This window comes from Ornithinimicrobium sp. INDO-MA30-4 (assembly GCF_021535045.1).
Lineage (GTDB): Bacteria > Actinomycetota > Actinomycetes > Actinomycetales > Dermatophilaceae > Ornithinicoccus.
In genome coordinates this window covers 1,019,648-1,076,789 of sequence record NZ_CP091056.1, presented here as the reverse complement: position 1 = coordinate 1,076,789, position 57,142 = coordinate 1,019,648, and the positions used below count along the sequence as shown (strand labels likewise).

Genomic DNA, 57,142 nt, shown 5'->3' with positions numbered 1-57,142 from the left:
CTGTCGCGCTGAGCTTCAGGAAGTGGGTACGTGCCCTCCATCTCGATGGGGTTTTGAGTGGCCATCACCAAGAACGGGCCGGGCAGTGAGTAGGTGTGACCATCCACTGTTACTTGGTGCTCTTCCATGCACTCCAGCAGGGCGGATTGAGTCTTAGGGGAGGCCCGGTTGATTTCGTCGCCGACCACGACGTTGGCAAATACCGCTCCGCGGCGGAACTCAAAGTGCCGAGTCTCTTGATTGAAGACGCTGACCCCAGTGATGTCACTAGGTAGTAAGTCAGGAGTGAACTGAATCCGACTCACTTCGCAGTCAATGGCCTTGGCGACGGCTTTGGCCAACATCGTCTTGCCTACCCCGGGGACGTCTTCAAGGAGCAGGTGCCCTTGGGCCAACAGCACAGTAACCGTCGTGCCAATGACGTCCTCTTTGCCTTGGATCACGGTCGAGATAGCACGGTGCACGTCGGAGGCGACCTCGCGCACGGTGTCGAGATCTGGCTGAGTCTGGCTGCTGAGCGACATGACTGAATCCTGCCCTAACATCCTGACTCATGCTCGCAGGGCGCTGGCCGAGTCTGTCTCAGTGGGACATTCCCCAGGCTCCCCACCTTGCTCCACTGAGCCCACGCATACACGGGCGCTTGGTCATCCGCGGCAGGTGACCTGGTCTTTTGTCATGAGACGCGCCGCTAGTCGAGGGGGCGCGGGGGAGCCGAGAGTGAAATCGCGTAGATTTCCCCCACCTTGCTCCACATGCGTTCTACCTGGGCAAATGCTGTACTGAAGAGTTCAATAATGGCCGTTTCTGCGTTGACAGTGGGGCAGAGTGGAGTATCGTGGGGCCTACGGGAGAGTCGTCCACTCATTCCGACAAACGAGGAAGGGGTGTGGAGCATGTTTCTTGGCACCCATACCCCTCGGCTTGACGACAAGGGGCGGATGTTTCTTCCGGCTAAATACCGGGAGCGTCTGGCGAGCGGGCTCGTCGTTACGCGCGGCCAGGAGCGCTGCTTGTACGTGTTCCCGATGACTGAATTCGAGCGCATCGCTACCTCCATGCAGTCGACGCCGACGAGCAACCGGGCCGTCCGTGACTATCAGCGAGTTTTCTTGTCGGGAGCCTCCGACGAAATCCCGGACAAGCAAGGCCGCATCACGGTGCCGGCCACGCTGCGCGAGTATGCGGGCCTCACCCACGAGTGCACGGTCATCGGTGCCGGTTCTCGCCTTGAGGTCTGGGACACCAGCGCATGGACTAGCTACCTCGCGCAAACAGAGCAGAGTTTCGCCGATCAAGCAGAGGAAGTGGTTCCCGGATTGTTATGACCGGGCCGGTCACCCCTGAGATCCGGTCTCTCCCCGCCTCGTGTCCCGTCGCCACTTCCCCGGCGCCGGGCCCGGCAAAGCTCCGACACTCCTTCCCCAGTGCCGGATCGCCTGTCAAAGGCGGTGAGGGCCCCGACTTCAGGGCAGACCCACACCCACCCAGCAAGCACAACCCAGCATGAACAGCCTGAATCGGAGCACTACATGATTGATCGCGGAGTAGCCGAACGGCGGCACGTTCCGGTCATGCGCGATCGGATCGTTGAGTTGCTCGCACCTGCGTTGCAAGAGCCAGGGTCGATCTTGGTGGATGGGACCCTCGGGATGGGCGGCCACGCCGCGGCGATCTTGCGTGCTTGCCCACACGCGCGGGTGATCGGCATTGACCGTGACACCGAAGCGCTGCAGTTGGCAGGCGAGCGTCTCGCCGAGTTCGGTGACCGGTTCACACCCGTTCACTCGGTGTACGACGAAATCGACGAGGTCCTGAGCGACCTAGAGATTGCTTCCGTGCAGGGTGCGCTCTTCGATCTTGGTGTTTCCTCCCTGCAACTGGACGCTGAAGATCGCGGCTTCGCCTATCGGGTAGATGCTCCGTTGGACATGCGGATGGACCAGAGCCAAGGCATGACAGCGGCAGATGTGCTGAACATCTGGAGCAGCGCAGATCTGGAACAAATCCTCAAGGAGTACGGCGAAGAGAGGTTCGCCCGCAAAATTGCGCGGCAACTGGTTGAACGACGTGAGGTCAAGCCTTGGGAAACTTCCGGCGAATTGGTCGACTTGTTGTCCAAAGCAGTGCCGGCAGCCTCGCAGCGTTCGGGTGGACACCCGGCCAAGCGCACCTTTCAAGCCCTCAGAATCGCCGTTAACGAAGAATTATCAGTCTGGGCAGATGCGCTGCCCAAGGCACTCGAGAAGCTCAGCGTCGACGGGCGAATCGTCGTCATGTCGTATCACTCCCTCGAGGACAGAATCACCAAACGGGCCCTGGTGGCTGGCTCAACTAGCTCCGCGCCACCAGAGTTCCCGGTTGAGCTACCCGAGCACGAGCCATGGCTCAAGATGCTCACCCGCGGGGCAGAAAAAGCCTCCGAAACCGAGACGGCAAGCAACTCTCGCGCCGCATCTGTCCGGGTGCGCGCCGCGATGCGGATCAAAGAACAGATGAACACCCAGCCCGGTCAGCGGAAGAGGACCCGATGAGCCAGATGACCGCCACGGTTCGTGCGACGCCGCGACCCACCCGCGCGACCACGACGGCGAAGCGCCCCGCGCTCCGGGTTGTCGATGCCGCGCCAAAATCCGGTCTGCACATCGGGATGGGCGCGATCATCGCACTGATGATCGTCACGAGTTTCATCGCAGCGCTACTGTTGAACACCCTTCGAGCCGAAGGCTCATTCGATCTGAGTGCGCTGCAGTCAGAGAACGCTCGGCTCCATGCCACCCAGGTCTCGCTTGAGGCGGAAGTTTCCCAACTGCAGTCGCCAGCAACATTGGCTGAGCGCGCCGAGGACCTCGGCATGGTCTCTTCTCCCTCAACAGCAGTGCTCCGGCTTTCGGACAGTGCGGTCGTCGGCGTGGCGGCCGGGGTAGTCGACGGCAAGACTTATACCGTGCAAATGTCTGCTCCAGCGGCAGATGACGGTGCAGTTAGCGCCGATGAGGACGCAGTAGCGGGAGAGTGACCAGTGGCACGGACTCGATCTACTGTCGTTCACGGCCGTGGGGTTTCACACCCACAGCGCCGTGCCAGATTGTTGCTGATCTTTGTTTTTATGGTCTTCAGCCTGTTCGCGGCGCAACTTTTCCGACTGCAGGGCCTGGACGCAGCTTCCGTCTCAGAAGCCGCTGTCAATGACCGACTGACAAACGTCACCATTCCCGCAGCCCGTGGCTCCATAGTGGACGCCAACGGAGAAATCCTTGCCGATGACACTGAACGGGCTCGCGTCGAGGTAAACCCGTTGAACGTGCCTCTGTATGAGCGGTGGGAAGGGACAGGAACCGAGCGAACTCTCGCCGCCAAGGGCATTGATGGCGCCGCTGCTGACATCGCCGAAATTACCGGCGCTGATCCGAGCGACATTGCCCAAAAGATCACCCAAACCGAAGGTATGTACGGAATCCTGCTGCCCAGCATCTCGCCTGAGCAATGGCAAGAGATCAAGGACCTCGGCATCCCGGGCATCACCAGCACCACCATTTTCCAGCGCGATTATCCGCTCGGGGCAGCACCTGCTCCCTTGCTGGGCTGGATCAGCGACCCCGACTATCCAGCTGGTGGTCTGGAGTTGACGCGTGATGAAGTGCTGCAGGGCGTTGCTGGCGAAAAGTTGTACGAACGCGGCGGTGCTGGCGAAGTCATCACAACAGGCGATATCACCGTGACCGAAGCCGTTCCCGGTGACACTGTTCATCTCTCTATCGACTCAGACTTGCAGTGGTACGCCTACAACGCTGTCGAGCAGCGGGTGAAGGAATCTGCAGCCCTCAGTGGGTATGCGTTGGTCCAGGAAGTCGACACCGGACGCATCGTGGCCGCGGCTAGCTATCCATCCTTCGACCCGACGGACGAAACACAGAGTGCCGATGGGATGCGCAACGCACTCGTGGAGGATGTCTTTGAGCCGGGGTCAACTGGCAAGTTGATCACCGCTGCGGCAGCACTTGAGGAAGGTATCGTCACTTCTGACACGCCAATCGTTGTGCCGGTGGGTATGACCCGGGCCGGGCAAAATTTTAAGGATGCCCATGACCACCCGCAGCAAGATCTGACGTTTGCTGGCGTTCTCGCCACCTCAAGCAACATGGGAACCATCCTCTACGGCGAAAAGCTGGATGACGATGTCTTCTATGACTACCTGCTGAAGTTCGGCCTGGGCACCACATCTGGGTTGGGCCTACCTGGTGAGTCATCAGGCGTGGTTCCCGCACCAGAGTCCTGGAGCGCCACCAGCAAGTTCACCATGATGTTTGGCCAGGGTCTTTCGAGCAATGCCTTGCAGCAGATGTCGGTCTACCAAACGATGGCCAACGACGGGGTCCGCATTCAGCCCACCCTGGTCTCTGGCGTGACGGACCATGACGGCGTCTATCAGGCGGAGCCTCAGCCAGAAGGTGAGCGGATCGTGTCCAGCGAAACGGCGACCACCTTGACTCAGATCATGGAGCAGGTGCCGACCCCCTCGGGGACCGCGCCACAGGCTGCCATCGATGGCTATCACGTTGCAGGAAAGACCAGTACAGCCGACCGATATGACCCCGAATTGGGTAAGTACGACCGCACGACTGCTTCGTTTATTGGCTATGCACCGGCCGACGATCCAAAATATGTGGTCGCAGTCACGGTGCAGAGGCCGACCCAGATAAGCCAGTACGGTGGAACTATCGCTGGGCCCGTTTTTGCGGACATCATGCGATATGCGCTGCAGGAGGGCGGAATCGCTCCCATCGACGAGCCGCAGACCGAGGTCGCTGTTGAATTCGACCCCGATGCACCAGCGCCGGGGGAGGGACCAGGGTAACTCTGGGAGATATCGCAATCCGAGATGAGTGACACTGCCCTAACGAAAGGATGCGTGCGTGATTCCCCTGACGCTGCGCGAAATTGCCATCGCTACCTCTGGAGCGGTTGTTCCGCCGCAGTTCAGCGATGCCATCGTTGATGCCGATGTCGTGACCGACTCGCGTGAAGTGGGCGAAGGCAGTCTGTACGTGGCCCGCATGGGTGAACACGCCGACGGGCACGATTTCGTCGACAACGCGATCGCAGCTGGAGCGACAGCTTCTCTAGTCTCTCGGGTCGTCTCGGAGGCACCTAGCGTCGTGGTTGCCGACGTCCAAGAGGCATTCGCCGCGTTGGCCCGCGAAGTCTATGACCGCTGTTTGGCTGCGGGAGGCTTGCGCACAGTGGGCATCACGGGGTCTTCGGGTAAGACCTCAACCAAGGACTTGATGGCTCACGTCATAGAAAACCTCGGGGTGACGCTCGCGCCGATCGCCTCGTACAACTCTGAAGTTGGCGTTCCGCTCACTGTTTCCCGGCTGACTGAGGAAACTGAGTATCTGGTCGCTGAAATGGGTGCATCGGGCGTCGGTCACATTGAGTACCTCACGCGCATCGCGCCGCCACAGGTTGGTGTAGTCCTCAATGTTGGCATTGCCCACCTGAGTGAGTTTGGCTCCCGAGAAGCGATTGCGCATACCAAAGCTGGATTGGTGCGGGCGCTGCCCGCCGAAGGCTTGGCTGTCCTGAACGCAGACGATGACGTCGTGCTGGCGATGGCGGATCAAACCTCAGCCCGAGTCATCACGGTGGGCTTAAGCGAAATCGCCGACATCCGGGCCACCGATGTGCGCCTGAATGGCAAGGGGCAGGCTTCGTTCACGATGCACTTCCCTGACGAGGCGCCGATCGAGGTGGCGCTGAGCCTGCATGGCGAACACCACGTTGGAAATGCGCTCTCGGTGGCTGCCGTCGCCCAAGAGTGGGGTATGCCGATCGCTGACATCGCCGAGCACTTGGCTTCGGCATCGGCTGGCTCTCGGTGGCGTATGCAGGTCACCGAGCGTGCCGACGGGATCACCATTGTCAACGACGCTTACAACGCCAACCCCGACTCCATGCGTGCCGCCTTGCGAGCGTTGGCCAGTATGCGCGGTCAAGGACGAGCCATTGCCGTGATCGGTGAGATGCGTGAGTTGGGCGTGCAGAGCCAGGCCGAACATGAAGCGATCGGCGAGCAAGCCGCTGGCCTGGGCCTGGACCTCGTTTTGAGCATTGGTCAAGGCGCACAAGGTGCAGCGCAAAAGTTTGACGACTTGGGGGAGCCAGCCATGAGGTTGATGATGTAGCCGAAGCCAAAGCATTTCTTGATCATCAGTTGCAGCCAGGAGACGTTGTCTTGTTGAAGTCCAGTCGTGATTCAGGGTTGCGCTTGCTTGGCGATGATTTGGCGCAGGGTGAGGTAGCTCCATGATCAATGTGCTTTTGGCCGCGGGGCTCTCCATGCTTTTCGCCCTGTTTGGCACTCCACTCTTCATCAAATTCTTGGTGGCCCGTGGCTATGGCCAGTTCATCCGCGATGACGGTCCTACCTCGCACCACACCAAGCGTGGCACGCCCACGATGGGTGGCGCGGTCATTATTGCGGCCACGTTGTTGGGCTACTTCCTTGCCCATGGACTGCTGTACGTAGCGGACCTCATCGGGTGGATTGACCTCTCCACCAGTCGATTCACCTTGAGCGCCCTGCTTGTTCTGTTCTTGATGGCAGGCCTGGGTCTCGTTGGATTCCTTGACGACTACATCAAGATCTCAAAGCAACGCAGCCTGGGGCTGCGGTCCTGGGAAAAACTGCTCGGACAGACCGCCGTGGCTGTGATCTTCGCGGTGCTGGCGTTGCAGTTCCCCTCTGATGGTTTCCGCACGCCAGCCAGCACGGCGATTTCCTTCGTGCGCGACACCGATATTGACTTTGCGGCCGCTGGCACCATTGGCGGCCTGGTGCTATTTGTGCTCTGGGCCAACATCATGATCGCTGGTGCTAGCAATGGCGTGAACCTCACGGATGGGCTGGACGGGCTCGCCACTGGCGCTTCCGTCATGGTCTTCGGTGCCTACGTTCTCATTGGCGTTTGGCAGTACAACCAGAACTGTCAGATCACCCCCGGCCCCAACTGCTACGACGTTCGCGACGCCCTTGACCTGGCGGTTGTTGCCGGTTGTCTCGCCGGCGCGTGCTTCGGCTTTCTGTGGTGGAACGCCTCGCCAGCCAAGATATTCATGGGAGACACCGGTTCGCTGGCCCTGGGTGGCGCCTTGGCAGGCTTGGCCATCGTGACGCACACCCAACTGCTGATGGCTATCTTAGGTGGCCTCTTCGTCATCATCACGCTGTCGGTGATCATCCAAGTGGGTTCGTTCAAGATGACCGGCAAGCGCGTCTTCCGAATGGCCCCTTGCAACACCACTTTGAGTTGCTGGGGTGGGCCGAAGTAACCATCGTGATCAGATTCTGGATTATCGCCGGGATCTGCGTCGCCATCGGGCTTGGCCTGTTCTACGCCGAATGGGTGACCCAACTGTGAGCGATCGCTTTGCTGGATTGACCCATGCTGGTGCTGATTGGGCTGGCCTTCGAGTGCTCGTCACGGGCATGGGTGTTAGCGGATTTGCGGCAGCCGACGCCCTGCTCGAATTGGGCGCTTCGGTGATCGTGGTTGACGCTGGGAATGGCACGGAGGCTCAAGACGAGAAGGCTCACCTGCTTGAGGTCCTCGGTGCGGATGTCCGGCGCGGTGCCGAGCACGTGGCGCAATGGCCACAAGACGATATTGATCTCGTGGTGACCTCACCAGGGTGGCGCCCCAGCCAACCGATCTTGGCGCATGCGGAGTCCCAGCAGATCCCTATTTGGGCCGAGGTTGAATTAGCCTGGCGGATTCGGCCTGAGGTTGGGGCTGCTCCCTGGATCACGGTGACTGGCACCAATGGCAAGACTACGACCGTCAAGATGGTTGAGTCGATCTTGCAGGCCTCAGGTCTGCGCGCAATTGCTGTCGGCAACGTGGGCAAGCCGGTGATGGAAGCAATCCTGGACACGGACCCGTACGACGTCCTGGTCGTTGAGCTGTCCTCGTTCCAGTTGCACTACAGCTACAGCATCTCGGCGCTCTCCTCGTGCGTGCTGAACGTTGCGCCGGACCATGTCGACTGGCACGGCTCATTCGAGGAGTACGCCGCGGCCAAGGCCAAGATCTACGACAACACCACTGTTGCGTGTGTCTACAACGTCCAAGACCCGCGAACCGAGGCCATGGTGGCGCAGGCTGATGTGGTCGAGGGCGCCCGTGCCGTTGGATTCACCATCGGCACCCCAGGGCTCTCGATGGTCGGTGTTGTCGAGGATGTCCTGGCAGATCGGGCCTTCATCGAAGACCGGGCGACTTCTGCCGCCGAGCTGGCGACCTTCCAAGACCTTGACTCAGCGGGTTCCCCAGCCCCGCATACGGTCAGCAATGCGTTGGCGGCAGGAGCCCTAACCCGTGCCGTGGGGGTTCCGACCGCAGCGGTGCAGCAGGGCCTTAGGGACTTTGCGCCCCAGGAGCATCGGATCACCGAGTTGCCCGTTGCGGGCGACGTCCGATTTGTGAATGACTCCAAAGCCACCAACCCACATGCCGCAGCTGCCTCTATCCAGGCCTACGAGCGTGTTGTTTGGGTTGCAGGTGGGCTGCTGAAGGGCGCTGATGTAGATGACCTCGTTGCTGCGGCTGCGTCTCGACTCCGAGCAGCCGTGCTCATGGGAGCTGATGCAGCCCAGATTGAAGCAGCATTGCGCCGACACGCGCCCGAGGTGCCGGTCCATATCGTGCAGAGCGACAACACTGGCCGTATGACCCTGCCGAACAGTCCGCTGACGTGATGGATCGGGTAGTTGCTACTGCTGCAACTGCTGCCAAGCCAGGCGATGTTGTCCTGTTGGCTCCGGCGGCGGCCTCCTTGACATGTTCGAGAACTATCAGGCCCGTGGCGCCTCCTTCACAGATGCTGTGCGGCGGGCAATCGGTAGCCCATCGTGACCACTACCTCGCGCAATGTTGCGCGGGCTCGCAAGGTCAGTTCTAGCCAGCCTCAAACAGCCGGCTCGTCACTCGCCTCAGCTGGCGAGTGGCTGCGTTCGCCGGTGGCGCCGTACTACTTGGTGCTGATTAGCGTTGCGTCGCTGGTTTCTATTGGCCTGGTGATGGTGCTTTCGGCCTCCACCGTTCAGGAGTACGCAGCCACCGGTAACTCCTACGGTCTGTTTCTGCAACAACTGATGTTTATGTCCATCGGCGTCGCCTTGGCCTACATAGCTTCTCGGTTGCCGATCGCCTGGTGGAAGCGTCTGGCGATCCCAGGGATGTTCCTGGCTATTGGCCTGCAGGCACTGGTGTTCTCGCCATTGGGCGTCGACTTCAAGGCAACCGCAACTGGATTTCCTTGGGCGGGAAAACCCTGCAGCCTTCCGAGTTTGCCAAGGTGGCAGTGATCGTCTTTGGCGCCACCATCTTGGCCAACCGGCGCAAAGTGATGGATCGAATTGGGCTGGCGATTTTCCCCTTTATCGTGCCTGGCGTTGCTGTCATCGTTGGTCTGGTCGTTGCCGGTCGTGACCTCGGAACGGCGATGATCTTGCTGGCCATCGCTGCCGGCATGCTTTTGTGGCCGGATTGCCACTGCGTTGGTACGCACTATTCGGTGCGCTCGGGGCCGCAGGCGTCGCCTTCCTGGCGCTCAACAGTGACAACCGCATGCAGCGGATTGATGCCTGGTTGGGTGGTATCTGCAGCAATCCACAGGTTGAAGGCTGCTTCCAGAAGGTGCACGCAGAGTATGCACTGGCCGATGGTGGTTGGTGGGGCGTCGGCCCCGGTGCCAGCCGCGAGAAGTGGTCGCTGCTGCCAGAGCCGCACAACGACTTCATTCTGGCGATCATCGGGGAAGAGCTCGGTTTGCCGGGCACTTTGCTTGTCCTGGCGCTATTCAGCTTGTTTGCCTACGCCTGCTTCCGCATTATCAGCAGCAGCACGGACCCGTTTGTCCGGTTGGCGACCGCTGGTGTGATGGTCTGGATCGTTGCCCAAGCCATGTTGAACGTCGGGTCCGTCATCGGCATGCTCCCCATCATCGGTGTGCCGCTACCGTTCGTGAGTAGTGGTGGGACAGCGCTTATCTCGGCCCTGATCGGCTTGGGCCTGCTCTTGAGCATGGCTCGATCGGTGCCAGGGTGTGATGCTGCGCTGAAGGGCCGCCCATCAACTTTGCGCCGCACATTCGCTGCGCTGCCTGTCCGAAGGAGCCGTTCATGACCGATGCTGCCCCATTCTCCGTTGTTCTCGCCGGGGAGGGTCGGCTGGTCACGTCAACCCGCTGCTCGCCACGGCCGACGCGCTGCGTCGCCGTGACCCCGAGACGGTCTTGACAGTGCTTGGCACTGCTGAGGGCTTGAGGCCAGGCTTGTCCCGGCCCGCGGCTATCCGTTCCACGTGCTGCCCAAGGCGCCGTTTCCGCGTCGACCCAATGGCGCAGCCATTAAGTTCCCGGCCGCAATGTCTGGGGCCGTCAGCAGCAGCCACCGCGATGCGGGAGGCGAAGGCCGATGTCGTGGTTGGATTCGGCGGGTATGTCGCCACGCCTGCCTATTTGGCAGCGCGGCGCTTGGGGCTGCCTATCGTCATCCACGAACAGAACGCCCGGCCAGGACTAGCAAATAAGTTGGGCGCGAGGTTCACTCCACATCGCCACGACGTTTGCCAGCACACCTTTGCCGGGGGCTAGGCACATTGGGATGCCGCTGCGCGCCGAGATCTCCAACTTGGATCGCGATGGTCTGCGCAGGTTTGCCCGAGAGCACTTTGAGTTGGATCCCGATGTGCAAACTCTGCTGGTCTTTGGTGGATCGCTGGGCGCCGCCAGGCTGAATGACGCCTTCTCAGAAGCGGCCGTTGCAATTACCGACGCTGGTGTTCAGGTTTTGCACATCACCGGAGAAGGCAAAGAAATTGCCTTGCCCGCTCAAGAGTCGCTCAAGAACCGCTACCGGGCGATCACTTATTCAGACCGGATGGACCTCGCCTATGCCAGTGCCGACCTCGCGGTATGCCGCTCAGGAGCAGGCACCTTGTGCGAAATCGCAGCGATCGGGCTCCCTGCGGCTCTGGTGCCGCTCCCCATTGGCAATGGCGAGCAGCGACTGAACGCGCAAGACCTTGTCGCCGCTGGCGGTGCAACACTGACCGATGACTACGAGGTCGACGTCGAGTGGGTCAAGAACGTCGTCATCCCGTTGTTAGCAGACTCATCCCGCGTTGAGCAGATGAGTGCAGCAGCCGCTGCGATTGGGCACCGAGACGGGGACGACGCGCTTGTTGCCATGATTTATGAGGCGGCGAAGCGTTAGTGGTTTCATCCGTAACCCAGGGGCGATTCGACTTTACCCAGGAAGCCCCTGGGCTGAATCCCTCGGTGCCGTCCACTTCATCGCCATTGGTGGCGCTGGCATGTCTGGGGTAGCTCGACTTTTCTTGGCTGCGGGGTACCGAGTGTCTGGCTCCGACCAGCGGGATTCCCCAGCGCTACGAAGCCTTGAAGAGGCTGGAGCACGAGTTTTGTTGGACACGACGCAGCTCATGTCGCCGACGCCGAGACCATCATCATTTCTGGCGCGATCAAAGAGTCAAATCCAGAGTTGGTGGCCGCTCGAGACCAAGGTTTGCGAGTTTTGCACCGCGCGCAAGGGATTGCTGCGCTGTTGCAAGATCGCCGCACGATTGCTGTCGCCGGTGCCAACGGCAAGACGACGACGAGCGCCATGTTGACTTCTGCCCTGTTAGCCGCGGATCTAGAGCCCGGGTATGTGATCGGGTCGCCGCTGGCAGGTGGACTGGGGAACGCGGCCCTTGGGGCTGGCCCGGTAGTGGTCGAAGCAGATGAGAGTGATGCATCATTCCTCGTCTATCGACCAGATATCGCGATCGTGACCAATGTGACGCCAGACCACCTGGACTTCTATGGCGACTTCGCGGGAGTGCAGGCAGCGTTTGCTCAATTCGTTGGCACCATCTCCGCTGGCGGGCTCCTGGTCATTAATGCCGATGATGCTGGCTCTGCGCCACTCGTGGCGCTGGCCAAAGAGCAAGGGTTGAGGGTGCACACGTGGGGACGTGCCGCGGGTGCCGACGTGCGGATTGAGTCAGTTGACTCGGTTGGTATGTCGTCGACGGCGCAACTGTTGTGGCAAGCCCCGGTGGGGGATGCTTCGCCGGGCCAGCGACATACCTTGAATGTCCCGATGCCAGGGGCGCACAACATTGCCAATGCTTGTGCTGCCCTGGTGGCAGCGACGGCAGGCGCGGGTGGGGATACCAGGGCCGCTCTGTCCGGGCTCGCATCCTTCCCGGTGCAGACCGACGCTTCCAGCGAGTTGGCGAAGCGACTGGCGTGAGCGTGGTGGATGACTATGCGCACAACCCGGACAAGGTCGCGGCTGTGGTCCAAGCTGGCCTTTCAGTGACTCAGTCAACCGGTGGCCGCCTTGTTGTGGTCTTTCAGCCGCATCTGTACAGCCGCACCCAGCATTTCGTCGCGCAGTTTGCGGCGGGGCTTTCAGCCGCAGATGTCGTGTCGGTCTTAGACATTTATGGTGCGCGAGAGGAGCCAATTGCCGGGGTGACAAGCCAACTGATCACCCAAGCGATCGCGGATTTGGGAGGTGCAACGCAGGTGCTCGATGACGTTCGCGATCTGGCGCAGGCGCCCACTCAACTCGCGCCGCTATTGCGCGCCGGTGACCTCGTGTTGACCGTGGGCGCAGGAGATATCACCACACTTGGTCCACGATTGGTGGACGCATTGTCTGGAGCAGCAACTGATCAGAACGGCGGAGCCACAGCCGATGACTAAGGCGTCCCCGGTTCATCATCGATTTGCAGCGCGAGCACAGGCTGTTCGGCGGCGCCCCAAATTAGTGGCGTGGTGGGTAGGAACTGTTGCGGTGCTGGGGGCCGCGATTGTGCTGTTGGCCTACTTGCCCATCTTCACGGTGGCGACCGTATCGGTTGAGGGTGCGCAGGGCGAGGTTGCTGAGCAAGCGGTCTCACAGGCTGGGATTCAGCAGGGGACCCCACTGGCCAGGGTCGACAGCGACGGCGTTACCGAGCGGGTCCTGGAAGACCCACGGGTGCTCAGCGTTGACGTCGACCGGCAGTGGCCCGATTCGGTAGTTTTGCGACTCGGGTTGCGTGCCCCAGCCATCGTGGTGGATCAGGATGGTGCGGATTCTTTGCAGTTCGCAGCCGCCGATGGCGTGCTTTACGACGAGGTCGAAGACAAACCCCCGGGCTCGCTGTTGTGGCCGCCAAGCGAGGAGATGTTTCAACGGAATCGGTGCGTCAGGCGCTTTACATTTCGGCGGCTTTTGGCAGTGACGAGTTAGGTGCCGAAATAGGCGACCTGGAGATCACTGCCGATGGCGATCTGAGGTTCTCCGTGGGCGAGGTTGAAGTGCTCTGGGGGCCCGCTGAGTCGCAGGAACTCAAGGGTGAGGTGCTGGTGGCGCTCTTTAGCCAACCTCAGATATCGGCAGATGCTCCGGCCCCACTGGTGGTTGATTTGTCGGCACCGGAGAACCCGGTTGTCAGCGGTTTGGAGAACGTCGCGGACGAGTAGTTTCAGTCAACCTTGAGTAGAGGTCGAGAGTCGCAATCAAATCGTGACCACCAGTTCTATGATTGCCACGTAGGCGACGGCGATTCAGACCACATCTGGGTTGCCCCCGCTTGGACCGATTAGCAAGGGACTCCACGAAAGGCGCATTGTGTCAGCAGCGCAGAACTACCTCGCCGTCATCAAAGTCGTAGGAATCGGCGGAGGTGGCGTCAACGCCATCAACCGCATGATCGAGGTCGGTCTCAAGGGTGTGGAGTTCATTGCGGTGAACACGGATGCCCAGGCCCTCCTCACGAGTGACGCCGACGTCAAGCTTGATGTCGGCCGCGAGCTCACTCGTGGGCTTGGCGCTGGCGCAGACCCCGAGGTGGGTCGTCGCGCAGCTGAAGACCACACCGAAGAAATCGAAGAGGCCCTTCGCGGTGCTGACATGGTTTTCGTCACCGCTGGTGAGGGTGGTGGCACCGGTACCGGTGGCGCACCCGTGGTCGCCAAGATCGCGAAGTCTCTCGGTGCTCTGACAATCGGCGTGGTCACTCGACCCTTCACCTTTGAAGGCCGGCGTCGCGCCAACCAGGCAGAGTCGGGGATCGCCGCATTGCGCGACGAGGTCGACACGCTGATCGTCATCCCGAATGACCGTCTATTGTCGATCTCCGACCGTGCCGTGAGCATGTTGGACGCTTTCCGCAGCGCTGACCAGGTGCTCCTCTCTGGTGTGCAGGGCATCACAGACTTAATCACCACCCCGGCTTGATCAACCTCGACTTCGCCGACGTTAAGTCCGTTATGCAGGGCGCCGGTTCTGCTCTGATGGGCATCGGATCGGCCAGGGGTGAGGATCGCGCGGTCCAAGCCGCCGAGCTGGCGATTTCGTCCCCTTGCTTGAGGCCAGCATCGAAGGCGCGCATGGCGTGCTGCTCTCGGTGCAGGGTGGCTCGGACCTTGGTCTCTTTGAGATCAACGAGGCCGCCCGATTGGTGCAAGAGGCAGCGCACCCCGACGCAAACATCATCTTCGGTGCAGTGATCGACGATTCGCTCGGCGATGAGGTGCGGGTCACGGTGATTGCCGCCGGCTTCGACAGTGGTGCACCGACGCAGCGCAGCGACGACCGTGCATTGGGCCAGGTCCAGGCTGGTGGCACCAACCGCGACCAGGCTGCTCCGCCAGCCTCCAGGAGACCGCGCAGGCTTCCGAGGCTGCTCAGCCACGGGCTCAGGCAGAACAACCACGCGAGCCTGGCACGGTTCGACCAGCAGCTCCCGTTCAGGAGTCCGCACCGGTTAAGCCTCCGCGCACCCCGTCATACGACGACAGCGACGATCTGGATGTTCCCGACTTCCTGAAGTAGGACTCTCCTCTAGCCCTTCGCGAAAGCCCTCGAGCACAGTCTCGAGGGCTTTCGCGCGTCTGGTGGCCAGCACTGGGGCGCGTTGCCGGGTGCGCGCAGAGGCTGTCGGTGCGACGGGCTACCTTGGGTGTGTGTTCTATTGGCGACAACGGCAAGAGCCCGAAGCGGGGCGATACGGCGTGGAGTGGGCCTTCACTGACCGACATGGCGGGGTGAGTCAAGGTCATTATGGCTCCCTCAACCTCGGTGCGGGTGTTGCAGATGACCCAGCGGCGGTGGCGGAAAATCGATCTCGAGTGGCACGGTCTCTTGGGCTTGCGCCCGCCAAATTAAGGTTCATGAGCCAGCAACACGGGTGTGATGTGCACACGGTGCATCCTGGTCAAGAGCATTCTGGGTCGCCTGACGTCGACGGGATCGTCGCACGGGGCACCTCGCAGGGAGTTGCCGCGTTGGTCGCTGACTGCACACCAGTCCTGTTGGTGGACCGATCGGTTGGGCTCGTAGCCGCGGCGCATGCGGGACGTCCAGGGATGATGGCGGGGGTCGTGCCGGCCACAGTCCAGCGCCTACGAGACCTCGGAGCGGTCAGCTTAGAGGCCATCGTCGGGCCCTCAATCTGCGGGCGCTGCTACGAAGTGCCTTTAAGGATGCGCGAGGCAGCGGGAGCGGTGAGTCCAGTGACTCCCGCCGTCACCTGGACCGGGACCCCGGCCATCGACGTCGCCGCGGGCGTTGTTGACCAACTCACGGAGTTATCGGTGCCATGTTCGTGGGTCCCTGGTTGCGCGCGCGAGTCCGAGGATCTCTATTCCTATCGCGGAGAAGGCCAAACTGGCCGATATGCAGGGGTCGTTCGCCTCTTGCCTCCGCTCGGCGGTGAAGCCGCGTGACCGAAATAGGCCAAGACGAGCGACGCCATGAGGTTGAGCAAGGTCTAGCGGCAGTGCAGGGTCGCATCAAACAAGCAGTCCAGGCCGCGGGCCGTGACAGTGACGGTGTTTCCCTGATCGCCGTGACCAAATTCTTCCCGCTCAGTGATTGCCAACTCTTGCTTGAGATGGGCCAAGTCGATTTTGGCGAGAGCAGAGATCAAGAAGCGAGGAGAAAGTTTCAGACCTCCGCGATTGGGCCCAAGCCCGTGGTGAGAGTGGCACCTCAGGCAGCCGCCCATTCACCACGCACTTCGTTGGTCAGGTGCAGAGCAAGAAGGCACGTTCTCTCGCGCGCTATGTGGACGTCGTTCACTCTGTCGACCGCCCCAAACTGGTCACGGCACTTGATCGCGCGGTGGATCATGCCCGTGAGGCAGGGGAGAGGTCGGAGGGGATGGGGGCCTTGATTCAGGTGAACCTTGATCCGGATACCGCCGCAGACCGGGGAGGAGTCCCGCTCAACGGCGTCCAATCTCTCGCAGAAAAGATTGCCCAGAGCGATCACCTGCGGTTGCTGGGGCTGATGGCGGTTGCTCCACATGGAGCCCAGGGTCAGGAAGCGCAGGGGCCTTTGACTCACTGGCCGCAGCTTGCAATGACCTGAAGCAGGTGCATCCGCAAGCTACCTGGATGTCGGCCGGCATGAGTGGAGACCTAGAGCAAGCCATCAATGCTGGCGCGACACACCTGCGTGTCGGCGGCGCAATCCTCGGATCGAGGTATCCCGGCCGGTAACGTCATTCGGGACAGCACCACCCACTGTGGTGGCACCGATACACAAGGAGCTCGCTGATATGGCCGGGGCACTGCGCAAAACGATGGAGTTCCTCGGCTTGAGTGAACTCGATGAAGAGTACGACTACGACGAGCAGGACAACTACCAGCGTCCGGCTCAGTCCATGAAGTCGGTCACATCTGAGGACGACGAAGAGACCACCCAACGCGAGGCTGAAGTAACTCCTTGCCACGCCGGACACCGGTTGCACGGGTAGTCCAGGAGCCGGAGGTACGTGAGATGAACCGCATCAACACGATTCACCCACGCACTTACAACGAGGCGAAGAACATCGGTGAGTCCTTCCGCACCGGGACGCCGGTCATCATGAACCTCACCGAGATGGACGATTCAGACGCCAAGCGCCTCGTCGACTTTGCTGCCGGTTTGGCCTTCGGCCTGCACGGTTCGATCGAGCGAGTGACCAGCAAGGTATTCTTGCTCTCGCCTTCTCATGTCGAGGTCGAAGGCGGAGCCCCGACCGGGCAGTCCCCGTCTGGTCTCTTCAACCAGAGCTGAGATCATTAGCTCATGATTGTTAGCAGCACACTGGGGTTTCTCCTCTTTCTCTATTTCATCGTGCTCTTGGGCCGCTTGGTCTTTGACTGGGTGCAGGTCTTTGCCCGCGACTGGAAGCCGACAGGCCTGGTGCTTGTGGTCGCCGAGGGCGTTTACACGCTCACGGATCCGCCGCTCAAGGCGCTGCGCCGGGTTATCCCGCCGTTGCGTCTCGGCGGTATTGCGCTTGACCTGGGGTTCCTTGTTCTCATCTTCGGTGTGTCGATCGCCCGAGTCTTCGTGGCGCAGATCCCCTTCTGAGCCCGGTTGGTGGGGCCCGATCTCGGAGCAGAGTGACCTGAGTGGGTGGGCCTGTGCGGCCGCGGTGTGACATTGACTACGGCAAAGGCAACCTGGAGCCATAACCTCGCTGCGTGGATAGCCCCAAAAATGTGCGCTCTAGGCATTTGCGATAGTCACCAATGTGACTAGTGTGGGCTAAGGTAAATGTGACCGAGCATGACCGCACTTGTCCTGTTGCCAGTGCAGTGTCAAGGCTCATCGACTATCCGCAGCGAGGTGAAACATGGCGTTGACCGCCGAAGACGTCATCAAGAAGAGCTTCAAGCCGACGCATCTCAAGCGTGGCTATGACGAGACAGAAGTCGATGACTTCCTTGATGAGATTGTGGTTGATTTCCGCCGCATGGGTTCTGAGATCAGTGCATTGCGCTCTGACCTTGAGGACTGCCGTGCGAGCAAGGGCATCGACTCCGACTCTGATCGCACGCAGGCAATGTCTGCCTCTGTCGTCAGCCCCGACTTAGAAGCTGAGCAGGAGCAGTTGGCTAAGGCCCGCCGCGAGCGCGACGACCTAGTAGCCGAGCTCGATGACCTGTCGAGCCGTGTCCAGCAACGTCGCGACGAGGCCGATGAGGCCGAGGCGTCTGCGACTGCTCGTGTCGAAGAAGCGCGTCGCCGCGCCGAAGAGGCCGACGAATCCAACAACGAGACTGATGAGCGCACCCGTGCGCGGCTAGACGGCGAGTTGCTGGAGCTGCAAAACAAGGTCGACGCGGCTCGTTCCGAGGCAGAAAAGGCCGAAGAGGAGGCTAAGCAGGCTGAAGCCGAAGCGAAGAGCCGCATCGAAGCCGCTCAAGCAGATGCAGACGCCGAGATCTTGGCTCGCAAGCAAGTTGCGACCGACGAGATCAAGCGCTCTGACTCCGAGATCGCCGCGGCACGTGGCCGTGTGGCGACGGCAAAGCTAGACGCTGACGCCAGCCAGCCCCAGGCTTTCGCTGCATCGGCAGTTGGTGGCAACGGGGAAGACCCCACCACCATCATTTCGCTCGCGCAGCGTCTGCACGACCAGCACGTTGCCGAAGGTGAGGGCACCAAGGCTCGCCTGGTGAAGGAGGCGGAAACCTACCGCGACAAGGTGGTTGGCGACGCCGATCGTCGAAGCAAGGACCTGCTGAGCACCGGTCAGAAGAAGCACGACGACCTTGTTGGTTCGGGTCAGAAGCAGCACGACGATTTGGTCAACGAGGGCACGTCGACGCGTGAGCGCCTGATCAACGAAGGCCAGGGCAAGCACGACGAGCTCGTCAACAGCGGTCAGAAGCAGCACGACGATTTGGTCAACGAGGGCACGTCGACGCGTGAGCGCCTAATCAACGAAGGCCAGGGCAAGCACGACGAGCTCGTCAGCAGCGGTCAAAAGCAGCACGACGACCTCATTGGTTCGGGTCAGAAGCAGCACGATGATTTGGTCAACGAGGCAACGTCGACGCGTGAGCGCCTGATCAACGAAGGCCAGGGCAAGCACGACGAGCTCGTCAATACCGGCCAGGGCGAAAACAAGCGCCTCATCGGTGAAGGTGAGTCGACGAAGGCCCAGTTGATCAACGATGGTCAGTCGGCACACGACCAGATGGTCGGTGAAGCAGAACAGCGTCGCACGAACGTGTTGGGCGACTTGAACAACCGGCAGGGTTCGCTCTCCACCAAGATCAACGAGTTGCAGTCCTTTGAGGCCGACTACCGCAGCCGCCTGCGTAGTTTCCTCTCGGAGAACCTGACAAAGTTGGACGACGACGAGAAGTCCCAGTCGTAGGGAATCAGTTCCGTTAGACGAAAAGATGTGGCCCCTCTCAAGGGGCCACATCTTTTTGTCGTTGGGGTCTTGTGCTCGGCCAGATTAGGGACCTATTCTTCGCGCAGACAGATTCCGCATGGAGCGGACTCGACGAGTGCAAGTGAGGGCCCCCGAATGGTTGCTAAAAGTCGCAGTAACGTAGAGCAATCTGAGCCCTCAGCCACTGCGGAGCCGTTGACCGGATCAGAAGCGGGGGATTTGGCGGTTCACGGCAACGAAGATCCGTGGTCGGCCGCAGAGATCGCCGAAGTGCGTGATGAACTGCTCGCAGAGCGGGCGAGACTGCTCGAAGAATTGGGAAATGCCGCGCGGGATCATTTAGAACTTGTGCGGCAATCCGGTGAGGGTGCCGGCGACGATCAGGCTGATGCTGGCGCCGCAACATGGGAGCGGGAGCATGAGATGAGCTTGACTTTTAATTCGAGGGCGCTGCTCGCTCAAACTGAGCATGCGCTCGAAAGGATAGCCGAAGGCACCTACGGTATTTGCGAAGAATGCGGGAACGCGGTGGGCAAAATGCGGCTGCAAGCCTTCCCTCGTGCGACGCTATGCCTGACATGCAAAGCGAAGACCGAGCGCCGCTGACGCCAGAATCACAGCCTGTTGCCCACGGAGAAGACTCGTCGGGGGCCGATACTCCCGAGGGCAAAAACCGTTTTCGGTGGGTCTTGCTCATTAGCCTCGTCTGGATCGTGATCGACCAACTGACCAAGATCTGGGCTGTTCAGCGACTGACGGGTAGTGAGCCCATCGATGTCATCCCTGGTGCAGTGGAGTTTAGGCTCCTCTACAACTCCGGTGCAGCCTTCTCGATCGGGACAGGCAACACCTGGATCTTCACTATTCTGGCGACGGTCGTCGTATCGGTCGTCTTGTGGCAGGCAACGAAGGTCCGCAGCCTCGGATGGGCGTGGGCATTGGCATTGCTCATCGGCGGAGCGGGAGGGAATCTTGTCGATCGTCTCGTGCGTGACCCCAGTTTTGCCCAAGGCCATGTCGTCGACTTCATTGCCTTTCCCAACTTCCCCGTTTTCAATATCGCAGACATCGCAGTCACCAGCGCGGCCGTGCTGATTGCTCTGCTGTCCTGGCGTGGCATTGGTCTCGATGGCACTCGTCTCGAAGACGAGAAGGCCAGTGAGCCCGGCGTTGGATCAAGCGATGACACCCACAGGAGCGATAACGATGGCTGATGTACGCGCATTGATGGTGCCCGATGGCTTGGCGGGGGAGCGAGTCGACAGTGGGGTGTCCCGCATGCTCGGCCTCTCGCGCAGCCAAGCGGCTGACTTGGCTGCAGATGGTGCCATCACGATGGCTGGCAAGAAGGTTGGAAAGTCAGACCGGCTGATCGACGGCGCGCTGATCGAAGTTGAGATTGCGCCCCTTCAGTTGCACCCGAGATGGTCGTGATCCCAGAGGCTGTCGAAGGCATGCGCATCGTGCACGATGACAACGACATTGTCGTGGTGGACAAGCCGGCCTATGTCGCGGCGCACCCGTCGGTCGGCTGGCATGGTCCAAACGTGGTGAGCGGTCTGGCGGCGGCGGGATATCGAATTTCGACCTCGGGAGCCCGGAGCGCCAAGGCATCGTGCAACGACTCGATGTCGGCACCAGTGGCCTCATGGTGGTAGCAAAGTCTGAGAAGGCATACACGGTTCTCAAACAAGCCTTTAGGGACAGAACAGTCTCCAAGACCTACCACTCGTTGGTGCAGGGCCTCCCTGACCCCCACGAGGGCACGATCGACGCTCCTATCGGCCGTCACCCCGGCCACGACTATCGCTTTGCCGTGATGAACTCGGGCCGACCGAGTGTGACGCACTACGAACTCTTAGAGGCGCACCGTTCAGCCTCATTGCTGGAGATCCACCTTGAGACCGGGCGGACCCACCAGATCCGGGTGCACTTCTCAGCTCTGCGGCACCCGTGTTGCGGTGACCTGACCTATGGTGCTGACCCGACCCTGGCTAAACGCCTTGGTCTCGAGCGTCAGTGGTTGCATGCCGTGCGACTTGGCTTTGACCACCCCGGATCCGGGGAGCTTGTCGAGTTCGAAAGTTCCTACCCGGAGGATCTGGAGCAGTCGCTGGAAAAGGTCCGCAGCTAGCTCTTTCGAAGCCGACTCTGGTCAGGATTGTCAGGGGCGGGCTTTAAGATCATCGTGATGTCAGCGACCTCCAGCAACTCCAGTTTCGTCCACCTGCACAACCACACCGAGTATTCGATGTTGGACGGTGCAGCCCGGATCACCGGCATGTTTGAGCGTGCCGCCGAGTTCGGCATGCCCGCACTTGCCACGACCGACCACGGCTATCTCTTCGGTGCGCACGAGTTTTGGTCGGCGGGTCAAAGCATGGCGTCAAGCCAATCATCGGCCTTGAGGCATACCTGACGCCCGGCACTGCCCGCGGTGACCGCACCCGGGTGAAGTGGGGCGATGGTGGCCGGGACGACGTCTCCGGTAGCGGTGCCTACACGCACATGACGCTATGGGCCCGGACTAACGGTGGCATGCACAACCTCTTCCGGATGGCGTCGCTGTCATCGCTGGAGGGGTACTACTTCAAGCCACGCATGGACCGCGAGTTGCTTGAAAAGTACGGCCAGGGCCTGATTGGCACCACGGGCTGTGCGTCTGGCGAGATCCAGACCCGCATCCGGCTCGGTCAGTACGAAGAAGCGCGACAGGCGGCATCCGACTTCCGCGACATCTTTGGCGCTGAAAACTTCTACTGCGAGTTGATGGATCACAACATCGACGTTGAGCGTCGGGCCCAACAGGACCTGCTCAGACTCGCAAAAGAGCTCAAACTGCCCCTGGTGGCCACCAACGACCTGCACTATGTTGACAAGGCAGATAGCAAGGCGCACGCCGCGCTCCTGTGCGTGCAGTCCGGTTCGACCCTGCAAGACCCCAAGCGGTTCAAATTCGATGGCGAAGAGTTCTACCTCAAGAGCTCGGCCGCCATGCGCGAGTTGTGGCGTGACTATCCCGAAGCCTGTGACAACACGCTGGAGATCGCCGAACGTTGCAACGTCAGCTTCACCGAGGGCGAAGGCCGCTTCATGCCGCGGTTTCCCTGCCCCGAAGGTGAAGACGAGACTAGTTGGTTCATCAAGGAGGTTGAGGCGGGACTGCGCCGTCGCTTCCCCGAGGGCGTTCCGGCGTATGCCGAGGAGCAGGCCAAGTACGAAACCGAAGTGATCGTTGGCAAGGGGTATCCCGGTTACTTTCTGGTGGTTGCTGACTTCATCAACTGGGCCAAAGACAACAAGATCCGTGTTGGTCCTGGTCGTGGCTCAGGTGCTGGCTCGATGTGCGCCTATGCGATGGGCATTACCGACCTCGACCCCGTCCCGCATGGGTTGATCTTTGAGCGTTTCCTTAACCCCGAGCGCCAGTCGATGCCTGACTTCGATGTGGACTTTGACGATCGACGCCGCTCAGAGGTGATTCGCTATGTCGGTGACCGCTACGGCGAAGATCGAGTTGCGATGATCGCCACTTACGGCACGCTCAAGGCCAAGGCCGCGCTGAAGGACTCGGCGCGAGTGATGGGCTTCCCGTTCTCCATGGGTGAGCAGCTCACCAAGGCAATGCCGCCTGCCGTCATGGGCAAGGACATACCCCTGAGCGGGATCGAAGATGAGAGCCACGCTCGCTACGGCGAAGCTGGAGACTTCCGCGACTTGCTCGAGCGGGATCAATACGCTGCCGAGGTTTTCGAGACGGCCAAGGGCGTTGAGGGCTTGAAGCGGCAGTGGGGTGTGCACGCGGCCGGTGTCATCATGTCCTCAGAGCCACTGATCGACATCATTCCGATCATGCGCCGCGACGCTGACGGCGCCATTATCACCCAGTTTGACTACCCAACCTGCGAAACCTTGGCTTGGTCAAGATGGACTTCCTGGGTCTGCGTAACCTCACGATCCTGGACGATGCACTCGACAACATCGTGGCCAACCGTGACGAGACCATCGACCTTGAGCTGTTGTCCAAGGACATGACCGACCGCCCAACCTATGAGCTCCTCAGTCGCGGTGACACTCTCGGTGTTTTCCAACTGGATGGCAGCGGCATGCGCAGCCTGTTGCGGCTGATGCAGCCCGATAACTTTGAGGACATCTCTGCGGCGTTGGCGTTGTACCGGCCCGGTCCGATGGGAGCCAATGCGCACACCAACTTTGCGCACCGCAAAAACGGTCGCCAAGAGATCGACTTCATCCACCCAGAGCTCACCGACGCGCTCAAAGACATTCTGGGCACCACCTATGGCCTGATCATCTATCAGGAGCAGGTGATGGAGATTGCGCAAAAATTGGCTGGCTACACCCTCGGTAAGGCCGACCTGCTACGCCGAGCGATGGGCAAGAAAAAGAAGGAAGTCCTCGATGCAGAGTTCATCCCCTTCCAGCAAGGGATGCTCGACAACGGGTATTCAGAAGCAGCCGTTGACAAGCTCTGGAGCATCCTGCTGCCCTTCTCGGACTACGCCTTCAACAAGGCACACACCGCGGCCTACGGTCTGGTGTCGTACTGGACGGCCTACCTCAAGGCCAACTACCCAGCGGAGTACATGGCCGCGCTGCTGACCAGCGTTCGGGACGATAAAGACAAGACAGCACTGTATTTGAGCGAATGCCGCCGAATGGGCATTGAGGTGCTGCCGCCCGACGTCAATGAGTCGGTGGCCAACTTCGCTGCCGTTGGCACCGACATTCGCTTTGGCATGGCAGCCATCCGCAATGTCGGTCGCAACGTCGTCGACGGGGTTGTCACCGCCCGCGAAGAAAAGGAGCCCTTCACCGCGTTCGAGGACTTCCTGCGTAAGTGCCCACCGGTGGTTTGCAGCAAGCGAACGGTGGAGTCCTTGATCAAGGCCGGTGCCTTCGATTCGCTGAACCACACCAGGCAGGGCCTCGTCAGCGTCCACGAGCGCTACGTCGAAGCACTCTCAGACGAAAAGAAGCACGAAGCGATGGGCCAAGACTCGCTGTTCGGCGACTTTGGTGGAGACGACTCAGCCGTGCAATTGGCTGCTCTGCCTCAGATCCCGGAGATTGAGTGGGACAAGAGCGTGTTGCTTTCGTTCGAGCGAGAGATGTTGGGCCTGTATGTCTCAGACCACCCGCTGAACGGTATTGAGCACATCCTCAGCCAGCACGCCGACCGAGCCATTCTCGAGTTGTCTACTGATGAGTCGGTCAAAGACGGTGACAACATTTCGGTCGCTGGCCTGATGACCTCTGTGGTGCTGAAGCGCACCAAGAATGGCGACCCGTATGCCCGGGTCCAGGTCGAGGATATGGCTGGCTCCATTGATGTCGTCTTCTGGCCAAAAACTACGAGAACGTTAAGACCCACCTCGCTGAAGACACGGTGGCCGTAGTGCGCGGTAGGTTGAAGAAATCGGAAGAGGGTCTGGAGTTAATCGCTCAAGACCTCATGCTCCCCGAGATTAAGACTGGTCCTCGCGGCCCGATCGTGCTGAGGCTGCCCCTGTCCCGAGCCACCGACACGCTGGCCACCAGTTTGAAGGATGTGCTGGCTGGCCATCCTGGGTCGACCGAAGTGCACGTGAACCTGGTCCAGCCGGGGCGTTCAGTCTTGATGCGCCTGGACACGTCCTTACGGGTTTCAGCTTCGCCGGACCTCTTCGGTGACCTCAAAGCGTTGCTGGGGCCGGCGGCTATCCAGAGTTAGGTCGTTGCACCTGCCCCGTCCCGGCAACTAGCCGGGGCGGGGAGGCGATCTGGCAGGAAGATCGCGTAGGTTGTCCGGGTGACTTCAGAGTTGAACCCACCCATTGCCGAGCGTCGGGACGAAGCCCGCGAGCACCATGGCGAGGTCGTTGTTGACCCATACTCATGGCTGCGCGACAAGACCGATCAAGACGTTATCGACTACTTGAACGCTGAGAACGCCTACACCGATGCGGTGACCTCAGATCTGGGAGATTTGCGCGAAAGCGTCTTCAGCGAAATTGCGGGCGCACCCAGCAGACAGACCTCTCCGTCCCTATCCGAGATGGTCGCTGGTGGTACTACTCGCGCAGCATCGAGGGGGAGCAGTACTCCGTCCATGCCCGGATCGCCGTGGCTGACAGCCACCAGCGCCCCGTGCTCGACCCCATGTCGGTGCCAGAGGGTGAGCAAGTGCTGCTCGATGGCAACAAAGAGGCAGCAGGTCAAGAGTTCTTTGCTTTGGGGGCCTTCGATGTCAGCCCCGACCACCAGTTGCTGGCCTACGCCGTCGACAACACGGGTGATGAGCGCTTCAATCTGCTGATCAAGGACCTTGAGTCCGATGCCATCGTCGATGACGTGGTCGTTGGAATTGGTGCTGGCGTGGCCTGGTCGCTAGCTGGCGACTACGTCTTCTACACCCGTGTAGATGATGCATGGCGACCACACCAAGTGTGGCGACACAAGATTGGGACGGCTGCCACCGAGGATGTCTTGGTCTTCAGCGAAGGCGATGAACGCTTCTGGATGGGGCTGGGGTCCTCGCGGGACAACCGCTATCTCTTGATCGCGCTGGGCAGCAAGAACTCCACGGAGTTTCGCCTACTCGACGCGAGTGATCCCACCGGGGAGTTCCAGGTGGTCCAAGAGCGTGCCGAGGGCGTCGAGTACGACATTGAGTTGGCTGGCGATCACGCCTGGATTCTGCACAATTGGTCGTGCCCTGATTTCGAGTTGGCGGTTGCCGCTCTGGATGGCTCCGTCTCGCACGACTGGGAAACTGTTGTCGCTGGCCAGGAAGGCGTCAGGCTCACCGCGGTCGACGCGTTCAAGGACTTCCTGGCGCTCTCCATGCGTCGAGACGGCCTGGCCCACGTCCAGATCATCCCGCGCGATGAGCACGGGCGAGCGCAGATTTCCCAAGCATGGGATGTCTCGGTCAGCGAAGAACTGTTCACTGTGGACGTAGGCATCAACCCGGACTACACGGCCAGCACGTTGATGGTCCTGGTCGAGTCCATGATCACCCCCCGATCGGTCTTTGATCTGGACGTGGCATCGGCACAGATGACGCTCGTTAAGCAGCACGCAGTCCTCGGTGGTTACGACCCTGCCGATTACCAGCAGCACCGAGTGTGGGCAACCGCCGCCGATGGAACTCAGATCCCTATTTCACTCGTGGCCAGAGCCGATGTCGCGATGGATGGCACGGCTCCCGGCATGCTGTACGGCTATGGCTCCTACGAAATCTCCATCGACCCTTGGTTCTCCGTTTCCCGGCTCAGCTACCTCGATCGGGGAGTTGTCTACGCTGTTGCGCACGTGCGTGGGGGCGGTGAAATGGGCCGCCATTGGTACGAGCAAGGCCGGATGCTGAACAAGAAGAACTCGTTCACCGACTTCGTCGCCTGTGCTGATCACCTCATTGAGATGGGTTGGGTCGCGCCCGACCGGTTGGCAGCTGAGGGGCGTTCGGCAGGCGGCTTGTTGATGGGCGCGATCGTCAATTTGGCGCCCGACCGGTTCCGTGTGGTGCATGCTGGCGTGGCATTTGTTGATGCCCTGAACACCATCTTGGATCCGAGCCTGCCGCTGACCGTCGTTGAGTGGGAGGAATGGGGAGACCCGCTGCACAACGCAGATGTGTATGAGTACATGCGCGAGTACACCCCCTACGAAAACCTCGCAGCGGTCGAATACCCAGCTATCTTGGCGACGACGGGGCTGAACGACACCCGCGTCTACTACACCGAACCAGCCAAGTGGGTCGCGAAGATGCGCCAGACCGTCGCGAACGGCGCCGATCGACCAATACTGCTACGCACCGAGATGGTGGCCGGGCATGGCGGCAAAACGGGCCGGTATGACGCCTGGCGCGAGGCAGCTTTCGAGATCTCTTTCGTTCTGGACCAATTGGGCGCCGATCAGATCAAACCGTGACACTGGCACTCCCGTAACCAAACTGACAAGGTAGGCGCATGGCAGCTGCGACGACAATCGTTCTTTTCGGTGCAACAGGAGACCTGGCAAAGCGAAAATTGCTTCCCGGGCTACTCCACCTTTTCCAGTCCAAATTGCTCGATGACCTGAGGGTCGTGGCAACATCGCTGGACGAGATCAATCTCACCGAGTTCCGTGATTTGGCAAAAAAGGCAATCAAGGAGTTCAACACTCGGGAAGCTGATTCCGCCGGTTTGGATGAGTTCCTCAAGCATGTCGACTTCGTCGGAGGCAAGGCGGGCCCCAAGGCGCTCGGCAAAGCCGTGGAGAAGGCGGAGAACGAGCTAGGAGAGGGTGCACGTCGCCTGCACTACCTCTCGGTGCCGCCAAAGGCCGCTCTGGACGTTGTTTACATGCTTCGTGACGCCGACCTGGTGGAGCGCAGCCGCATCATCATGGAAAAGCCCTTCGGTACGGACCTCGCGTCTGCTGTCGAGCTCAACCGCAAACTGCACGAGGTGTTCGACGAAGAGCAGATCTTCCGGATCGACCACTTTTGGGTAAAGAGGCGGCCCAGAACATCCTGGCGTTCCGGTTTGCCAACGGACTATTTGAGCCAATCTGGCACCGCAACCACATCGACCACATTCAGATCGACGTGCCGGAAACTCTGGGCCTCGAGACTCGGGCCGGTTTCTACGAGGAACTGGCGCATACCGGGACATGGTGGTCACCCACCTGTTCCAGATCCTGGCCTTCACCGCCATGGAGCCACCCACTGCGCTTGAGCCCAATGCCATTAGTGAAGAAAAGAACAAGGTCTTCCGCTCAATGCTCCCAATCGACCCGAAGGACGTCGTCCGCGGGCAGTACCTGGGTTATCGCGAGTCGCCTGGCGTGGCGGAAGAGTCCGACACCGAAACGTTCATCGCTCTCAAGTGCTACATCGACAACTGGCGCTGGGCGGGCATCCCGTTCTACTTGCGTACCGGCAAGAAGATGGCCGAAGGCGCACGCATCATCTCGATTGCGTTCCGTGAGCCACCAAAGTCAATGTTCCCGGCAGGTTCGGGCGTCGGCGACCGCGGTCCTGACCACTTGACCTTTGACCTGGCAGACCGGACTCGGATGTCGCTGTCGTTCTACGGCAAGCGCCCCGGCCCAGGAATGAAGCTCGACAAGCTCTCTATGCAGTTCTCAATGCAGGAGACAAGCTGGGGCGGTGCCGTGCTAGAGGCCTATGAACGGCTGATCTTTGACGCGGCTCGCGGTGATCGCACCCTTTTCACCACAGCTGAAGGTATCGAGCGACTGTGGGAGATCTCTGAGCAGCTACTTCAGGAGCCACCAGTCGTGCGTCCGTACGAGGAAGGCTCGTGGGGGCCCAACCAGATTCACCAACTGGTGGCGCCCTTCACTTGGCGTCTGCCGTTTGAGCGCAAGTGGCGTGAAGGAAACCCCAAGAAGTAAGGCTTTGCCGGAGTAGGCCGGAACAGAGGGTATGGCTAAGGCCCGCACACGTTGTCCGGGCCTTAGCCATACCCGCTCGTCGAGGAGCGGGTGGGGCTTTAGATGGAGCAGGATGGTGCTTCTTCTAGCAGTGCCACAGCGCCCTGGTAGGGATCGACGTTGTTGGGTGCATCCGCAACATCATCACGCCAGTCAGCCACGTAGTCCACAGGGTCAGCCGCTTCCTTGGTCTGCATGAAGTCCAGGTGCGCGCCCCAGTCGGCATTCAAGGGCTGAGACAATTCTGCGACCAGCGCCAGAGCTTCGCCGCGTTCCTGGCAGTTCTGAGCGTCATCGGCATAGTCCTGCGAAACGTCGGTGTCCGCGAGTTCAGCGCACGACCCAAAGACCTCGTCATAGGCCGCTTGAGCAGTATCGAATCGCTCCATGTCACCAGGGCCCTCACGCTTGGACTCGGCCCACTCTTCTTGAGCTTCTTCAAGCGTCATGCGGCCCGCATTGAGCTCCACTGAGGCGTCGTAGTGCTTAACCCAGTTTGCGGCTGATTTTTCGGCAGCGCTGGCGAAGTCTTCACCAGAATCGACCTCCGAAACGCATGCGGTTAGCTCCTCTGGTGGGCCTACGGCGCCTGCTGGGGCACTCGTGGCAGCAGCTGCATCAGTGGTCGTGGGCTCGGGGGCATCGGTGGCAATCGCGGCTGCGTCTGAGGGGGCAACCGAAGCCACAGCGCTTGGGTCAGTGTTCAGGGTGCCGGAGTCCGCAGTGGCCATCAGGCCACGAATAGCGAAGGCAATCATCACGCTGGCGAGAACTGCGAGGAGCACTAGAAGTACCGGCTTAGCCGCCCAACCTCCTACTGCTGCACTAGATCCAGTATGTCTTCCCATGAGCAGCATCCTCTCACGGAGCAGTTGCGCCCCCCTACACCAAGCCTGCTCATGGGGTAGCGATATCAGTGTCCGCAGGTCCCGGTTTTCGCATGGCGGCAAGCTCGGAACGCAGGAGCCGCAATTCCTCCTGCACGTCTTGAATGTCAGCGAGTTTTGCCGTTCGGTCACTCTCGTCCGAGTCGCTAATCCTGGAGATGAGCCAAGAGGCCAAGCCAGCGGTCACGACACCCAGCAAAGCGATGCCACAGAGCATCAGCAGAGTGGCGATAATCCGTCCCTGCATGGTGACGGGATAGAAGTCCCCATAGCCAACTGTCGTGACAGTAACGAGTGACCACCACAAAGGTGGTGATGTTTGCGTTGGCGGGATCATGGCGTTCGGCTTGCAACACGGCTAATGAGGCAATACCGACGACTGTCGTTGTGGCAAACGTGACATACGCGGCGACGTGTCCCCTCAGCTTTTCGCCGGCTTGCCGTTGCAGCAAAACCAACAGGCCGAGCGGGCGCAGGGCGGGATAGGCCACCGCAGCCAGGTCCAAAAGGTTCGACTTAACGAAGGCGACTTTGTGTCTTGCCAGGACAAGCCTGGTCACATAATCCACCAAGAAAGCTATCCACACGACAGTCTGGGTGGTCAAGGACAGGGCGGGCACGCCTCCGTCGACGTCGGGCCAAACGATAGGAATCGCGAAGGCCACAAAAAACGCCAGCCAGGATCAACAGCGGCGCGCGCGTTCGGGACTCCCAAATTTCACGACGCCTCATGGACATATCGTGGCAGCCGCAACCCGAGATTCGTGCATTGGGCTGGGGAAACACGAAGGAGCGGCCCACTGAGGGGCCGCTCCTTTCGTGATGCTCGATCACAGATCGAGCGCTGTCTTCGATCACAGATCGAAGTACATCTCGAACTCGTGCGGGTGCGGGCGCAGGCGAATCGGGTCGACCTCGTTCTTGCGCTTGTACTCGACCCACGCGGCGATGAGGTCTTCGGTGAAGACGTCGCCCTCAGTGAGGTACGCGTGGTCGGCCTCGAGTGCGTCCAAAACGGCCTCAAGGGACGTCGGTGCCTGCTGGATGTTCTCCAACTCGGTCGGCGGCAACTCGTACAGGTCCTTGTCGACCGGCTCCGGGGGCTCGATACGGTTCTTGATTCCATCCAAGCCAGCCATCAGTTGTGCGGCGAAGCACAGGTATGGGTTGGACGACGGGTCAGGAACGCGGAACTCAACACGCTTGGCCTTGGCCGACGTGCCAGTGATCGGGATACGAACACAGGCCGAGCGGTTGCGGGCCGAGTAGACCAAGTTCACGGGAGCTTCGTAGCCCGGCACCAGACGGTGGTAAGAGTTCATTGTCGGGTTGGTGAAGGCCAGCAACGAAGGAGCGTGCTTCAGCAGGCCACCGATATACCAACGGGCCATGTCCGACAGGCCGCCATAGCCAGACTCGTCGTAGAAGAGCGGCTCGCCGTCCTTCCAGAGGGACTGGTGGGTGTGCATACCTGAACCGTTGTCACCGAAGATCGGCTTCGGCATGAAGGTTGCGGTCTTGCCAGCGTCCCAGGCAGCGTTCTTGACGATGTACTTGAACTTCATGACGTCGTCGCCAGAAGCCAGCAGCGTGCTGAACTTGTAGTTGATCTCTTGCTGACCGGCGGTGCCAACCTCGTGGTGAGCACGCTCAACCTCAAGGCCCACTTCGGAGAGCAAAGTGCTGATGTCGTCGCGGATGTCTGCGAAGTGGTCAACTGGGGGAACGGGGAAGTAGCCACCCTTGTAACGGGTCTTGTAACCGCGGTTTCCGCCCTCTTCGGAGCGGCCGGTGTTCCAAGCAGCTTCGACCGAGTCAATGAAGTAGTAGCCCGACTGCGCGTTCGTTTCGAAGCGGATGTCGTCAAAGATGTAGAACTCAGCCTCGGCACCAAAGAAGGCAGTGTCCGCGATCCCGGTAGAGGTCAGGTACTCCTCAGCCTTGATGGCGATCTGACGCGGGTCACGGGCATACGGCTCATCCGTGAACGGGTCGACGATCTTGAAGTTGATGATCAAGGTCTTGTGCTTGCGGAACGGATCCAAGTATGCCGTGGTTGGGTCCGCGATCAACTTCATGTCGGATTCGTGGATCGCCTGGAAACCACGGATGGACGAGCCATCAAACATCTGACCGGTCGTGAACGCGTCCATGTCGAAGGTCTCGGCAGGCACATTGAAGTGCTGCATCACACCGGGGAGGTCGCAGAAGCGAACGTCAATGAACTTGACGTCTTCATCCTTGACGAACGCGATGACCTCTTCTGCACTGCTGAACATCTATCCTCCTGGGGAGATGGAATGTGAAGCCTTACCAACGACTTCGAACTCCACTCTAAAGCGTTGAGGGTTAACCGACAGTCACCCGAGTGTTTCTGCCGTGTTTCGTCGGTCTAGGGTTTCATGTGTGACTACGCAAATGCCATACCCCGGCCAAGAGTGGGGCATCCCCGCCCAAGGACCTGGAGCGGTAGCGCCCTTCTTCCGTCGGTTCCTCGCCATCCTGATTGATTGGTCGCTTTGCCAACTGATTGCGATCGGCCTCTTCGGTGTGCCCTGGGGGGCAACTGGCGCGGAGTCGTTCGTGGTCCTTGGCATCTTTGCGGTAGAAAACATCGTGCTCGTCGCGACCCTTGGTTCCACCGTGGGCCATCGAGTGATGGGTTTGCGAGTTTTCGGCCACCCGGCCGGCTCGAACCCTGGGCCGCACAACGGCCGCCCATGCCAATGGGGGTGCTGATCCGCACGGCGTTGTTGTGTTTGGCCATTCCGGCACTGATCACCGACCGAAACAACCGGGGACTGCACGATCGATATGGCAAGTCCGTCATCCTGCGCGTCCGCTAATTGACGATTACGTCCTAGAACAAGAACAGTGGCTGGTCTCCATGCAGGAGGCGAGCCACTGTGATGAGGTATGCGGTGAGTCAGCGACCACGCATGGAGCGTCGGTCGGCGCGTGCCCGGTTGGGGTCGACACCGGCTGGGACTGCGGCCTTTGTCGGGCCGAGTGCACGCAGTCGGCGTTGCACGGCGAGGGCCTCATCCTTGGTGATCGACTTGTCATAGCTGCGCAACTTCTTGAGCAACTTAGACAGCGCGACCTGATCGTCAGCCTTGCCGACATTGATGATGTGCACCGGGATGTCCTTGCCGATGACCCTGCTCGTCTTGCGCTTTTCAGCCAGGGCCAAGCGAGTAGCAGCGACCTTCGGACCTTCGGAGATCAGCACAACACCAGGGCGGCCGACAGCACGGAAAACCATTGCGGCGTTGTGCATGTCGCGCATGCCACGCATTTTGCCCCCAGCCTCGGCGGCAACTGGCTCTTGGTCGAAGTACCAACCACGACGCAACGAGCCCAGGACAGCACTGGTTGCCCCGGGCTGACCTTCAATCTGCGAGAACGCCGCTTTTTCTGCCCGCCTGCTCAAGATGAAGATGGCAGCCAGAAACGCCAGGGGGATACCGATGATCGACAGGTAGATGACCTGGTCAATCCAGATACCAATGCCGATCGCGACCAGCAGCACCACGACGAAAGCCAAGATCATCAGCCAAATGGCCGATGGGTCATGCTTGCGGGTCATGGTGAAGACCTGGCGGAACTGAGCTATGCGGCCCGGGTTATTTGGGTCGCGTGGCTTGCGGCGACGGCCAAACGGCCCCCGTCGACCTTCCTTGGCCGGCTTCGGGCTGCTGGCGTCCGTGGTGTTACGTGCTGACATAGCCTCAGGATACGTTCGCGGAGGCCTTGGCTACTAATGCCGATGCCTCCTGACGGGCGGGGACTCGGCCTTTGGGCCAGGTGCTCCAAATTGGCCGGAATCGGACGGCCCGATTTGTGCATTGCTTGAGCCCACAAACGGCCAGCGCGGTAGGAACTACGAACCAACGGTCCGGCCATCACACCCTTGTAGCCGATCTCCTCACACAGCTCGCTCCAGTGCACGAACTCTTCGGGCTTGACCCAACGCTCGACCGGGTGGTGCCTCGGTGAAGGGCGTAGGTACTGCGTGATCGTGAGCAGGTCAGTGCCAGCCTCGTGCAGGTCGCGAATAGCTTGCTCGATTTCGTGGTCTTCCTCGCCCATCCCGAGAATCAGGTTGGACTTGGTCACCAGTCCGGCATCGCGACCCATGGTGATCACGTCCAGCGAGCGCTCGTATTTGAAGGCGGGGCGAATGCGCTTGAAGATACGCGGCACGGTTTCGACGTTGTGCGCGAAGACCTCCGGAGCCGCATCAATAACCTGGCCGACCTGATCTGGGTTGCCATTGAAGTCAGGGATCAGGATCTCGACGCCAGTCTGCTCGCTCAGGGCGTGAATCTGGCGGATGGTCTCTGCATAGAGCCAAGCACCGCCATCTTCGAGGTCATCGCGGGCGACACCGGTGACAGTCGCGTAACGCAACTCCATCTGCTCTACGGACTCGGCCACGCGGCGCGGCTCGCCTGCATCGAAGTCGGCGGGCTTGCCCGTATCGATCTGGCAGAAGTCACAACGACGGGTGCACTGTTCGCCACCAATCAAGAAGGTGGCTTCGCGGTCTTCCCAGCATTCAAAGATGTTGGGGCAGCCAGCCTCCTGGCACACCGTGTGCAGGCCTTGACCCTTCACTAGCTTGTTTAGGGCCGTGTATTCGGGCCCCATTTTGGCGGTAGTGCGAATCCACTCGGGTTTACGCTCGATCGGGACTTGTGAGTTGCGGGCCTCGACCCGCAGCATCCGACGTCCCTCAGGTGCGACAGTCACGTAGCGCCTCCGTAGGCATGGTGGTGAGTTACTCCGTTGCCCTAGGGCAACGTTTTCTGTGTCCAGCGTATGCCCGGTTAGGCGTGCGCGGAAGTTTGGGGTGCCAATACTCGACGTAGGTGGGTGTGCGCCAGGGGAAGCACCTCGGTGACGCTGACCTCACGACCTAACTCTTGAGACAACGAGGTCACACCGGCGTCGGCAATGCCACACGGAATGATGGGGTCGGCCCAGCGCAGATCACAATCGCAATTCAGAGCGAAGCCATGCATCGTCACCTCTTGGCTCACGCGAATCCCGATGGCTCCGATTTTGCGATCGGGGCCCTTGTCGTCGGCTAGCAGCCAGACGCCACTGCGACCATCCACGCGTTGAACGGTGAGACCAAGGTCAGCGCACACGCCGATCATCATGTCTTCGAGGCGCCGCACGTGGGCGACGACATCAACGGGGAGGGCAGTCGCACGATCGGGTAGCCCACGAGTTGACCAGGGCCATGCCAAGTGATTTTCCCGCCCCGGTCCACATCAACAACGGGTGTGCCATCGAGGGGCCGCTCGTGCGCCTCAGTGCGCTTGCCGGCTGTGTAGACAGCTTCATGTTCCAACAGCAGTACGGTGTCTTCTTGGCTCCGAGAAGCGACCAGCGCATGAACACGCCGCTGCTCATCCCACGCTTGGCGGTATTCCACGGCGTCTGGACCGAATCCAAGGTGTTCAATGCGCATGGTTAAACCATACGCCGGTCTTCAGACCCTAGGGTGGATTCCACATTTTCATGACAAGGGAGAAATTTGTGAAGGCGATCAAAGTCGCGCTCGTTGGGTATGGCCAGGCGGGCCGCCGTATCCACGCCCCGCTGATTGAGCAGGCAGGCGGCGAGGTCGTTGCCGTCGTGACCACGAACGCCGATCGAATTGAGCAGGTGCACGCTGAGTTGGCCGACGCCGCTGTGGTGCCCACGCTCGAAGAGTTGTTAGCTGATCGTGCACGGTTGGGTTATGACTGCATTGTGTTGGCCACGCCTGGTGGTTTGCACGCCGAGCAGGCCGAACAGATCCTTGATGCTGGTGTCCCCTTAGTCGTGGACAAGCCTCTGGCAGTGGACGCCTCGGCCGCGCTCGGCGTCGTCGATGCCGCTCGCAACAAGGCACCACTGACTGTGTTCAACAACCGGCGCTTCGACCGAGATTTTGCCACCCTGAGGTCAGTCGTCGAGTCAGGCCAATTGGGCGAGGTGCTGCGCTCCGAGATGCGTTGGGAGCGTTGGCGACCGGAAGGCACCGGCATGTGGCGCGAGCACCTTTCCGCCGCCGAAGGTGGTGGGCTGATGCTGGACTTGCACGCGCATACCGTTGATTCAGCGGTTCAGTTATGGGGCCCTATCGACTCTGTGTACGCCGAGATTCAGGCGCGCTCAACCGAGGCCGAAGATGACGCCTTCATGTCATGCCGTCACGCCAGTGGTGTTGTCAGCCATCTCAGCGTGTCGAACTGGGCTGCCGTGCCCGGGCCGCGTTGGCGAGTTCTGGGTAGTGCGGGCAGTTATGTCGTGGCGTCGGTGGAGGGTGAGCCCGTGGCGATTTCCGAGTTAGCAGATCAAGACGAGCAGCACTGCGGCTGGTTCTTTTCCGACGAGGGGCGCAGTTCTGTAGTCGTCGCCAAGCACGGGCAGCAAGGCTTCTACGAAGAGTTCTTTGCGGCACTAGCGTTGCCAGCCGATGACGTCGAAGGCAGGCAAGCGGCCATGCCCGTCAACCCGAGCGATGCCGTGCATGTGCTGGCAGTCCTGGATGCGGCACGCCGGGCCGCTGTGCGTGGCTCAGTGGAAACGGTCATCACTCCGGGCGTGGCTCCGGGCGCTGTCTAGCTAGCCGCGTACCAATGTGCTGCGAACCTGTGGATAACTCACTGCAGCATTGCTGAGGATGCGCGAGCCTAGGTAGGCGCGGTGATCGTCGCCGCGCCGAACTAGGGGTGACGTGGTGGTCAACCAACTACCGCCAGAGCTGCAGGGCTATCAGGTCCACGAGCACTTAGGGTCGGGGGCCACCTCTGAAGTATGGCGTGGTGTTCGGGTTGGCGATGGTCTCAATGTGGCGATCAAAGTGGTCGATCCGCGCAACGCCGTTGAACAGATCATGCGTGAAGCTGCCGTGCTGAGCAGTGTCCGCAGTCAACACCTTGTGCACCTTTATGACGTGATCGCTGTGTCGCAGAGCCAAGTTGCTGTTGTCACCCAACTCGCCAAGGGTGGCTCGCTGAGCCAGGTTCTGCACGCCCGGGAGTTTTGCAGCTCGGTGAGGTCATCACCTTGATGGTGCCGATCGCACGAGCCCTGGAAGCGTTGCACAGCGCAGGCGTCGCACACGCTGATGTGTCGCCTTCGAATGTTCTCTTCTTAGCCGACGGTATGCCGGTCTTGGGTGATGCTGGGCTGGCTAGTTTGGCGGGTTCGCAGTCTACGAGCGAGTTTGGCACTGACGGGGTATTGGCACCCGAAGTGTTGGAGGGGTTCGCGGCGACCTCAGAGTCCGATATCTATTCGTTGGGGGCCTTGGCGTGGTGGGCTTTGGTGGGGGAGGCGCCGGGCTGGGTCGGCACGCGTAAGCCGTTGAACGAATTGCTCCCCACGTTGTCTAGCGCCGCTCAAGAATTGATCGAGTGGTGTCTCGCCCCAGAGCCTGATGACCGGCCATTGGCTGAAGAAGTTGCTAGTGCAGCAGCCGCACTAGGAGTTGCCCGACCTATTGATATAGCCCCGCACGCGCAACCATCGCTGGAATTAACTCGCCGAATCCGTGGTGCGGTGCCATTGGGAGACCGGCACAAAGCCGCAGGGGCACAGCAGGGCAGGCAGGTGCCCCAAGGCATCGGAGGCCACCCTCGGTCAGCCGACCAAAGGTTCTCCTTGGCCTCGTCGGTGTTGCCTCGACAGCGGTGATCGGGCTTTCGCTCCTTGGCCTCACCCGAGGTGCCGAGCCCAGCCAGGCAAACCAATCACTGCCGAGCGCCGATCCGGTGCAGATAGCTGCTGCCGAGTCTGCGCCGGCGCGGGTGCTTCCTGTGCGTGACGGTGAGCTGCGCCAGCACATCCAAGAGCTTGTCGATGCCAGGGCGCTCGCGTGGAATGAGCTGGACATAGACGCGCTGGCAGCCGCGACGGCCGGTGGGTCACCAGCCTTTCGGGCAGATGCGGCGGCGCTGAGCCAGGCCCGCGCTAGCGGTCTGACATACGAGGGGATCGGTTTTGACGTGGGTGAAATACAAGACCTGATGGCCATCTCCCAGCCCTGGGTCATCGGCAGTGACAAGGGCACAGGGCCACTCGTGCTGGAAGTTCAGGTGCCGATCGAGACCTCGAGTTATGACGTCGTGACGGCGGATCTGAAGGAAGCCAGTGCTGCTACTCGCGAGCCCGCTTCCACGCAGGTGATCAACCTACGACTGCTCAACAGCGATGAGACCTGGCGACTTGTTCAGTGGGAGCTGACGAACTAGTCGTCAACTCCCACTGAACCTGGCAACGCGAACCTGGCAACGGCCTATTCGTCTTGTTCAACTAACCACTGCGTGGCGTGCTCAAGTTCTTCGTGGTCCCATGCGAAGCCGTTGTCGCTCAGCACGGTAGGCAGCGCACGCTGACTGCCTAAGATCTCGCTTGCCATCTGGCCGAGCGCCACCTTGAGTGCGATGGTGGGGGCCGGGATGAGCGCAGGCCGATTCAACTGATCGCCCAGGGCTTTCACCACATCGACTTGCTGACTCGGCTGGGGGCAGGCGAGGTTGACCGGGCCGGTGATGTCGCGGTGGTCAATCAAAAACATGAGGGCACGCACGTGGTCGTGCAGCGTGATCCAGGCCCAGTATTGCTTGCCGCTGCCAAGTGGGCCTGCCAAGCCGAATTTCGCCAGCGGCATCAATTTGGCCATAGCGCCACCCTCAGGGGAAAGCACGATCCCGGTCCGGGCATGTGCGACGGGGCACCCGCTTGCTCGGCAGCCCAGGTGGTGGCCTCCCAATCACGGCACACTTCGGCGAGGAATCCTTCTCCCAGGCTCGAGGCCTCGGTCAGTACATCGTCGCGGCGATCACCGTAGTAGCCCACCGCGGACCCGGACACCAGTCGAATACGAGACCCGTGGCTCGCGACCGCTTCGGCAACTGCCGTCGTGCCATTCACCCTCGAGGAACGAATGCTCTTCTTGTAGTCCTCGGTCCAGCGGTGGTCGCCGATCCCGGCGCCCGCTAGGTGCACCACGGCATCGACGTTGTCCAAGTCGCTGGGGTTCATTTCGCGATCTGCCGGAGCCCACTGGGCCTCGGTGACGCCCTCGGGGAGCCCCGAAGTGGCTGCCTCTCTACGGACAAAGTGCACGACCGAGTCGCCGCGATCACGCAGTGCCTGAGAAAGTTGGCTGCCGATCATGCCTGATGCACCGGTGATCGCAACAGTTTGGGGTGTGCGCGTCATGCGATAACTCCTGCTTCTCGCGCAGCGTGCTACACGCTAGGGCGATCGGTCTGTTGAGGGACTTGTTGATCCAGAATAGAAGAAGGGGTCGCATCCTGGGATGCGACCCCTTCAACTTCTCGAGCTAGACCTCGAAGTTTGCCTCTTCGAGACGAGCCTTGACTGTGGCGAGGAAGCGCGCAGCATCCGCACCGTCAACCAGTCGGTGGTCATACGTGAGGGCTAGGTAGACCATGGATCGAATGGCGATCGTTTCGCCACCATCGTCATCCATCACCACGACAGGCTTGCGCACTACCGATCCCGTTCCCAGAATGCCAACCTGTGGCTGGTTGAGGATCGGGGTGTCAAAGAGTGCTCCGCGGCTGCCGGTGTTGGTCAGCGTGAACGTTCCGCCACCCAACTCATCCGGGCCAATCTTGTTGGTCCGGGTGCGCTCGGCAACATCACCGATTTTGCGTGCCAACCCAGCAATGTTCAGATCGCCAGCGTCCTTGATGACAGGCACCAGCAAGCCACGCTCGGTGTCGACGGCGATACCGAGGTTTTCCTGAGCGTGATAGACGATGTGGTCATCTTCAATGCTCGCGTTGACATTGGGGTGCTGCTTGAGTGCCTCAACGGCGGCCATGGCAAAGAAGGGCATGAACGAGAGTTTCGCGCCCTCGCGCTCTGCGAACTCTGCCTTGTGCTTGTTGCGCAGACGAGCGACCTTGGTGACATCAACTTCGATGACGGTCGTCAACTGGGCACTGACCTGCAGCGACTCGACCATGCGGGTTGCGATGACCTTGCGCAAACGTGACATCTTTTCGCGCTGGCCACGCTTGGCGGCGATCTCTGGAGCAGCAGACTTTGCGGCCGGAGCAGATTTGGCTGGGGCATCCGACTTAGCTGCTGGCGCTTGGGCCTTAGCCTCGTCCGACTTCTTGGCCTCTTCAGCCTTCTTTGCATCGGCGTCCGCGGTGGCCTTCTTGGCCGCGTCCAGGACATCTTGCTTGCGAATACGGCCACCAACACCGGTGCCCTCGAGAGCATTGAGGTCGACGCTGTGCTGAGCGGCGAGTTTGCGGACTAGTGGCGTGACGTAGGCGTTGACATCCGCACCGCCACCCTTGGCTTCTGCCTTGCTTTCGGACTCAGCGGGCTTGGATTCTTCCTGCTTGGGAGCCTCTTCTTTAGCCGGCTCCTCTTCCTTGGCTGACTCAGGCTCGGGCTCTGGTTCCGGCTCGGGCTCTGGTTCCGGCTCGGGTTCTGGTTCCGGCTCGGGCTCGTCGTCGGAGGACGCTGAACCGCCACCGCTGCCGCCAACGACGCACAGGTCACCGCCGACCTCGACGGTTTCGTCCTCGTCCACCAAGATCTTGCTCAATTTCCCAGCGACGGGGAGGGGATTTCGGTGTCGACCTTGTCGGTCGAAACCTCAAGCAGTGGCTCGTCGACCTCGACGTCGTCGCCGACTTCCTTGAGCCAACGAGTGACGGTGCCTTCAGTGACGGACTCACCCAAGGCTGGCATGGTGACGGTTTCGCCGTCGCCGCCATCACTGGAGTCGCTGTCGCCGCTATCGCCGCTGTCATTATCGGAGGATGCAGCCTCTTCTTGGCTGGCTTCCTCCTCGTCGGCGTCGGAACTGTCCTCAGCCTCGTCTGCAGCGGGCTCTTCTTCAGCCTCGTCCTGCGACTCCGAGGACTCGTCGGCTGCGGCTGCGTCGCCATCGCCGATGACGCAGAGGTCGGCGCCGACCTCAACAGTCTCGTCCTCGTCCGCGAGGATCTCCTGCAGCGTGCCAGCCACAGGGGATGGGATCTCGGTGTCGACCTTGTCCGTCGACACCTCCACTAGGGGTTCGTCGACGGCTACTTCTTCGCCGACTTCCTTCAACCAGCGGGTGACCGTGCCTTCGGTGACCGATTCACCCAAGGCCGGCATGCTCACGCGTTCAGACATTCTCGACGTCTCCTCGTCCGGGGATTGGAAGTCTAGTTGCACGCGCAGGTTTTGTGCAGCCTGCCGCGCAGTTGTTATGAGTGCGCATGGAGGGGTTTCCTGCAAGCGCGAGGTGGGCTTCACCGAGTGCCTCATTCTGTGTCGGATGCGCGTGGATGAGTCCGGCAACATCTTCGGGCAAAGCCTCCCAGTTGTAAATCAATTGTGCTTCGCCAACTTGCTCACCGACGCGTGCGCCGATCATGTGGATGCCGACGATAGGTCCATCGGCCTGACGGATGAGCTTGATCAGGCCAGCTGTCCCCAAAATCTGCGACTTGCCGTTTCCACCCAAGTTGTATTCGTAACTGCTGACATCACCGTATCGCTCCTTGGCCTGGGCCTCGGTCAGTCCGACACTCGCTATTTCGGGGTTGCAGTAGGTGACTTTCGGGATGCCAGTGTCATCAACGACCTCTGGATCCAGCCCCGCGATGTGCTCGGCTACGAAGATGCCGTGGGCGAAGCCGCGGTGCGCCAACTGCGGGCCAGGGACGATGTCACCGACGGCATAGACGCCCGGCAGGGATGTCTGGAGCGAGGCGTCCGTGGTGACGAAGCCGCGTTCCATCGTGATTCCGGCCTCTTCATAGCCCAGATCGCTTGATCGCGGGCCTCGCCCGATTGCGACCAACAGATAATCGGCCTGCAGTGAAGTGCCATCGGCCAGGGTGACGGTGACTTGGTCTTGATCTTGGGTGACTGAATCAACGGAGGAGCCGGTGCGAGCCGTGATTTTTCGTTTTCGAAAGGCCCGGCCCAGTGTTTTCGAGATGACAGGCTCCTCAGTTGGCACGAGGCGATCGGCGGCCTCCACGATGGTGACGTCACTGCCAAGTGATGCCCAGATGGAGGCGAATTCTACCCCGATGACTCCGCCACCAAGCACGATCACGCTGCCGGGTACTTCTTCAAGGTTCATGGCCTCGGTGCTCGACAACACGCGATCCTTGAACTCGAGCCCAGGGAGTGATTTGGCATATGAACCGGTGGCCAGGATGACGTTGTTACCGCGAATTTCTTGCCCATCAACCACCACCGTCTGGGAGTCCAACAGCCGCCCTCGGCCGCTGATGAAGTCAATATTGGCCGACTTCACGAGGCCCTGAAGGCCGGTGTAGAGGCGTTTAACGATGGAATCCTTGTAGGCGCGCATAGCTGTTGCGTCGATGGAATCAAGGCTGGCGTGGATGCCGACATGGGCCGAGTCCTTCACCTGATCGGCGACCTCGGCCGTGTGTAGTAACGCCTTGGTAGGGATGCATCCTTCATGCAGACACGTCCCGCCTAACTTTGACTGCTCGATGAGCGCCACGCGTTGTCCAAGTTGAGCGGCGCGCAAGGCGGCAGCATAGCCGCCACTGCCAGCCCCAAGGATCACGAGATCGTAGGTTTGCACTGAGGTCGTCGTCGACTGCATAAGTGCATCTTGCCACCGTCTCAGGAACCATGGAGCCGCAGGGTTTAATCTCTATGGCTATGGGTTTGTTTGATCGATGGCGCAAAAGCAGTGTTGCCTCAACTGGCAGCGCTGGACACACTCGCCGTGATGGACCGGATATGGACGTTGACCTGGCAGCCGTGATGCGGCATGCCCAGGAATTTGTCGGGAGCCGTCGCGGAGTAGAGGGCTACGTTGAGCCTGCCACCAATATGACGACAACAACCCTGGTGTTGGTCGCTCACGATGGCGAATGGACCCGTAGGGCAGTCAGGGCACCAAAGAATGGCTTCGGCATTGCGCGAGACTTGGGCATCCCGGTCTATGACGTCAATCAGGTCGGTTACCCAAGCCGGATGCGTAAATGGAGTCAGCAGCAGCGAGACCAGAACTAGGCGTGACATAGCAAAGGGTTGGCCAGCAAAACGCTGGCCAACCCTTTGTTGCGTCTGCGAAGGACGAACTAGGCGAGGGTGTAGCTCTGTGCCAGCTCTACCAAGGCACGCACGCCAGCCCCTGTTCCACCCTTCGGGGTGTAGCCAAACGGAGCCTTGTCGTTGAACGCAGGGCCAGCGATGTCCAGGTGGGCCCAGGGCAGTTGCTCGCCATCGGCACCGTTGCCAACGAACTCGGCGAGGAAGGTTGCGGCCACCATGGCACCGGCGGAACGTTCGCCGGTGTGCTTAAGGTCAGCAACGGGGGAGTCCATCGTCGAACGGATCTCCTCCAGCATGGGGAGCGGCCATGCCGGCTCACCGGCCAAGGTTGCACTGGCGTGAGCCCGACCAGTCAGAGCCTGGTCGTTGCTCATGATGCCGAGTGTGCGCTCACCCAAGGCCACCACAGCGGCTCCCGTGAGGGTTGCGATGTCGATGATGGCATCGGGCTTGCTCTCGCTAGCCAAGGCCAGCCCATCCGCCATCACCAAACGCCCTTCAGCATCGGTGTTGATGATCTCCACCGTCTTGCCGCCGCGCATGGTGACCACGTCTCCAGGTCGCTGAGCCAGGTCCCCGGTCATGTTTTCGGCCAAGCAGAGGTATCCAGTCACCGCAATAGGCAGTCCCATTGCTTCGATGGCAAAGATGGCAGCCGCAACGGCGGCCGCGCCGCCCATATCGCACTTCATCGTCACCATCGAGGCTGCGGGCTTGAGGCACAGGCCGCCGGAGTCAAAGGTGATGCCCTTTCCGACAAAGGCGAGGTGGGCTACCGGCTTGGACGGCGCATACTTCATCGTCACCAGGCGGGGTGCCCGGGCGGAGCCCTGGCCCACGCCGAGGATTCCGCCGCAGCCCTCGTCGTGCAGCCGCTGGGGGTCCCATACATCGACGGTGACCTTGGTCTTCTTGGCGTTCCTGGCGACCGACTCCGCAAAGGACTGTGGGAACAGCGCATTTGGCGGCATGTTGACCAAGTCGCGGGCGTAATTGACGGCGGAGGTGAGTGCAGACACCTGCGCAACCAACTTCTTGCCTTCTGATGAGCGGGCCTTGAGGCCCAACAAGGTCACTGAGCCTAGTGGCGCCTTGGCTGAGGCCTTCTTGCCTTCTCCGAAGAACTCTTGGTATGCGTATGCGCCGAGCACACTGCCCTGAGCTACTGCGGTCAACGCATCTTCGTCCAGGTCGCCAAAGGCAACTGCGGCGTCGCTGCTGCCGGCCAGGCTCCGGGTGGCCGAACCTGCTGCACGGCGGTATCGCTCGGTGTCATCGGGGCGCTGCGAGCCGCGCGTGTCTTTGGCTGGTTTGCCGACTCCGACGGCGACGACTCGCTCTGCCTTGACCCCAGCAACGGGGCCAACCTGGGTCACTTCGCCCAAGGACGCCTCCGCGCCAACAGCGGCGAGGTGCTCTTCGATTGTTTTCCCGGCCTTGCTGCTGAGCCCGTGGCCCTGTCGTAGCGCCGGTCCCGGTTTGCCGGGCTCGATGGCTACCACGAGCACGGCGACGGCTAGCGAGCCGGGAGCCTTGTCGGTGAGTTGAAGGGTCGTCGAAACTGCTGGCATCGGAGGTCCTCGTTTTCGTGAGGTGGGGCAGGGGACCTGTTGAGCCTAACCCCCGCAGTGGCCACCTCGCGGAACTGCGGGTCGTTAGCGCTAGAGTCACGATCATGGACACCGTTGACCTGAAGAACTCGCCCCTGCACGAGCGGCACACAGCACTCGGAGCCAAAATGGCCGACTTTGGTGGCTGGCTGATGCCGATTGAGTATCCAGGCGGTGGGGTGGTGGCCGAGCACTCGGCGGTGCGATCAGCCGTTGGTGTTTTTGATGTCTCTCACCTGGGTAAAGCCACCGTTGCCGGACCTGGCGCGGCGGCGTTCGTGAACCGGTGCCTGAGTAACGATCTGAATCGGATCGAGCCTGGTCAGGCGCAGTACACCATGTGCTGTGCACCAGATGGAGGCGTGGTCGATGACCTCATTGCCTATCTGGTCAGTGTCGACGAAGTCTTTTTGATCCCGAATGCCGCGAACACCACTGGTGTGGTGTCCCTGTTGGCGGAGGAGGCCCCAGAAGAGATCACCGTCACCGGCCAGCACACCGAGTATGCAGTTCTTGCCGTGCAGGGACCGCAGGCCCCCGAGGTGTTGACGAATCTTGGGCTCCCCACCGACCACGGATTCATGAGTTTCGTGGACGCGCAATGGCAGGGGCAGCAGGTGCGTGTTTGCCGCACCGGCTATACGGGTGAGAAGGGCTTCGAGTTGGTCTGCAGTTGGGACGGTGCTGCGCAACTGTGGGATGCCTTGATGACCGAGATTGAGCCCCTTGGTGGCCTACCCGCGGGCCTGGGCGCGCGCGACACCTCCGCACTGAGATGGGTTATCCACTACACGGGCAAGACCTCAGCGCCGAAATTACCCCAGTGATGGCACGGGCGGCCTGGGCTGTTGGCTGGGACAAGTCTGAATTCTGGGGAAAGGAATCCTTGAGCGCTGAGCGAGCGGCCAAAATAACGCCACTGAACCGTGGTCTGCGCCTCACCGGACGCGGAATTCCCCGCAGCGGGTGCCCAGTCCTGGACGCGGAAGGAAACACCGTTGGAACTGTGACGTCAGGGACATTCTCACCGTCTTTGAAACAGGGGATTGCCCTCGCCCTATTAGACCGAGCCGTGACGTGGGACGACGAGGTGACCATCGAGGTGCGCGGCCGTCAACTGCCCGCCAAAGTGGAGAAGCCCCCTTCGTGCAGGTGCGCACCTCCAACTAGTTTCGAGGACGCAGAGTGAGCCAATAACTGTGGCCCCGACCAGCATTGGTCGGGGCCACACTTTGGTTCATGCAGACCTGAGCAGGTCCGGGTGTAACGACTGCGTGCGTTAGAGGCTGCCTGAGGGCACGAGCGGTGCCTTGCTCAAGTCCAGCACTCGGCCAGCCACGACTAGATGCACATGGTGGCTTGCACGGCTCAGGCGAGCATTCACATACCCAAGCGTTTCGCGAAAAATGCGCTCAGCTTCGGTGGTGCCGTTCTGACCCCAGCCGACCTCTTCGGTGACGGCGACGACGTCGAATGGGACATGTCGCCAAGCCACGACTAACTCATCCATTTGGGCGATCAAGTCCTGCTGCAACTTCGCCGGGTCCTGGATGTCGTGGCTGTCGATGATGCCGCCGACCCACTCTGCGATGCCATCGACCAACACTGGATGCCGGCTGCTCAGCAGCGCACGGGTGAGGTCACGAGATTCCACGGTCTGCCACCCTTGCGGACGGCGGGCGCGATGCTGAAGCACACGACGAGCGCGTTCTGGGTCTTTGTCCGCCCAGGGCTGCTGCCCGGTGGCGACAAAGGTCACCTTGGCGTGATCACTGAGCAGGGACTCGGCGTACGCCGATTTGCCGCTGCGTCCAGCTCCGAGCACGAGCGTTGTGGTCATGAACTATCTCCCAGGGTTCTTGTGCGCCTCTTTGCGCGAATATATCGCAGAGTTCTGCACAATTCCGTTTGGGACTTTGACCGGCCAAAACATGGCGCAGTCAAGGCCCTATGGTGTCCAAATGGATATTTCTTACGTCTGGACTATCGACCCGCTCGACAGTGAGCCGACCTCACCAGAAGGTCGTGAGCGAGGCAGCTTCCCCACTCAAGCCGATGCGGAAGCCTGGCTGGCCAGCGAATGGGAAACCTTGGTCGATGAGGGTGCACCCGCTGTATCGCTGTGGCATGGGTCAGACCTGGTCTACGGGCCGATGAGCCTGAGCGCTGCTGACTAGTCAGTGTCGGCGCAACTCGTCGCCACGCTTGACGACGGGACGCGGAACGCGCGAAACGCGCATCTGGAAGGCGCGCAAGACGACATAGGACGCGCTGCCCTTGCCGGGCTCTTCGCCGAAGATCTCGGTAGCGCGAGCCTTTGTACGCCGCCACAGCATGATGGCATCGGCCAGGCCGACAATGATCAGGCCCCAGGCCAAGGTGAAGGTAAGGACCTGCAGGTTGGCGATATTGATGAGCGATGCCGCCAGGATCATCAGCATCATCGGCAGCAAGACCTCGCCGATGTTCCAGCGGGTGTCGACTGCATCGCGCAAGAAGCGCCGCATCGGTCCGCGGTCACGTGCTGCTAGGTACCGTTCGTCGCCACGCAGCATCCCCTCGCGGGCCTTGGACCGAGCGGCCTTGCGACGCTGCTTCTCTTCTTTCGTCGCGCCCTTGTTGTCCGGGACCAGTGGGCGGCGGTTGGCGGCCTCCTGGTCGCGACGCTTAGGCGTCGGGCGCCCCTTACCAGCGGGGGTCTTGGCGGCGTTGTCGATCGCAGGCTCAGTCACGGGTTTCTCTTCCTTGTTGTGCGCGGACACCCCTCCACTGTAGAGGGTGATATCGGTAGAGTCCGCGATGTGACTACTTCATCGAATGACGACCGACCTGTTCACGCGAGCCGACTGCAGGAATTGCGGTCGAATGTCTCTGGCCTGATGCCTGGAGTGCGCGACGATCTGGAATCGCTCACCCGCATTCCCTCGGTTTCGCTGGAGTCCTTTGATCAGCAGCACGTAGATGACAGTGCACTTGCCGTGGCTGATCTCCTGCGAGCTGAGGGCATGGAGGTTTCCGTCGTTTCAGAAGGGGGCGACCGGCTGTCATTGGCCGACTGGCCGGACCTGCAGATGCGCCAACCGTATTGCTGTATGCCCATCACGACGTGCAACCACCCGGCGATGAAGCGGACTGGGATACCCCGATCTTTGAGCCCACGGAGCGCGACGGGCGCCTGTACGGCCGCGGCGTTGCCGACGATAAGGCTGGAGTGATGGCCCACGTGGCGGCGATCCGCGCGCACCATGGCACTCCGCCGGTCAATGTCACCGTCTTCGTGGAGGGCGAAGAAGAGGTCGCTTCGCCCAGCCTTCCGGCGCTCCTGGACAAATACGAGACCGAACTACGGGCAGACGCCATCGTGTTGGCCGACTCACACAACTGGAAAGTCGGCACCCCAGCCTTGACCACAACCCTGCGTGGACTTGTGCGGGTCGTCGTCGAAGTCCAGGCGCTCGATCACGGGGTTCACTCCGGTATGTATGGCGGCGCCGTCCCCGATGGCTTGACTGCCCTGTGCCGCTTGGTCGCGACCTTGCACGACGATAACGGTGATGTGGCTGTTGCTGGCCTGATGACCAGTGAGGCCGCAGAACTGGATTACACCGAAGATGACCTGCGCGCAGACAGCGGCCTTAGCGAAGGAGTCCGCCCCATCGGCACCGGGTCGCTGCTGTCCCGAATGTGGACCAAGCCCTCGATGACGGTGATCGGCATCGATGCTCCCTCGGTGGCGACGGCGGCTAACCTGCTGACGCCGGTGGGACGGGCGAAGTTATCGATGCGCATTCATCCAGCCCAGGACCCGCAGGTGGCCCTCGATGCGCTGCGGCAGCATTTGATGGACCAGGCGCCTTGGGGATGCCAGGTTCGCGTCGAGCTCGATGATTTGGGTGAGGGTTTCTCGGCAAACGCGCAAGGACCCATCTATGAGTCCGCCCGAGCCGCTTTCAACGACGCCTGGGGGACTGAGCCGGTCGACATCGGAGTCGGTGGATCGATCCCGTTCGTCGCAAGTTTCGCCGAGCGTTTCCCGCAGGCAGCCATCTTGGTCACTGGGGTGGAAGACCCAGACACCCGCGCACACGCGGCCAATGAGTCCCTGCATTTGGCTGAGTTTGAGCGGGTGTGCCTGGCTGAGGCAGTCCTGCTCGAGCGCCTGGGAGCCATCAACAAGGGCGAATAGAGGTCTTGAGTTCGAGCCACGATTGGCACCGGGCCTGGAGCGACGCGAGATGAACGAGTACGGTGGAGTGATTGACCGCTCAACGATCTCGCGTCGCCCCCACGGCGCTAGGAACGAGGAACCGTGGCTGAGAACTCTTACGTTGAAGATAGTTTCGTCCGAGACACGCGCTACATCCCAGAGCGCATCACTGCTGATGGCGAGCCTGATGGCTTCATTGCTGAGGCAGATCGCTATCGCTTAGTTGTCAGTCGGGCATGCCCGTGGGCGCACCGCACCGTCATTGTGCGTCGGTTGCTCGGTCTGGAAGACGCCATCTCTATGGGTATCGCCGGTCCGGTGCACGACGCGGACAGTTGGACCTTTGATTTGGACCCAGGGCAGGTTGACCCTGTGTTGGGCATCCCGAAGCTCAAAGACGCCTACGAAGCACGGCCAAACGGATACAAGCCCGGCGTCACCGTGCCGGCCATCGTTGATCTGCGTAATGGTCAGGTGGCCACCAACGACTTCAAGCAGATCACCCAGGATTTTGCTACCGAGTGGGTTGATTTCCACCGCGAGGGAGCCCTGATCTCTATCCCGAAGCGTTGCGCTCTGAGATTGATGAAGTAGCGCAACTGGTCTACGACGATGTTAATAACGGCGTCTATCGGTGTGGTTTCGCGGGTAAGCAGGACTCCTACGAACGCGCATACCACCGTCTTTTTGATCGTCTCGACTGGTCGAGTGAGCGGCTTGAGACCCAGCGTTATCTGGTCGGCGACCACATCACCGAGGCAGACATTCGCCTCTTCACCACCCTGGTGCGGTTCGACGCCGTCTATCACGGCCACTTCAAGTGCAACCGCAGCACCTTGACGCAGATGCCAGTGCTGTGGGCCTATGCCCGTGACCTCTTTCAGACTCCCGGTTTTGGCGACACTGTCGACTTTGACCAGATTAAGGCGCACTACTACGCCACCCACTTGGACATCAATCCCACCGGAATCATCCCGGCCGGACCAGATCCACGCGGTTGGTTGACTGAGCATGGTCGCGAAGAGCTGGGTGGTTCGCCGTTCGGCGCAGGCTCTGCTCCAGGTCCAGTTCACGCTGATGAGGCGGTGCCCGAGCTCGCCTAACTGAGGCGGTATTCTCGTCGCACTATGACTTCTTCTGCCTCACCCGAAACAGTCCTGCCCGCTGCCGATAACCATGATGGAGATGCCCTCGCCGCCGCGGCTAGCGGCGCATCGTTGCAGCGCACGGTGGAACGCTCGGCCGAGCTAGAAAAGTTGATTGGTCAAAACCCTGCTCAGTTCCGGGTTCTGACTGGTGACCGGCCCACCGGAAACCTGCACATCGGGCACTACTTCGGCACGCTGGCCAACCGGGTGGCGCTGCAAAATCGCGGTGTTGAGAACTTCCTGATCATTGCCGACTACCAGGTAATCGCGGACCGCGACGGCGTGGGCCCGCTTCGTGAGCGGGTCCTCTCCGGCATGGCGAACTACCTGGCCGTTGGCATGGATCCCGAAAAGTCCACTATCTTCACCCACTCAGCGGTGCCCGCGCTGAACCAGTTAATGCTGCCGTTCTTGTCTCTGGTCACCGACTCAGAATTGCGCCGCAACCCCACGGTGAAGGCCGAACTGGAAGACACCGGGGGTCGGCCTATGTCGGGTCTGCTGCTGACCTATCCGGTCAGCCAGGCGGCAGACATCCTGTTTTGCAAGGCAAATCTCGTCCCAGTCGGTAAGGACCAGTTGCCTCACCTCGAGCAGGCGCGCGTCATTGCCAGGCGCTTTGACGAACGGTATGGCCGGGTTGACCCCGCTGAGCCAGTGTTCCGAGCGCCGGAGGCGTTACTGACCGGCGCCGCACTATTGCTGGGCACGGATGGCAAGAAGATGAGCAAGTCCAAGGGCAACACGATTGAAATCGGGATGGATGCCGACACCACGGCAAAGCGTCTCAAGGGCGCTGTCACGGACGCTGATCGCTTTATTACCTATGACCCCATCAACCGTCCTGAAGTTTCAAACCTGGTGCAGTTGACCGCTCTGGCGAGTGGTCGGGACCCGCATGAAATTGCTGAGTCGATCGGCAATGGCGGTGGCGGGACACTGAAAAGGTTGCCACCGAGGCCGTCAACGAGCATTTTGCCCCGATTCGCGCTCGGCGGGCAGAGTTGGAGGCTGACCCCAGTTATTTGCAGTCGGTCTTGGCACAAGGCAACGAGCGAGCCAACGCTATCGCCGAGGAGACCCTCAACGAGGTCCGCTCGGCGATGCAGATGATGTACACCTGATCATGCGCGTTGTTGTCGTCGCTGATCGGTGTGATGCCGAGACCTCGGCAGGCCAGACTGCCGCAACGGTCCGTGATGGCTGGCTCAAGCGAGCCGAACACGACGATGTCAGTGCCTTCGGCCTCTCGGATGGCTCCCTGGGTTTGTCGATGTGATGGCGGCGATGCCCGAGGCCAGTGCTTCGCCGGTCGTGGTCAGCGGGCCAGCCGGTGGGGACGTGCCAGCCCAAGTGGTGCTGCGCTCCATTGACGGCGTTCGCACGGCATACCTGGACGCTGCTGAAGCAGCAGGGCGCCATTTGGTCAGCGAGCAAGAATTAGCCGATCCCGCTGGGTTGAGCAGCCAGGGCGTTGGGGAATTGCTCTCTCCGCGCAAGAGCTCGGCGCGGACCGGATTGTGCTTGGCGTGGGGCCCTTGGCCAGCCATGACGGTGGCGCTGGATTGTTGCGCGCCCTCGGTGCGGGGGAGCACCTGGAGCGGTTACCTGCTGTGGTGGCCCATTGGTCGAAAATTGGCCTGGTGATGGCGGCCGCGAGCAACGAACCGCTGACTGGATTTCACGGCGTGAGCGCCGCTCTGGGCACGGAATATGGGGTTTCGGGCGAGATCACCCAGGGGCTTGAAGAGCGGATGGGCCGATTCACAGAAGTCATTGAACGGGCCTACCCAGCACCCATGGACCTGATTTCGGGCACCCGCCAAAAGCGCGAGCGGACACCTGCGTCCGGCGTTGGCGGCGGGATTGGGTATGCGCTGCAACTGTTGGGAGCCCGCACTGAAGCCGGTGCTGTGTTTGCGGGCAGAAGAGCGGAGCTTTCGCGGCTCTTCGTGGTGCGCTGGTCGTCCTCGTCAGCGACCGCTACGACTGGCGAACCGTACACGACGGTGTCGTTGCAGAAACTGCCAAAGCCGCCCTCGAGCACGCCGCACCATCAGTGGTGCTGGCCAATGAAGTCTTGGTCGGCCGGCGCGAAGGGATGTCCTTGGGCATTAGTGGCACCTATGAAACCCGCCCCGATGAGACCTTAGCCAGCCTGGCTACTCGAGTTGCGCGGACCTGGTCTCCGGCTCGACCCAACTAGCGCAAAGCCCGGCGAAGCTGCTTTGAGCCTATGGGGGCGTAGGCTGGGGGTTAACGGGAACAACGCCGACCTTCGTTGGCGTTAACTACCTGCACCACCCCCGAGACGACAGGATTCGATCGCGATGAGCGTGCAGGACACTAAACTCGAAGGCTCCAACGCGACTCATGGAGTCGTGTTGACCGATCTGGCAGCAGGCAAGGTCAAGAGCCTCCTTGAGCAGGAAGGCCGCGATGACCTGCGGTTGCGTATTGGCGTGCAGCCCGGCGGCTGCTCTGGCCTGATCTATCAGCTGTACTTCGACGAGCGCACTCTGGATGGCGACCTCGTGGCCGACTTCGACGGCGTCGCTGTCGTGGTCGACCGGATGAGCTCGCCGTATCTCGACGGTGCCAGCATCGACTTCGCTGACACGATCGAGAAGCAGGGCTTCACCATCGACAACCCCAACGCGGGCAGTTCCTGCGCGTGTGGTGACTCGTTTAGCTGATGACCCGCTAGGTCGAGACCGACTCAAGCCCACCTGCTGCGCCCTCGAGGCGTCTGAGGTGGGCTTTTGTCTAGAGAGGAACAAGCAGCGTGTGGCCGGTTGAACCACCTGAGAGTCCGTATGTCTTCGACCTCGAGGGCGCTGAGCCCGATGAAGATCTCGTGGGCCTAGGTGGGGGACTGGATCCGGGCACTCTGCTGCAGGCCTACCGCCAAGGGTTCTTTCCGATGGGTGTCGGCGAGTTTGGTGGCAAACCGCTGGGCTGGTGGTCACCCAATCCTCGCGGTGTTCTGCTGCCTGGCGCGTTGCGGGTCACCAAGTCACTCAAAAAGTCCATGCGCCATTTTGAGATCCGTATTGATACGGCTTTCGACGACGTGGTGGCTGCTTGCGCCGATCCCAAGCGTCACGGGGCGTGGATTACTGACGAGATCGCCGCTGCATACGGACGTTTGCACCAGTTGGGCTGGGCTCATTCAGTTGAAGCTTGGCAAGGTGAGCGGTTGGTAGGGGGCCTCTATGGGGTCGGCGTCGGGGGACTCTTTGCTGGTGAGTCGATGTTCCACCACGTCACTGATGCGTCCAAGGCGGCGTTGGCCGGCTTGGTCGCTGTGATGGAAACACCAGCGGCAAGCGGTTGGCTCATCGACGTGCAATGGCAAACGCCGCACCTCGAGAGCTTGGGCGTCATCGAGGTCAGCCGCCAGGACTATTTGCAACTTCTGCCAACAGTGCGTACGGGTCAACATCGTTGGGTCTCAACTCGGACACGACATGGCTACCCTGATCATTCCTGAGTTACGCATCAGGGTAGGCTGTACGAATCATGATCGGTGGACAATGTGAGGTGTGCTTTGCAACGGCTGAATAAGTCGACCAACGGTCGGCAGGGGCGGTCAGCGCCGCTAATTCTCATGGTTTTAGGAGCAGCAATGCTCCTGACCGGATGCGGTACCTCACTTGAGCGGGGCTATCTGCCGGAGCCGGTGACCGAAAACGGCCCGGCCATCATCACGTTCTGGAACTACACCTGGATCGCAGCACTCGCTGTCGGTGTCTTGGTATGGGGCCTGATCTTCTGGTGCGTCGTGGCATACCGCCGCCGCAGCGAGGACCAGCCGCTACCCCCACAGGTGCGCTACAACGTGCCGATGGAAATCCTCTACACGGTCGTGCCAGTCCTCATGGTTGCTGTTCTCTTCGGCAAGACCGTTGAGCTGAAAAACCAGCTGCTTGACACCGAGCAAGAAGCCGATGTCACGGTCAACGTCGTGGGCAAGAAGTGGAGTTGGGACTTCAACTACGTCGACGAAGATGTCTACATCTCTGGTGAGCAGGCCAGCGCGCTGAGCGACGGTGAAGAAGGTGTCCCTGAGACGCTGCCGACGATGATTCTGCCGGTCGACAGCCGCGTCGAGTTCGTCCTGACCTCGCGCGATGTCATCCACTCCTTCTGGGTGCCGCAGTTCCTGCAAAAGCTCGACCTGATCCCTGGCCGCGTCAACTCCTTCCAGGTCGTCACGACCGAAGAGGGCGTTTTCCAGGGCAAGTGCGCTGAGCTGTGCGGTGCATACCACTCACAGATGCTGTTCCAGGTTGAGGTTGTCTCCCAAGAGGAGTACGACGCCGCCATCGAAGAGATCCGCGCATCAGGCAACACCGGTCAGCTCGGCGAGGACCTCAACATCTACCCATTGCAAGAAGACCAGGTTGACAAACTGCCGGAGGAGGAGAACTGATGGCGACGATCGTTCGACCAGAGACGCCGGTGCAGCCCGAGGGCCAAGCACCCCGGCCAGAACGCAAGAAGGACCTTGGCAAGTTGATGGTCAAGTGGATTACCACCACTGACCACAAGGTCATTGGAAACCTCTACTTCATCACCTCGGTCGCGTTCTTCATGCTCGGTGGCTTGATGGCCCTGGTCATCCGCGCAGAGCTCTTTGTCCCCGGTCTTCAGGTTGTGGACAACCCAGAACAGTTCAACCAGATGTTCACCATGCACGGCACGATCATGCTGCTGCTCTTTGCGACGCCACTGTTTGCCGGCTTCGCGAATGCGCTGATGCCGCTGCAGATTGGCGCACCAGACGTCGCCTTCCCGCGGCTAAACATGTTTGCCTACTGGCTCTACCTCTTTGGTGGCCTCATCGTCATGGGGGGCTTCCTGACCCCAGACGGCGCCGCTGCCTTTGGTTGGTTTGCCTACCAGCCGCTTGCTGGTTCAGCTGAAAGCCCCGGTTTGGGCGGTGACCTGTGGGTCATGGGTCTTGCTTTGGGTGGCTTTGGAACCATTCTTGGCTCGGTCAACTTCATCACCACGATCATCGCGATGCGCGCGCCGGGTATGACCATGTTCCGCATGCCGATCTTCACCTGGACTGTCCTGGTGACCTCGATCCTGGTCCTCATGGTCTTCCCGGTCTTGGCCGCAGCGCTATTCGGAGTTGCCGCGGACCGCATGCTCGGTGCTCAGATCTTCAACCCTGAGTATGGCGGTGCCATGCTTTGGCAGCACCTCTTCTGGTTCTTTGGCCACCCCGAGGTCTACATCATTGCGCTGCCGTTCTTCGGAATCATCTCCGAAATCCTTCCGGTATTCAGCCGCAAGCCGCTCTTTGGCTACAAGACCTTGGTCTTTGCCACGGTGGCCATCGCAGCCCTGTCGATCAGCGTGTGGGCTCACCACATGTACGCCACTGGCGCCGTGATGCTTGAGTTCTTCGCAATCATGACGATGCTGATCGCTGTGCCAACCGGTGTGAAGTTCTTTAACTGGATCGGCACGATGTGGGGCGGCACGCTGGTCTTCAGCACTCCCATGGTGTGGGCTGTCGGCTTCCTGGTGACCTTCTTGTTCGGTGGCCTGACCGGCGTCATCTTGGCTAGCCCAGCCTTGGACTTCCACCTCACTGACTCCTACTTCGTGGTTGCTCACTTCCACTACGTGGTGTTCGGCACCGTGGTCTTCGCAATGTTTGCTGGTTTCTACTTCTGGTGGCCTAAGTTCACGGGGCACATGCTGGACGAAAAACTTGGCAAGTTGCACTTCTGGTTGCTGTTCATTGGCTTCCACGGCACCTTCCTTATCCAGCACTGGTTGGGCGTTTTCGGTATGCCGCGTCGTTACCCGGACTACATGCCCGAGGATGGCTTCACGTTCCTGAACCAGGTTTCTACGGTGTTCTCGTTCGTTCTGGCCGTGTCGATGCTGCCCTTCCTCTACAACGCGTGGAAGAGCTTCCAGACGCCCAAGGTTGAGGTCAATGACCCGTGGGAGTACGGCATGTCGCTGGAGTGGGCCACGTCTTGCCCCCCTCCGCGCCACAACTTCACGAGCATTCCCCGGATCCGCTCGGAGCGTCCCGCTTTCGATCTGTACCACCCTGAGGTGGCGACCCTGGAGAGCGCAGAGCCAGATAAGGGAGTTGCCCAGGCCCTTCTGGGTGGCCCAGACACCGACCCTGACGGTGACGTCGGAACGGTGACCGGAGACCAGTCCGCGACCGGTCACAACTGACCTGAAGGAGTAGGCAATACAGATATGAAGGCTGAAACTAAACTCTTCGCTTACCTGATCCCATTCTTCGTCTTGATGACGGGGATCTACTACTGGGCCACTGGCATCACCGAACACGGAGTCGAGTGGGTCGGGGTAGTGGGCTTGGCCCTCACCGGATCCTTGTGTTTGTTCATTGCGGGCTACCTCGCACTGACTGCATCAAAACTGGATGAGCGTCCCGAAGACAAGTTGAACGGCGAGATTGCTGAGCAGGCTGGTGACTACGGCTTCTTCAGCCCCCACTCGTGGTGGCCGTTGTACTTGGCTCTGGGCGCAGCGATCCTGTTCTTGGGTGTGGCTGTCGGTTGGTGGCTATTCGCCATTGCTGCCCCCTTCGCAGCTTTGGCTGTCGTCGGTTGGACCTTCGAGTACTTCGTCGGCGAAAAGGCCGTGTAGCCGAGATTCTCTTTCGCATAAGGCGCCACCTCGACAACCGTGTCGAGGTGGCGCCTTTTGCGTGTGGTCTACCCCCAGCCCAACTCGTGGAGGCGGTCCTCTTCGATGCCGAAATGGTGTCCAATCTCGTGGACTACCGTGACGGCTATCTCGTCGATGAGTTCCTCACGCGTTGAGCACGCACGCTCTAGAGGACCCTGGAAGATGCGTATGCAGTCTGGCAGCATGCCGTCCATACCACCGCCACGTTCGGCCAACGGCACCCCCTCATAAAGGCCCAAGAGTTCAGTCGCATCCTCTGGGTCTGGCTCACGAGCCGCGATGATCACGACGTTGTCCATGGCGTCAAGCAACTGGGTGGGTATCTGATCCAAGGCGTCGCCAATAGCAGCCTCAAACTCTTCCTCGGTCAACGTGAGATGACCTTCCATGCATTGTCCTTCGTGTCGTGAATCAAGGGATGTAGCCGACTGGGTTCAGGCTGGCTGCGCAGGGTTGTGAAGGCTCCGCGCGGGGTGGCAGTCAAGGGTGTTTCGGGCGCCTGAGATCAACAAGATGCCGGCTTGAGTGCGCGACGAAAGGGATGCCTCGTCTCATCTGCGCATCCAACTCGGCAAGCTCGGCGGCATACTTCTCGACCGTGAAGTTGGGAACCCACCAGACACACTTGCGCAGAGTCCAGACGATCGCGCCAACGTCATAGAACTCCATGCGACATCTGGCCGTCTTGAGCTCTGCCATCTCGAGTCCTGCTGTTCGAGCTGCGGCGAGCTCGTCGTGGGGTTCGCGTGCCGTGCGCTGCTCAGGAGTGGGCCTAGAAAGTGCTCGATGAGTTCAAAGGCTGATGCGG

Annotated in this window: 47 protein-coding genes and 17 pseudogenes (1 of these 64 only partly in view); 47 read left to right on the top strand and 17 right to left on the bottom strand. The window is 60.7% G+C overall.

Annotated elements, in window-relative coordinates:
- On the bottom strand, positions 1 to 524 hold the 5' portion of the coding sequence (locus L0A91_RS06270) for a MoxR family ATPase (RefSeq protein ID WP_235246260.1). 448 nt of this gene lie to the left of the window's left edge; 524 of the gene's 972 nt are visible here — the first part of the coding sequence; the start codon lies at positions 522 to 524; the stop codon falls past the left edge of the window.
- A gap of 372 nt (positions 525 to 896) precedes the next feature.
- Here L0A91_RS06270 and mraZ point away from each other — a divergent pair, with 372 nt between their 5' ends.
- The 18 genes and pseudogenes from mraZ (at position 897) to L0A91_RS06185 (ending at position 15,795) form a co-directional block, all read left to right on the top strand.
- Positions 897 to 1,328 (top strand): division/cell wall cluster transcriptional repressor MraZ, encoded by a 432-nt coding sequence (gene mraZ, locus L0A91_RS06265; RefSeq protein ID WP_235246259.1) that lies wholly within the window; start codon positions 897 to 899, stop codon positions 1,326 to 1,328.
- A 204-nt stretch (positions 1,329 to 1,532) separates the two neighbouring features.
- The gene (gene rsmH / locus L0A91_RS06260; protein ID WP_235246258.1) at positions 1,533 to 2,534 is read left to right on the top strand and encodes a 16S rRNA (cytosine(1402)-N(4))-methyltransferase RsmH; all 1,002 of its coding nucleotides are present in this window, start codon (positions 1,533 to 1,535) and stop codon (positions 2,532 to 2,534) included.
- Positions 2,531 to 3,019, top strand: a complete 489-nt coding sequence (locus L0A91_RS06255) for a septum formation initiator family protein (RefSeq protein WP_235246257.1) — start codon at positions 2,531 to 2,533, stop codon at positions 3,017 to 3,019. The genes rsmH and L0A91_RS06255 overlap by 4 nt, the downstream gene beginning before the upstream one ends.
- A 72-nt stretch (positions 3,020 to 3,091) precedes the next feature.
- Positions 3,092 to 4,858: a penicillin-binding protein 2 gene (locus L0A91_RS06250; protein ID WP_235246256.1), complete on the top strand. Its 1,767-nt coding sequence runs from the start codon at positions 3,092 to 3,094 to the stop codon at positions 4,856 to 4,858.
- A 58-nt stretch (positions 4,859 to 4,916) separates the two neighbouring features.
- Positions 4,917 to 6,188: a UDP-N-acetylmuramoyl-tripeptide--D-alanyl-D-alanine ligase gene (gene murF / locus L0A91_RS06245; RefSeq protein WP_235246255.1), complete on the top strand. Its 1,272-nt coding sequence runs from the start codon at positions 4,917 to 4,919 to the stop codon at positions 6,186 to 6,188.
- 121 nt (positions 6,189 to 6,309) lie between these two features.
- Positions 6,310 to 7,424: pseudogene (gene mraY / locus L0A91_RS06240) on the top strand (phospho-N-acetylmuramoyl-pentapeptide-transferase).
- Positions 7,421 to 8,761, top strand: coding sequence for a UDP-N-acetylmuramoyl-L-alanine--D-glutamate ligase (gene murD, locus L0A91_RS06235; RefSeq protein WP_311198064.1), 1,341 nt, complete (start codon positions 7,421 to 7,423; stop codon positions 8,759 to 8,761). Before mraY ends, murD begins: the two are co-directional and overlap by 4 nt.
- Positions 8,762 to 8,914: 153 nt before the next feature.
- Positions 8,915 to 9,370, top strand: a complete 456-nt coding sequence (locus L0A91_RS06230; protein ID WP_235246254.1) for an FtsW/RodA/SpoVE family cell cycle protein — start codon at positions 8,915 to 8,917, stop codon at positions 9,368 to 9,370.
- A pseudogene (locus L0A91_RS06220) lies at positions 9,322 to 10,190 on the top strand (FtsW/RodA/SpoVE family cell cycle protein). The gene L0A91_RS06230 and the pseudogene L0A91_RS06220 overlap by 49 nt, the downstream one beginning before the upstream one ends.
- A complete protein-coding gene (locus tag L0A91_RS06215; protein WP_311198150.1) occupies positions 10,159 to 10,659 on the top strand; it encodes a glycosyltransferase in 501 nt (166 codons plus the stop codon). Before L0A91_RS06220 ends, L0A91_RS06215 begins: the two are co-directional and overlap by 32 nt.
- A gap of 10 nt (positions 10,660 to 10,669) precedes the next feature.
- Positions 10,670 to 11,281, top strand: coding sequence for a glycosyltransferase (locus tag L0A91_RS06210; RefSeq protein ID WP_235246252.1), 612 nt, complete (start codon positions 10,670 to 10,672; stop codon positions 11,279 to 11,281).
- Positions 11,262 to 11,584 (top strand): annotated as a pseudogene (locus tag L0A91_RS19690) (Mur ligase domain-containing protein); the annotation flags it as partial. The gene L0A91_RS06210 and the pseudogene L0A91_RS19690, both read left to right, overlap by 20 nt.
- Before the next feature lie 108 nt (positions 11,585 to 11,692).
- Positions 11,693 to 12,325, top strand: coding sequence for a Mur ligase family protein (locus tag L0A91_RS18615; RefSeq protein WP_397333855.1), 633 nt, complete (start codon positions 11,693 to 11,695; stop codon positions 12,323 to 12,325).
- Positions 12,322 to 12,783 (top strand): glutamate ligase domain-containing protein, encoded by a 462-nt coding sequence (locus L0A91_RS18610; protein WP_311198063.1) that lies wholly within the window; start codon positions 12,322 to 12,324, stop codon positions 12,781 to 12,783. Before L0A91_RS18615 ends, L0A91_RS18610 begins: the two co-directional genes overlap by 4 nt.
- Positions 12,776 to 13,315 carry a cell division protein FtsQ/DivIB gene (locus L0A91_RS19685; protein ID WP_397333820.1) on the top strand — a complete coding sequence of 180 codons (540 nt, stop codon included), beginning with the start codon at positions 12,776 to 12,778 and terminating at the stop codon, positions 13,313 to 13,315. The genes L0A91_RS18610 and L0A91_RS19685 overlap by 8 nt, the downstream gene beginning before the upstream one ends.
- Complete coding sequence (locus L0A91_RS06195) at positions 13,267 to 13,548, top strand: hypothetical protein (protein WP_235246249.1); 282 nt, start codon at positions 13,267 to 13,269, stop codon at positions 13,546 to 13,548. Before L0A91_RS19685 ends, L0A91_RS06195 begins: the two co-directional genes overlap by 49 nt.
- A gap of 148 nt (positions 13,549 to 13,696) precedes the next feature.
- A pseudogene (ftsZ, locus tag L0A91_RS06190) lies at positions 13,697 to 14,902 on the top strand (cell division protein FtsZ).
- Positions 14,903 to 14,964: 62 nt separating this feature from the next.
- Positions 14,965 to 15,795 (top strand): polyphenol oxidase family protein, encoded by an 831-nt coding sequence (locus L0A91_RS06185; RefSeq protein ID WP_311198062.1) that lies wholly within the window; start codon positions 14,965 to 14,967, stop codon positions 15,793 to 15,795.
- A 44-nt stretch (positions 15,796 to 15,839) separates the two neighbouring features.
- On the opposite strand, the gene L0A91_RS06180 is transcribed toward L0A91_RS06185, so the two are convergent.
- Positions 15,840 to 15,998 carry a hypothetical protein gene (locus L0A91_RS06180; RefSeq protein WP_235246248.1) on the bottom strand — a complete coding sequence of 53 codons (159 nt, stop codon included), beginning with the start codon at positions 15,996 to 15,998 and terminating at the stop codon, positions 15,840 to 15,842.
- A 101-nt stretch (positions 15,999 to 16,099) separates the two neighbouring features.
- Between L0A91_RS06180 and L0A91_RS06175 the strand changes: the two genes are divergently transcribed.
- The 12 genes and pseudogenes from L0A91_RS06175 (at position 16,100) to zwf (ending at position 28,652) form a co-directional block, all read left to right on the top strand.
- The gene (locus L0A91_RS06175) at positions 16,100 to 16,441 is read left to right on the top strand and encodes an alanine racemase (RefSeq protein ID WP_311198061.1); all 342 of its coding nucleotides are present in this window, start codon (positions 16,100 to 16,102) and stop codon (positions 16,439 to 16,441) included.
- Positions 16,442 to 16,631: 190 nt separating this feature from the next.
- Entirely contained in the window at positions 16,632 to 16,829 is a 198-nt protein-coding gene (locus tag L0A91_RS19680) for a hypothetical protein (RefSeq protein ID WP_235246247.1), read from the top strand.
- Between the two features lie 23 nt (positions 16,830 to 16,852).
- Complete coding sequence (locus L0A91_RS19675; RefSeq protein WP_397333819.1) at positions 16,853 to 17,131, top strand: cell division protein SepF; 279 nt, start codon at positions 16,853 to 16,855, stop codon at positions 17,129 to 17,131.
- A 12-nt stretch (positions 17,132 to 17,143) separates the two neighbouring features.
- Positions 17,144 to 17,431: a YggT family protein gene (locus L0A91_RS06160; RefSeq protein ID WP_235246246.1), complete on the top strand. Its 288-nt coding sequence runs from the start codon at positions 17,144 to 17,146 to the stop codon at positions 17,429 to 17,431.
- A gap of 265 nt (positions 17,432 to 17,696) precedes the next feature.
- On the top strand, positions 17,697 to 19,229 hold the full coding sequence (locus tag L0A91_RS06155; RefSeq protein ID WP_235246245.1) for a DivIVA domain-containing protein: 1,533 nt from the start codon (positions 17,697 to 17,699) through the stop codon (positions 19,227 to 19,229).
- 240 nt (positions 19,230 to 19,469) lie between these two features.
- A complete protein-coding gene (locus L0A91_RS06150; protein WP_235246244.1) occupies positions 19,470 to 19,856 on the top strand; it encodes a TraR/DksA C4-type zinc finger protein in 387 nt (128 codons plus the stop codon).
- Positions 19,820 to 20,464, top strand: a complete 645-nt coding sequence (gene lspA / locus L0A91_RS06145; RefSeq protein WP_235246242.1) for a signal peptidase II — start codon at positions 19,820 to 19,822, stop codon at positions 20,462 to 20,464. The genes L0A91_RS06150 and lspA overlap by 37 nt, the downstream gene beginning before the upstream one ends.
- Positions 20,457 to 21,384: pseudogene (locus tag L0A91_RS06140) on the top strand (RluA family pseudouridine synthase). Before lspA ends, L0A91_RS06140 begins: the two are co-directional and overlap by 8 nt.
- A gap of 57 nt (positions 21,385 to 21,441) precedes the next feature.
- Positions 21,442 to 24,981 (top strand): annotated as a pseudogene (dnaE, locus tag L0A91_RS06135) (DNA polymerase III subunit alpha).
- A 78-nt stretch (positions 24,982 to 25,059) separates the two neighbouring features.
- Positions 25,060 to 26,267: pseudogene (locus tag L0A91_RS19670) on the top strand (oligopeptidase B); the annotation flags it as partial.
- Positions 26,244 to 27,182, top strand: a complete 939-nt coding sequence (locus tag L0A91_RS19665; RefSeq protein WP_397333854.1) for a prolyl oligopeptidase family serine peptidase — start codon at positions 26,244 to 26,246, stop codon at positions 27,180 to 27,182. The pseudogene L0A91_RS19670 and the gene L0A91_RS19665, both read left to right, overlap by 24 nt.
- Before the next feature lie 38 nt (positions 27,183 to 27,220).
- Positions 27,221 to 28,652: pseudogene (gene zwf, locus L0A91_RS19660) on the top strand (glucose-6-phosphate dehydrogenase).
- Between the two features lie 98 nt (positions 28,653 to 28,750).
- Here zwf and L0A91_RS06120 read toward each other — a convergent pair.
- From L0A91_RS06120 to glnA, 3 genes are all read right to left on the bottom strand, one after another.
- Positions 28,751 to 29,476, bottom strand: a complete 726-nt coding sequence (locus tag L0A91_RS06120; RefSeq protein ID WP_235246240.1) for a hypothetical protein — start codon at positions 29,474 to 29,476, stop codon at positions 28,751 to 28,753.
- Positions 29,477 to 29,588: 112 nt separating this feature from the next.
- A complete protein-coding gene (locus tag L0A91_RS06115) occupies positions 29,589 to 29,915 on the bottom strand; it encodes a potassium channel family protein (RefSeq protein WP_235246239.1) in 327 nt (108 codons plus the stop codon).
- A 517-nt stretch (positions 29,916 to 30,432) separates the two neighbouring features.
- A complete protein-coding gene (gene glnA / locus L0A91_RS06110; protein WP_235246238.1) occupies positions 30,433 to 31,857 on the bottom strand; it encodes a type I glutamate--ammonia ligase in 1,425 nt (474 codons plus the stop codon).
- A gap of 127 nt (positions 31,858 to 31,984) precedes the next feature.
- Here glnA and L0A91_RS06105 point away from each other — a divergent pair, with 127 nt between their 5' ends.
- On the top strand, positions 31,985 to 32,317 hold the full coding sequence (locus L0A91_RS06105; RefSeq protein ID WP_235246237.1) for an RDD family protein: 333 nt from the start codon (positions 31,985 to 31,987) through the stop codon (positions 32,315 to 32,317).
- A 187-nt stretch (positions 32,318 to 32,504) separates the two neighbouring features.
- Here the strand turns inward: L0A91_RS06105 and L0A91_RS06100 are convergent, their stop codons facing one another.
- From L0A91_RS06100 to lipB, 3 genes and pseudogenes are all read right to left on the bottom strand, one after another.
- The gene (locus tag L0A91_RS06100) at positions 32,505 to 33,167 is read right to left on the bottom strand and encodes a DUF4191 domain-containing protein (RefSeq protein WP_235246554.1); all 663 of its coding nucleotides are present in this window, start codon (positions 33,165 to 33,167) and stop codon (positions 32,505 to 32,507) included.
- Positions 33,168 to 33,309: 142 nt separating this feature from the next.
- Positions 33,310 to 34,333 (bottom strand): annotated as a pseudogene (gene lipA / locus L0A91_RS06095) (lipoyl synthase).
- 77 nt (positions 34,334 to 34,410) lie between these two features.
- A pseudogene (gene lipB, locus L0A91_RS06090) lies at positions 34,411 to 35,060 on the bottom strand (lipoyl(octanoyl) transferase LipB).
- 68 nt (positions 35,061 to 35,128) lie between these two features.
- Between lipB and L0A91_RS06085 the strand changes: the two are divergent.
- From L0A91_RS06085 to L0A91_RS06075, 3 genes and pseudogenes are all read left to right on the top strand, one after another.
- Positions 35,129 to 36,202 (top strand): Gfo/Idh/MocA family protein, encoded by a 1,074-nt coding sequence (locus tag L0A91_RS06085; RefSeq protein ID WP_235246236.1) that lies wholly within the window; start codon positions 35,129 to 35,131, stop codon positions 36,200 to 36,202.
- A gap of 112 nt (positions 36,203 to 36,314) precedes the next feature.
- A pseudogene (locus tag L0A91_RS06080) lies at positions 36,315 to 37,276 on the top strand (serine/threonine-protein kinase).
- Positions 37,273 to 37,833: a hypothetical protein gene (locus L0A91_RS06075; protein ID WP_235246235.1), complete on the top strand. Its 561-nt coding sequence runs from the start codon at positions 37,273 to 37,275 to the stop codon at positions 37,831 to 37,833. Before L0A91_RS06080 ends, L0A91_RS06075 begins: the two are co-directional and overlap by 4 nt.
- A 44-nt stretch (positions 37,834 to 37,877) precedes the next feature.
- Here the strand turns inward: L0A91_RS06075 and L0A91_RS06070 are convergent, their stop codons facing one another.
- The 4 genes and pseudogenes from L0A91_RS06070 to lpdA all read right to left on the bottom strand — a co-directional run bounded on the left by L0A91_RS06070 (position 37,878) and on the right by lpdA (position 42,215).
- Positions 37,878 to 38,264 carry a DUF1731 domain-containing protein gene (locus L0A91_RS06070; RefSeq protein WP_235246234.1) on the bottom strand — a complete coding sequence of 129 codons (387 nt, stop codon included), beginning with the start codon at positions 38,262 to 38,264 and terminating at the stop codon, positions 37,878 to 37,880.
- A complete protein-coding gene (locus L0A91_RS06065) occupies positions 38,252 to 38,806 on the bottom strand; it encodes an NAD-dependent epimerase/dehydratase family protein (RefSeq protein ID WP_235246233.1) in 555 nt (184 codons plus the stop codon). The genes L0A91_RS06070 and L0A91_RS06065 overlap by 13 nt, the downstream gene beginning before the upstream one ends.
- A gap of 124 nt (positions 38,807 to 38,930) precedes the next feature.
- Positions 38,931 to 40,756 (bottom strand): annotated as a pseudogene (sucB, locus tag L0A91_RS06060) (2-oxoglutarate dehydrogenase, E2 component, dihydrolipoamide succinyltransferase).
- Entirely contained in the window at positions 40,749 to 42,215 is a 1,467-nt protein-coding gene (gene lpdA / locus L0A91_RS06055; protein ID WP_235246232.1) for a dihydrolipoyl dehydrogenase, read from the bottom strand. Before lpdA ends, sucB begins: the two are co-directional and overlap by 8 nt.
- Before the next feature lie 140 nt (positions 42,216 to 42,355).
- Here lpdA and L0A91_RS06050 point away from each other — a divergent pair, with 140 nt between their 5' ends.
- Positions 42,356 to 42,631: a hypothetical protein gene (locus tag L0A91_RS06050; RefSeq protein WP_235246231.1), complete on the top strand. Its 276-nt coding sequence runs from the start codon at positions 42,356 to 42,358 to the stop codon at positions 42,629 to 42,631.
- A gap of 68 nt (positions 42,632 to 42,699) precedes the next feature.
- On the opposite strand, the gene L0A91_RS06045 is transcribed toward L0A91_RS06050, so the two are convergent.
- Positions 42,700 to 44,244, bottom strand: a complete 1,545-nt coding sequence (locus L0A91_RS06045; RefSeq protein WP_235246230.1) for a leucyl aminopeptidase — start codon at positions 44,242 to 44,244, stop codon at positions 42,700 to 42,702.
- 104 nt (positions 44,245 to 44,348) lie between these two features.
- On the opposite strand from L0A91_RS06045, the pseudogene gcvT reads away from it, so the two are divergent.
- Positions 44,349 to 45,472 (top strand): annotated as a pseudogene (gene gcvT, locus L0A91_RS06040) (glycine cleavage system aminomethyltransferase GcvT).
- 90 nt (positions 45,473 to 45,562) lie between these two features.
- On the opposite strand, the gene L0A91_RS06035 reads toward gcvT, so the two are convergent.
- Entirely contained in the window at positions 45,563 to 46,123 is a 561-nt protein-coding gene (locus L0A91_RS06035; protein WP_235246229.1) for a bifunctional adenosylcobinamide kinase/adenosylcobinamide-phosphate guanylyltransferase, read from the bottom strand.
- Here L0A91_RS06035 and L0A91_RS06030 point away from each other — a divergent pair.
- The gene (locus L0A91_RS06030) at positions 46,122 to 46,460 is read left to right on the top strand and encodes a hypothetical protein (RefSeq protein WP_235246227.1); all 339 of its coding nucleotides are present in this window, start codon (positions 46,122 to 46,124) and stop codon (positions 46,458 to 46,460) included. The two genes, L0A91_RS06035 and L0A91_RS06030, sit on opposite strands and share 2 nt — an antisense overlap.
- Here the strand turns inward: L0A91_RS06030 and L0A91_RS06025 are convergent, their stop codons facing one another.
- Complete coding sequence (locus L0A91_RS06025; RefSeq protein ID WP_235246226.1) at positions 46,461 to 47,045, bottom strand: DUF3043 domain-containing protein; 585 nt, start codon at positions 47,043 to 47,045, stop codon at positions 46,461 to 46,463.
- Between the two features lie 117 nt (positions 47,046 to 47,162).
- Here L0A91_RS06025 and L0A91_RS06020 point away from each other — a divergent pair.
- The 10 genes and pseudogenes from L0A91_RS06020 to L0A91_RS05975 all read left to right on the top strand — a co-directional run bounded on the left by L0A91_RS06020 (position 47,163) and on the right by L0A91_RS05975 (position 56,292).
- A pseudogene (locus tag L0A91_RS06020) lies at positions 47,163 to 48,469 on the top strand (dipeptidase).
- A 123-nt stretch (positions 48,470 to 48,592) separates the two neighbouring features.
- Positions 48,593 to 49,593, top strand: a pseudogene (locus tag L0A91_RS06015) (glutathione S-transferase family protein).
- 24 nt (positions 49,594 to 49,617) lie between these two features.
- Positions 49,618 to 50,762 (top strand): annotated as a pseudogene (gene trpS / locus L0A91_RS06010) (tryptophan--tRNA ligase).
- Positions 50,763 to 50,764: 2 nt separating this feature from the next.
- Positions 50,765 to 50,917 carry a hypothetical protein gene (locus tag L0A91_RS06005; protein ID WP_235246225.1) on the top strand — a complete coding sequence of 51 codons (153 nt, stop codon included), beginning with the start codon at positions 50,765 to 50,767 and terminating at the stop codon, positions 50,915 to 50,917.
- Positions 50,917 to 51,791 (top strand): annotated as a pseudogene (locus tag L0A91_RS06000) (glycerate kinase). Before L0A91_RS06005 ends, L0A91_RS06000 begins: the two are co-directional and overlap by 1 nt.
- A 177-nt stretch (positions 51,792 to 51,968) precedes the next feature.
- The gene (locus L0A91_RS05995; RefSeq protein WP_235246224.1) at positions 51,969 to 52,334 is read left to right on the top strand and encodes an iron-sulfur cluster assembly accessory protein; all 366 of its coding nucleotides are present in this window, start codon (positions 51,969 to 51,971) and stop codon (positions 52,332 to 52,334) included.
- Between the two features lie 89 nt (positions 52,335 to 52,423).
- Positions 52,424 to 53,131 (top strand): leucyl/phenylalanyl-tRNA--protein transferase, encoded by a 708-nt coding sequence (gene aat, locus L0A91_RS05990; RefSeq protein WP_235246223.1) that lies wholly within the window; start codon positions 52,424 to 52,426, stop codon positions 53,129 to 53,131.
- A gap of 135 nt (positions 53,132 to 53,266) precedes the next feature.
- The gene (gene coxB, locus L0A91_RS05985; RefSeq protein ID WP_311198059.1) at positions 53,267 to 54,073 is read left to right on the top strand and encodes a cytochrome c oxidase subunit II; all 807 of its coding nucleotides are present in this window, start codon (positions 53,267 to 53,269) and stop codon (positions 54,071 to 54,073) included.
- A complete protein-coding gene (gene ctaD, locus L0A91_RS05980; RefSeq protein ID WP_397333817.1) occupies positions 54,073 to 55,854 on the top strand; it encodes a cytochrome c oxidase subunit I in 1,782 nt (593 codons plus the stop codon). The genes coxB and ctaD overlap by 1 nt, the downstream gene beginning before the upstream one ends.
- 24 nt (positions 55,855 to 55,878) lie before the next feature.
- Complete coding sequence (locus tag L0A91_RS05975) at positions 55,879 to 56,292, top strand: cytochrome c oxidase subunit 4 (protein WP_235246220.1); 414 nt, start codon at positions 55,879 to 55,881, stop codon at positions 56,290 to 56,292.
- 68 nt (positions 56,293 to 56,360) lie between these two features.
- On the opposite strand, the gene L0A91_RS05970 is transcribed toward L0A91_RS05975, so the two are convergent.
- A complete protein-coding gene (locus L0A91_RS05970; RefSeq protein ID WP_235246219.1) occupies positions 56,361 to 56,723 on the bottom strand; it encodes a metallopeptidase family protein in 363 nt (120 codons plus the stop codon).
- A gap of 91 nt (positions 56,724 to 56,814) precedes the next feature.
- On the bottom strand, positions 56,815 to 57,033 hold the full coding sequence (locus L0A91_RS18580) for a hypothetical protein (protein WP_311198058.1): 219 nt from the start codon (positions 57,031 to 57,033) through the stop codon (positions 56,815 to 56,817).
- Positions 57,034 to 57,142 lie beyond the last annotated feature (109 nt).

What these genes read in the sequence shown, in the direction of transcription:
- mraZ (WP_235246259.1), top strand. Translation starts at nt 897, where the DNA reads ATGTTTCTTGGCACCCATACCCCTCGGCTTGACGACAAGGGGCGGATG.
- rsmH (WP_235246258.1), top strand. Translation starts at nt 1,533, where the DNA reads ATGATTGATCGCGGAGTAGCCGAACGGCGGCACGTTCCGGTCATGCGC.
- L0A91_RS06255 (WP_235246257.1), top strand. Translation starts at nt 2,531, where the DNA reads ATGAGCCAGATGACCGCCACGGTTCGTGCGACGCCGCGACCCACCCGC.
- L0A91_RS06210 (WP_235246252.1), top strand. Translation starts at nt 10,670, where the DNA reads ATGCCGCTGCGCGCCGAGATCTCCAACTTGGATCGCGATGGTCTGCGC.
- L0A91_RS18615 (WP_397333855.1), top strand. Translation starts at nt 11,693, where the DNA reads ATGTTGACTTCTGCCCTGTTAGCCGCGGATCTAGAGCCCGGGTATGTG.
- L0A91_RS19685 (WP_397333820.1), top strand. Translation starts at nt 12,776, where the DNA reads ATGACTAAGGCGTCCCCGGTTCATCATCGATTTGCAGCGCGAGCACAG.
- L0A91_RS19680 (WP_235246247.1), top strand. Translation starts at nt 16,632, where the DNA reads ATGGCCGGGGCACTGCGCAAAACGATGGAGTTCCTCGGCTTGAGTGAA.
- L0A91_RS19675 (WP_397333819.1), top strand. Translation starts at nt 16,853, where the DNA reads ATGAACCGCATCAACACGATTCACCCACGCACTTACAACGAGGCGAAG.
- L0A91_RS06160 (WP_235246246.1), top strand. Translation starts at nt 17,144, where the DNA reads ATGATTGTTAGCAGCACACTGGGGTTTCTCCTCTTTCTCTATTTCATC.
- L0A91_RS06155 (WP_235246245.1), top strand. Translation starts at nt 17,697, where the DNA reads ATGGCGTTGACCGCCGAAGACGTCATCAAGAAGAGCTTCAAGCCGACG.
- lspA (WP_235246242.1), top strand. Translation starts at nt 19,820, where the DNA reads ATGCCTGACATGCAAAGCGAAGACCGAGCGCCGCTGACGCCAGAATCA.
- L0A91_RS19665 (WP_397333854.1), top strand. Translation starts at nt 26,244, where the DNA reads ATGGTCCTGGTCGAGTCCATGATCACCCCCCGATCGGTCTTTGATCTG.
- L0A91_RS06115 (WP_235246239.1), bottom strand. Translation starts at nt 29,915, where the DNA reads ATGATCCCGCCAACGCAAACATCACCACCTTTGTGGTGGTCACTCGTT.
- glnA (WP_235246238.1), bottom strand. Translation starts at nt 31,857, where the DNA reads ATGTTCAGCAGTGCAGAAGAGGTCATCGCGTTCGTCAAGGATGAAGAC.
- L0A91_RS06100 (WP_235246554.1), bottom strand. Translation starts at nt 33,167, where the DNA reads ATGACCCGCAAGCATGACCCATCGGCCATTTGGCTGATGATCTTGGCT.
- L0A91_RS06070 (WP_235246234.1), bottom strand. Translation starts at nt 38,264, where the DNA reads ATGGCCAAATTGATGCCGCTGGCGAAATTCGGCTTGGCAGGCCCACTT.
- L0A91_RS06065 (WP_235246233.1), bottom strand. Translation starts at nt 38,806, where the DNA reads ATGACGCGCACACCCCAAACTGTTGCGATCACCGGTGCATCAGGCATG.
- lpdA (WP_235246232.1), bottom strand. Translation starts at nt 42,215, where the DNA reads ATGCAGTCGACGACGACCTCAGTGCAAACCTACGATCTCGTGATCCTT.
- L0A91_RS06050 (WP_235246231.1), top strand. Translation starts at nt 42,356, where the DNA reads ATGGACGTTGACCTGGCAGCCGTGATGCGGCATGCCCAGGAATTTGTC.
- L0A91_RS06045 (WP_235246230.1), bottom strand. Translation starts at nt 44,244, where the DNA reads ATGCCAGCAGTTTCGACGACCCTTCAACTCACCGACAAGGCTCCCGGC.
- L0A91_RS06030 (WP_235246227.1), top strand. Translation starts at nt 46,122, where the DNA reads ATGAACTATCTCCCAGGGTTCTTGTGCGCCTCTTTGCGCGAATATATC.
- L0A91_RS06035 (WP_235246229.1), bottom strand. Translation starts at nt 46,123, where the DNA reads ATGACCACAACGCTCGTGCTCGGAGCTGGACGCAGCGGCAAATCGGCG.
- L0A91_RS06005 (WP_235246225.1), top strand. Translation starts at nt 50,765, where the DNA reads ATGCGCGTTGTTGTCGTCGCTGATCGGTGTGATGCCGAGACCTCGGCA.
- L0A91_RS05995 (WP_235246224.1), top strand. Translation starts at nt 51,969, where the DNA reads ATGAGCGTGCAGGACACTAAACTCGAAGGCTCCAACGCGACTCATGGA.
- coxB (WP_311198059.1), top strand. Translation starts at nt 53,267, where the DNA reads ATGCTCCTGACCGGATGCGGTACCTCACTTGAGCGGGGCTATCTGCCG.
- ctaD (WP_397333817.1), top strand. Translation starts at nt 54,073, where the DNA reads ATGGCGACGATCGTTCGACCAGAGACGCCGGTGCAGCCCGAGGGCCAA.
- L0A91_RS05975 (WP_235246220.1), top strand. Translation starts at nt 55,879, where the DNA reads ATGAAGGCTGAAACTAAACTCTTCGCTTACCTGATCCCATTCTTCGTC.
- L0A91_RS05970 (WP_235246219.1), bottom strand. Translation starts at nt 56,723, where the DNA reads ATGGAAGGTCATCTCACGTTGACCGAGGAAGAGTTTGAGGCTGCTATT.
- L0A91_RS18580 (WP_311198058.1), bottom strand. Translation starts at nt 57,033, where the DNA reads ATGGCAGAGCTCAAGACGGCCAGATGTCGCATGGAGTTCTATGACGTT.